Annotated in this window: 59 protein-coding genes; 37 read left to right on the top strand and 22 right to left on the bottom strand. The window is 60.6% G+C overall.

The features are described 5' to 3' along the window. Positions 1-132: 132 nt before the first annotated feature. Entirely contained in the window at positions 133-1,353 is a 1,221-nt protein-coding gene (locus tag BBF94_RS19530) for a CaiB/BaiF CoA transferase family protein (RefSeq protein WP_065260615.1), read from the bottom strand. A gap of 13 nt (positions 1,354-1,366) precedes the next feature. Then, positions 1,367-2,548, bottom strand: a complete 1,182-nt coding sequence (locus BBF94_RS19535) for an acyl-CoA dehydrogenase (protein ID WP_065260616.1) — start codon at positions 2,546-2,548, stop codon at positions 1,367-1,369. 158 nt (positions 2,549-2,706) lie between these two features. Between BBF94_RS19535 and BBF94_RS19540 the strand changes: the two genes are divergently transcribed. The 11 genes from BBF94_RS19540 to BBF94_RS19590 all read left to right on the top strand — a co-directional run bounded on the left by BBF94_RS19540 (position 2,707) and on the right by BBF94_RS19590 (position 12,836). Beyond that, positions 2,707-3,606, top strand: a complete 900-nt coding sequence (locus BBF94_RS19540) for a LysR family transcriptional regulator (RefSeq protein ID WP_065260617.1) — start codon at positions 2,707-2,709, stop codon at positions 3,604-3,606. 434 nt (positions 3,607-4,040) lie between these two features. Then, on the top strand, positions 4,041-5,162 hold the full coding sequence (locus BBF94_RS19545; protein ID WP_065260618.1) for a Re/Si-specific NAD(P)(+) transhydrogenase subunit alpha: 1,122 nt from the start codon (positions 4,041-4,043) through the stop codon (positions 5,160-5,162). Positions 5,163-5,177: 15 nt separating this feature from the next. Beyond that, a complete protein-coding gene (locus BBF94_RS19550) occupies positions 5,178-5,498 on the top strand; it encodes an NAD(P) transhydrogenase subunit alpha (protein ID WP_065260619.1) in 321 nt (106 codons plus the stop codon). Next, positions 5,498-6,946, top strand: coding sequence for an NAD(P)(+) transhydrogenase (Re/Si-specific) subunit beta (locus BBF94_RS19555; RefSeq protein ID WP_065260620.1), 1,449 nt, complete (start codon positions 5,498-5,500; stop codon positions 6,944-6,946). The genes BBF94_RS19550 and BBF94_RS19555 overlap by 1 nt, the downstream gene beginning before the upstream one ends. A gap of 216 nt (positions 6,947-7,162) precedes the next feature. Beyond that, positions 7,163-8,656 (top strand): acetyl-CoA hydrolase/transferase family protein, encoded by a 1,494-nt coding sequence (locus BBF94_RS19560; RefSeq protein ID WP_065260621.1) that lies wholly within the window; start codon positions 7,163-7,165, stop codon positions 8,654-8,656. A 321-nt stretch (positions 8,657-8,977) separates the two neighbouring features. Beyond that, on the top strand, positions 8,978-9,193 hold the full coding sequence (locus BBF94_RS19565; RefSeq protein WP_003220409.1) for a DUF1127 domain-containing protein: 216 nt from the start codon (positions 8,978-8,980) through the stop codon (positions 9,191-9,193). A 257-nt stretch (positions 9,194-9,450) separates the two neighbouring features. Continuing rightward, positions 9,451-9,660, top strand: coding sequence for a DUF1127 domain-containing protein (locus BBF94_RS27310; protein ID WP_082302444.1), 210 nt, complete (start codon positions 9,451-9,453; stop codon positions 9,658-9,660). Between the two features lie 135 nt (positions 9,661-9,795). After that, complete coding sequence (locus BBF94_RS19575; protein WP_065260623.1) at positions 9,796-10,113, top strand: DUF2388 domain-containing protein; 318 nt, start codon at positions 9,796-9,798, stop codon at positions 10,111-10,113. Between the two features lie 107 nt (positions 10,114-10,220). After that, positions 10,221-10,529 (top strand): DUF2388 domain-containing protein, encoded by a 309-nt coding sequence (locus BBF94_RS19580; protein WP_065260624.1) that lies wholly within the window; start codon positions 10,221-10,223, stop codon positions 10,527-10,529. A gap of 28 nt (positions 10,530-10,557) precedes the next feature. Then, positions 10,558-10,878: a DUF2388 domain-containing protein gene (locus BBF94_RS19585; protein WP_065260625.1), complete on the top strand. Its 321-nt coding sequence runs from the start codon at positions 10,558-10,560 to the stop codon at positions 10,876-10,878. Then, the gene (locus BBF94_RS19590; RefSeq protein WP_065260626.1) at positions 10,875-12,836 is read left to right on the top strand and encodes a DUF7844 domain-containing protein; all 1,962 of its coding nucleotides are present in this window, start codon (positions 10,875-10,877) and stop codon (positions 12,834-12,836) included. Before BBF94_RS19585 ends, BBF94_RS19590 begins: the two co-directional genes overlap by 4 nt. A 69-nt stretch (positions 12,837-12,905) precedes the next feature. Here BBF94_RS19590 and BBF94_RS19595 read toward each other — a convergent pair whose 3' ends face one another. From BBF94_RS19595 to trpB, 3 genes are all read right to left on the bottom strand, one after another. Beyond that, entirely contained in the window at positions 12,906-13,349 is a 444-nt protein-coding gene (locus tag BBF94_RS19595) for an anti-virulence regulator CigR family protein (protein ID WP_065260627.1), read from the bottom strand. A 119-nt stretch (positions 13,350-13,468) separates the two neighbouring features. Then, a complete protein-coding gene (gene trpA, locus BBF94_RS19600) occupies positions 13,469-14,281 on the bottom strand; it encodes a tryptophan synthase subunit alpha (protein ID WP_065260628.1) in 813 nt (270 codons plus the stop codon). Further along, positions 14,281-15,513, bottom strand: coding sequence for a tryptophan synthase subunit beta (gene trpB, locus BBF94_RS19605; protein ID WP_065260629.1), 1,233 nt, complete (start codon positions 15,511-15,513; stop codon positions 14,281-14,283). Before trpB ends, trpA begins: the two co-directional genes overlap by 1 nt. A gap of 112 nt (positions 15,514-15,625) precedes the next feature. Between trpB and BBF94_RS19610 the strand changes: the two genes are divergently transcribed. Further along, positions 15,626-16,543 carry a LysR family transcriptional regulator gene (locus BBF94_RS19610; protein WP_065260630.1) on the top strand — a complete coding sequence of 306 codons (918 nt, stop codon included), beginning with the start codon at positions 15,626-15,628 and terminating at the stop codon, positions 16,541-16,543. Here BBF94_RS19610 and BBF94_RS19615 read toward each other — a convergent pair. Continuing rightward, positions 16,516-16,842: a DUF883 family protein gene (locus BBF94_RS19615; RefSeq protein WP_007953918.1), complete on the bottom strand. Its 327-nt coding sequence runs from the start codon at positions 16,840-16,842 to the stop codon at positions 16,516-16,518. The two genes, BBF94_RS19610 and BBF94_RS19615, sit on opposite strands and share 28 nt — an antisense overlap. 156 nt (positions 16,843-16,998) lie before the next feature. Here BBF94_RS19615 and BBF94_RS19620 point away from each other — a divergent pair, with 156 nt between their 5' ends. Both BBF94_RS19620 and BBF94_RS19625 read left to right on the top strand, forming a co-directional pair. Continuing rightward, a complete protein-coding gene (locus tag BBF94_RS19620) occupies positions 16,999-17,214 on the top strand; it encodes a dodecin (RefSeq protein ID WP_065260631.1) in 216 nt (71 codons plus the stop codon). Between the two features lie 125 nt (positions 17,215-17,339). Then, positions 17,340-17,561: a DUF1161 domain-containing protein gene (locus BBF94_RS19625; protein WP_065260632.1), complete on the top strand. Its 222-nt coding sequence runs from the start codon at positions 17,340-17,342 to the stop codon at positions 17,559-17,561. Positions 17,562-17,634: 73 nt separating this feature from the next. Here the strand turns inward: BBF94_RS19625 and BBF94_RS19630 are convergent, their stop codons facing one another. Next, a complete protein-coding gene (locus BBF94_RS19630; protein WP_065260633.1) occupies positions 17,635-18,636 on the bottom strand; it encodes an LLM class flavin-dependent oxidoreductase in 1,002 nt (333 codons plus the stop codon). Positions 18,637-18,879: 243 nt separating this feature from the next. Here BBF94_RS19630 and BBF94_RS19635 point away from each other — a divergent pair, with 243 nt between their 5' ends. Both BBF94_RS19635 and BBF94_RS19640 read left to right on the top strand, forming a co-directional pair. Then, positions 18,880-19,311: an OsmC family protein gene (locus BBF94_RS19635; RefSeq protein WP_065260634.1), complete on the top strand. Its 432-nt coding sequence runs from the start codon at positions 18,880-18,882 to the stop codon at positions 19,309-19,311. A 102-nt stretch (positions 19,312-19,413) separates the two neighbouring features. After that, positions 19,414-19,653 (top strand): DUF1161 domain-containing protein, encoded by a 240-nt coding sequence (locus tag BBF94_RS19640; RefSeq protein ID WP_065260635.1) that lies wholly within the window; start codon positions 19,414-19,416, stop codon positions 19,651-19,653. A 6-nt stretch (positions 19,654-19,659) separates the two neighbouring features. Here the strand turns inward: BBF94_RS19640 and BBF94_RS19645 are convergent, their stop codons facing one another. Next, positions 19,660-20,079 (bottom strand): PA0061/PA0062 family lipoprotein, encoded by a 420-nt coding sequence (locus BBF94_RS19645; protein ID WP_065260636.1) that lies wholly within the window; start codon positions 20,077-20,079, stop codon positions 19,660-19,662. Between the two features lie 40 nt (positions 20,080-20,119). Beyond that, complete coding sequence (locus BBF94_RS19650) at positions 20,120-20,542, bottom strand: PA0061/PA0062 family lipoprotein (RefSeq protein ID WP_065260637.1); 423 nt, start codon at positions 20,540-20,542, stop codon at positions 20,120-20,122. A 59-nt stretch (positions 20,543-20,601) separates the two neighbouring features. Here BBF94_RS19650 and BBF94_RS19655 point away from each other — a divergent pair, with 59 nt between their 5' ends. Next, positions 20,602-21,687, top strand: a complete 1,086-nt coding sequence (locus tag BBF94_RS19655) for an aminopeptidase (RefSeq protein ID WP_065260638.1) — start codon at positions 20,602-20,604, stop codon at positions 21,685-21,687. 3 nt (positions 21,688-21,690) lie between these two features. Here BBF94_RS19655 and BBF94_RS19660 read toward each other — a convergent pair whose 3' ends face one another. Together BBF94_RS19660 and BBF94_RS19665 are read right to left on the bottom strand one after the other, a co-directional pair. After that, positions 21,691-22,341: an HAD family hydrolase gene (locus BBF94_RS19660; RefSeq protein WP_065260639.1), complete on the bottom strand. Its 651-nt coding sequence runs from the start codon at positions 22,339-22,341 to the stop codon at positions 21,691-21,693. Positions 22,342-22,369: 28 nt separating this feature from the next. Further along, complete coding sequence (locus tag BBF94_RS19665) at positions 22,370-22,915, bottom strand: gamma carbonic anhydrase family protein (RefSeq protein WP_065260640.1); 546 nt, start codon at positions 22,913-22,915, stop codon at positions 22,370-22,372. Positions 22,916-22,977: 62 nt separating this feature from the next. On the opposite strand from BBF94_RS19665, the gene prlC reads away from it, so the two are divergent. The 3 genes from prlC (at position 22,978) to BBF94_RS19680 (ending at position 27,505) form a co-directional block, all read left to right on the top strand. After that, positions 22,978-25,056: an oligopeptidase A gene (gene prlC, locus BBF94_RS19670; RefSeq protein ID WP_176704479.1), complete on the top strand. Its 2,079-nt coding sequence runs from the start codon at positions 22,978-22,980 to the stop codon at positions 25,054-25,056. After that, entirely contained in the window at positions 25,053-25,343 is a 291-nt protein-coding gene (locus BBF94_RS19675; RefSeq protein ID WP_065260641.1) for a YheV family putative zinc ribbon protein, read from the top strand. Before prlC ends, BBF94_RS19675 begins: the two co-directional genes overlap by 4 nt. Before the next feature lie 113 nt (positions 25,344-25,456). Next, positions 25,457-27,505 (top strand): M3 family metallopeptidase, encoded by a 2,049-nt coding sequence (locus tag BBF94_RS19680; protein ID WP_065260642.1) that lies wholly within the window; start codon positions 25,457-25,459, stop codon positions 27,503-27,505. Here BBF94_RS19680 and BBF94_RS19685 read toward each other — a convergent pair. Next, positions 27,492-28,136, bottom strand: coding sequence for a dual specificity protein phosphatase family protein (locus BBF94_RS19685; RefSeq protein WP_065260643.1), 645 nt, complete (start codon positions 28,134-28,136; stop codon positions 27,492-27,494). The two genes, BBF94_RS19680 and BBF94_RS19685, sit on opposite strands and share 14 nt — an antisense overlap. Before the next feature lie 285 nt (positions 28,137-28,421). Between BBF94_RS19685 and BBF94_RS19690 the strand changes: the two genes are divergently transcribed. The 3 genes from BBF94_RS19690 to BBF94_RS19700 are packed head-to-tail and all read left to right on the top strand — an operon-like array spanning position 28,422 to position 32,269. Beyond that, the gene (locus BBF94_RS19690) at positions 28,422-29,168 is read left to right on the top strand and encodes a gluconate 2-dehydrogenase subunit 3 family protein (RefSeq protein WP_065260644.1); all 747 of its coding nucleotides are present in this window, start codon (positions 28,422-28,424) and stop codon (positions 29,166-29,168) included. A gap of 2 nt (positions 29,169-29,170) precedes the next feature. Next, complete coding sequence (locus BBF94_RS19695) at positions 29,171-30,955, top strand: GMC family oxidoreductase (protein WP_065260645.1); 1,785 nt, start codon at positions 29,171-29,173, stop codon at positions 30,953-30,955. Positions 30,956-30,967: 12 nt separating this feature from the next. Next, positions 30,968-32,269 carry a c-type cytochrome gene (locus BBF94_RS19700; RefSeq protein WP_065260646.1) on the top strand — a complete coding sequence of 434 codons (1,302 nt, stop codon included), beginning with the start codon at positions 30,968-30,970 and terminating at the stop codon, positions 32,267-32,269. Positions 32,270-32,321: 52 nt separating this feature from the next. Here the strand turns inward: BBF94_RS19700 and BBF94_RS19705 are convergent, their stop codons facing one another. Continuing rightward, positions 32,322-32,624, bottom strand: coding sequence for a hypothetical protein (locus BBF94_RS19705; RefSeq protein ID WP_065260647.1), 303 nt, complete (start codon positions 32,622-32,624; stop codon positions 32,322-32,324). Positions 32,625-32,855: 231 nt separating this feature from the next. Between BBF94_RS19705 and BBF94_RS19710 the strand changes: the two genes are divergently transcribed. The 3 genes from BBF94_RS19710 (at position 32,856) to BBF94_RS19720 (ending at position 36,471) form a co-directional block, all read left to right on the top strand. After that, a complete protein-coding gene (locus BBF94_RS19710) occupies positions 32,856-33,914 on the top strand; it encodes a PA0069 family radical SAM protein (RefSeq protein ID WP_065260648.1) in 1,059 nt (352 codons plus the stop codon). Positions 33,915-34,129: 215 nt separating this feature from the next. Further along, positions 34,130-34,861: a carbonic anhydrase gene (locus BBF94_RS19715; RefSeq protein WP_065260649.1), complete on the top strand. Its 732-nt coding sequence runs from the start codon at positions 34,130-34,132 to the stop codon at positions 34,859-34,861. 83 nt (positions 34,862-34,944) lie between these two features. Continuing rightward, positions 34,945-36,471: a SulP family inorganic anion transporter gene (locus tag BBF94_RS19720; RefSeq protein ID WP_065260650.1), complete on the top strand. Its 1,527-nt coding sequence runs from the start codon at positions 34,945-34,947 to the stop codon at positions 36,469-36,471. Between the two features lie 51 nt (positions 36,472-36,522). Here the strand turns inward: BBF94_RS19720 and BBF94_RS19725 are convergent, their stop codons facing one another. Continuing rightward, positions 36,523-37,155: a hypothetical protein gene (locus BBF94_RS19725; RefSeq protein ID WP_065260651.1), complete on the bottom strand. Its 633-nt coding sequence runs from the start codon at positions 37,153-37,155 to the stop codon at positions 36,523-36,525. 370 nt (positions 37,156-37,525) lie between these two features. Between BBF94_RS19725 and coxB the strand changes: the two genes are divergently transcribed. The 4 genes from coxB to BBF94_RS19745 all read left to right on the top strand — a co-directional run bounded on the left by coxB (position 37,526) and on the right by BBF94_RS19745 (position 41,916). Next, positions 37,526-38,653 carry a cytochrome c oxidase subunit II gene (gene coxB, locus BBF94_RS19730; protein ID WP_065260652.1) on the top strand — a complete coding sequence of 376 codons (1,128 nt, stop codon included), beginning with the start codon at positions 37,526-37,528 and terminating at the stop codon, positions 38,651-38,653. A gap of 82 nt (positions 38,654-38,735) precedes the next feature. Then, positions 38,736-40,322, top strand: a complete 1,587-nt coding sequence (gene ctaD, locus BBF94_RS19735; RefSeq protein WP_065260653.1) for a cytochrome c oxidase subunit I — start codon at positions 38,736-38,738, stop codon at positions 40,320-40,322. A gap of 129 nt (positions 40,323-40,451) precedes the next feature. Next, positions 40,452-41,003 (top strand): cytochrome c oxidase assembly protein, encoded by a 552-nt coding sequence (locus tag BBF94_RS19740; protein WP_065260654.1) that lies wholly within the window; start codon positions 40,452-40,454, stop codon positions 41,001-41,003. Between the two features lie 25 nt (positions 41,004-41,028). After that, positions 41,029-41,916, top strand: coding sequence for a cytochrome c oxidase subunit 3 (locus BBF94_RS19745; RefSeq protein ID WP_065260655.1), 888 nt, complete (start codon positions 41,029-41,031; stop codon positions 41,914-41,916). A gap of 9 nt (positions 41,917-41,925) precedes the next feature. On the opposite strand, the gene BBF94_RS19750 is transcribed toward BBF94_RS19745, so the two are convergent. Beyond that, positions 41,926-42,129 carry a twin transmembrane helix small protein gene (locus BBF94_RS19750; RefSeq protein ID WP_065260656.1) on the bottom strand — a complete coding sequence of 68 codons (204 nt, stop codon included), beginning with the start codon at positions 42,127-42,129 and terminating at the stop codon, positions 41,926-41,928. Positions 42,130-42,200: 71 nt separating this feature from the next. Here BBF94_RS19750 and BBF94_RS19755 point away from each other — a divergent pair, with 71 nt between their 5' ends. The 5 genes from BBF94_RS19755 to BBF94_RS19775 are packed head-to-tail and all read left to right on the top strand — an operon-like array spanning position 42,201 to position 46,109. Then, entirely contained in the window at positions 42,201-42,941 is a 741-nt protein-coding gene (locus BBF94_RS19755) for an SURF1 family protein (RefSeq protein ID WP_065260657.1), read from the top strand. Continuing rightward, positions 42,907-43,500, top strand: coding sequence for a hypothetical protein (locus BBF94_RS19760; RefSeq protein ID WP_065260671.1), 594 nt, complete (start codon positions 42,907-42,909; stop codon positions 43,498-43,500). The genes BBF94_RS19755 and BBF94_RS19760 overlap by 35 nt, the downstream gene beginning before the upstream one ends. 10 nt (positions 43,501-43,510) lie before the next feature. Continuing rightward, complete coding sequence (locus BBF94_RS19765) at positions 43,511-44,590, top strand: COX15/CtaA family protein (RefSeq protein WP_065260658.1); 1,080 nt, start codon at positions 43,511-43,513, stop codon at positions 44,588-44,590. Then, positions 44,578-45,477 (top strand): heme o synthase, encoded by a 900-nt coding sequence (gene cyoE / locus BBF94_RS19770; protein WP_065260659.1) that lies wholly within the window; start codon positions 44,578-44,580, stop codon positions 45,475-45,477. The genes BBF94_RS19765 and cyoE overlap by 13 nt, the downstream gene beginning before the upstream one ends. Then, positions 45,474-46,109: an SCO family protein gene (locus BBF94_RS19775; protein ID WP_065260660.1), complete on the top strand. Its 636-nt coding sequence runs from the start codon at positions 45,474-45,476 to the stop codon at positions 46,107-46,109. Before cyoE ends, BBF94_RS19775 begins: the two co-directional genes overlap by 4 nt. Positions 46,110-46,389: 280 nt before the next feature. Here the strand turns inward: BBF94_RS19775 and BBF94_RS19780 are convergent, their stop codons facing one another. The 3 genes from BBF94_RS19780 to BBF94_RS19790 form a co-directional block, all read right to left on the bottom strand. Beyond that, a complete protein-coding gene (locus BBF94_RS19780) occupies positions 46,390-47,163 on the bottom strand; it encodes a MetQ/NlpA family ABC transporter substrate-binding protein (RefSeq protein ID WP_065260661.1) in 774 nt (257 codons plus the stop codon). A 76-nt stretch (positions 47,164-47,239) separates the two neighbouring features. Beyond that, positions 47,240-47,914 (bottom strand): methionine ABC transporter permease, encoded by a 675-nt coding sequence (locus BBF94_RS19785; RefSeq protein WP_065260662.1) that lies wholly within the window; start codon positions 47,912-47,914, stop codon positions 47,240-47,242. Further along, a complete protein-coding gene (locus tag BBF94_RS19790; RefSeq protein WP_065260663.1) occupies positions 47,914-48,921 on the bottom strand; it encodes a methionine ABC transporter ATP-binding protein in 1,008 nt (335 codons plus the stop codon). The genes BBF94_RS19785 and BBF94_RS19790 overlap by 1 nt, the downstream gene beginning before the upstream one ends. Positions 48,922-49,181: 260 nt before the next feature. Between BBF94_RS19790 and katE the strand changes: the two genes are divergently transcribed. Beyond that, positions 49,182-51,323, top strand: coding sequence for a catalase HPII (gene katE, locus BBF94_RS19795; protein WP_065260664.1), 2,142 nt, complete (start codon positions 49,182-49,184; stop codon positions 51,321-51,323). A 38-nt stretch (positions 51,324-51,361) separates the two neighbouring features. On the opposite strand, the gene BBF94_RS19800 is transcribed toward katE, so the two are convergent. From BBF94_RS19800 to zur, 4 genes are read right to left on the bottom strand one after another with little or no spacing between them, the layout of a single operon-like run. Further along, on the bottom strand, positions 51,362-52,075 hold the full coding sequence (locus tag BBF94_RS19800; protein WP_065260665.1) for a PA5502 family lipoprotein: 714 nt from the start codon (positions 52,073-52,075) through the stop codon (positions 51,362-51,364). 37 nt (positions 52,076-52,112) lie between these two features. Continuing rightward, positions 52,113-52,901 carry a zinc ABC transporter permease subunit ZnuB gene (gene znuB / locus BBF94_RS19805; RefSeq protein ID WP_065260666.1) on the bottom strand — a complete coding sequence of 263 codons (789 nt, stop codon included), beginning with the start codon at positions 52,899-52,901 and terminating at the stop codon, positions 52,113-52,115. Beyond that, positions 52,894-53,679 carry a zinc ABC transporter ATP-binding protein ZnuC gene (znuC, locus tag BBF94_RS19810; RefSeq protein ID WP_065260667.1) on the bottom strand — a complete coding sequence of 262 codons (786 nt, stop codon included), beginning with the start codon at positions 53,677-53,679 and terminating at the stop codon, positions 52,894-52,896. The genes znuB and znuC overlap by 8 nt, the downstream gene beginning before the upstream one ends. Next, positions 53,679-54,161, bottom strand: a complete 483-nt coding sequence (zur, locus tag BBF94_RS19815; RefSeq protein ID WP_065260668.1) for a zinc uptake transcriptional repressor Zur — start codon at positions 54,159-54,161, stop codon at positions 53,679-53,681. The genes znuC and zur overlap by 1 nt, the downstream gene beginning before the upstream one ends. A gap of 57 nt (positions 54,162-54,218) precedes the next feature. Here zur and BBF94_RS19820 point away from each other — a divergent pair, with 57 nt between their 5' ends. After that, positions 54,219-55,148 (top strand): zinc ABC transporter substrate-binding protein ZnuA, encoded by a 930-nt coding sequence (locus tag BBF94_RS19820; RefSeq protein WP_065260669.1) that lies wholly within the window; start codon positions 54,219-54,221, stop codon positions 55,146-55,148. The last annotated feature ends 108 nt before the right edge of the window (positions 55,149-55,256 follow it).

Below are 55,256 nucleotides of genomic sequence, written 5' to 3' on the forward strand. Positions count from 1 at the left end.
CAAGGAGTTTTCCGTTTCGACTGCGCCGGAAGTGGGGCGAATTATAGACATCTAAAATTCGCCGTCAACACTTAATTTCGCTTTTCTTTCAATAAGTTGCAGAATGCCCCCTCCTCTATATAGAAGAGGCCATCAAAGCACTCCACTCTCTTTCATCGCCGCCACCGCACCCGCCCCAAGACCCAGCACGCGCTGCAGAACCTCTAGTGTGTGCTCACCCAGCAAAGGAGGAGCGCGTCGGTATTCGACAGGTGTCTTGGACAACCGAATCGGGCTGGCCACCTGAGGCACTTTTCCCGCCAGCGCATGCGGGAGCTCAACCGCCAACCCGCGAGACTTCACTTGCGGATCCTCGAACACCTGTGACAAATCGTTGATCGGCCCACACGGCACACCCGCCTGCTCCAACTGAGCCACCCACTCGGCGGTGGTCTTGAAGACAGTCGCCTGACGTATCAGCGGAATAAGCACAGTCCGGTTCGCCACCCGCAGCTTATTAGTGGCAAAGCGCGGATCGTCCGCCCACTGCGGCTGCCCGGCCACCTCGGCAAACTTACGGAACTGCCCGTCATTGCCCACGGTAAGAATGAAATCGCCATCGGCCGTAGGAAAATCCTGATACGGCACAATGTTCGGATGCGCATTCCCCAACCGCCTTGGTGCATTGCCCGTCGTCAGATAGTTCATCGCCTGATTGGCCAAACATGCCACCTGCACATCCAGCAGCGCCATATCGATATGTTGCCCACCCCCATCATGATCACGGTGAGCCAGCGCCGCCAGGATCGCCACCGTCGAATACAGCCCCGTCAGGATATCCGTGAGTGCCACCCCCACTTTCACCGGTCCGGCACCTTCTTCACCCTCAGGCCGCCCAGTGAGACTCATCAGCCCACCCAGCCCCTGAATCATGAAGTCGTAACCCGCACGCTTCGCATACGGTCCCGTCTGCCCGAAACCGGTAATCGAGCAATAGATCAGATTCGGATTGATCGCCTTCAGCGACTCATAGTCCAGACCATAAGCCGCCAGCCCGCCGACCTTGAAGTTTTCGATCAGGATGTCCGACCTGGCTGCCAGCTCCCGCACAAGCTTCTGCCCCTCGGGACGGGTAAAGTCGATCGTCACCGACTGCTTGTTGCGGTTGGCCGACAGGTAATAAGCCGCTTCGCTGGTGTTTTCACCATGAGCATCTTTCAGAAAGGGCGGCCCCCAGGCGCGAGTGTCATCACCATTGCCCGGGCGCTCGACCTTGATCACTTCCGCCCCAAGGTCGGCAAGAATCTGCCCGGCCCAAGGGCCGGCCAGCACACGCGACAAATCCAGTACCCGCAGATGCGACAGCGCGCCCATGGTCGCTCTCCTGTTAATAGAACGCCTGCAGACCGGTCTGCGCACGACCGAGGATCAGTGCGTGAACGTCATGAGTCCCCTCATAGGTGTTCACCACTTCCAGATTGACCAGATGACGAGCCACCCCGAACTCGTCGGAGATCCCGTTACCGCCCAGCATGTCACGCGCCATACGGGCAATCTCGAGAGACTTGCCGCAAGAGTTGCGCTTCATGATCGAAGTGATTTCAACTGCCGCGGTGCCTTCATCCTTCATGCGCCCAAGACGCAGGCAGCCTTGCAGCGCCAGAGTGATTTCGGTCTGCATGTCGGCCAGCTTCTTCTGGATCAGTTGAGTAGCCGCCAGCGGGCGACCGAACTGTTGACGATCCAGGGTGTACTGGCGTGCGGTGTGCCAGCAGAACTCGGCTGCACCCAGCGCCCCCCAGGAGATGCCATACCGAGCAGAGTTGAGACAGGTGAACGGACCTTTCAGACCACGCACGTCCGGGAAGATGTTTTCTTCCGGTACGAACACGTTGTCCATGACGATTTCGCCGGTGATCGATGCCCGCAGGCCGACCTTGCCGTGAATCGCCGGAGCGCTCAGGCCTTTCCAGCCTTTCTCCAATACAAAGCCACGAATATCGCCGGCGTCGTCCTTGGCCCAGACCACGAACACATCGGCGATCGGGCTGTTGGTGATCCACATCTTGGCGCCGGTCAGGCTGTAGCCGCCTTCGACCTTGCGTGCACGAGTAATCATCGCGCCCGGGTCGGAACCGTGATTCGGCTCGGTCAGACCGAAGCAGCCGATCCACTCGCCGGAAGCCAGTTTCGGCAGATACTTCTGCTTCTGTGCTTCTGTACCGAATTCGTTGATCGGCACCATCACCAGCGAAGACTGCACACTCATCATCGAGCGGTAGCCAGAGTCGACGCGCTCGACCTCACGGGCAATCAGCCCATAGCTGACGTAATTGAGTCCGCTGCCACCGTACTGCTCGGGAATGGTCGCACCCAACAGACCGACCTCACCCATTTCACGGAAGATCGCCGGATCGGTCTTCTCATGGCGGAAGGCTTCGAGAACGCGTGGTGCGAGGTTGTGCTGGGCGAATTGCTCGGCGGTATCGCGGATCATGCGTTCTTCTTCAGTCAGCTGTTGATCCAGCAGCAATGGATCGATCCAGTTGAAGCTAGCTTTACCGCCCATGAGTGAGTCCTCGCAAATCGGATGAATTAACGTGGGATCGATCCTAGGCCCGCTTCGCCATCCCGACAAACGAAGATTTTGCATCCTGTTGTGCTACTTTCTCACTCCGAAACGTCGCCAGGTGCCTTCCATGCGGCGTATTAGTGAGGTTGACGTACATGCGCCGCAAGATACCGAGCACCACCGCCCTGATCAGTTTCGAAGCCGCCGCCCGCCACGAGAGCTTTACCCGGGCGGCTGAAGAGCTTTCTCTCACCCAGGGCGCCATTTGCCGACAGATCGCCAGCCTCGAAGACTTCCTCGGTGTCGAACTGTTCCGACGCTCCCGACGCGGGGTGAAGCTAACGGAAGCGGGCCTTTCCTACAGTCGACGAGTCGCTACCCAACTCGATGCGGTAGAACGCGACACCCTGTCAGTGATGGGACAACAAGGCACCAATGTCATCGAACTCGCCGTGGTGCCGACCTTCGGCACGCAATGGCTGCTGCCGAGACTGAAGGACTTTCAGCTCAAGCATCCGGAAGTGACGGTCAATTTGACCAACCGCACCCGTCCGTTCCTGTTTGCCGATACCGACTTCGACGCCGCCATTTATTTCGGCGATGCGGATTGGTCGGGCACCGAATCCCACAGACTGATGGGTGAAAACCCGATGCCGGTATGCAGCCCCGCCCTGCTCGGCAACCGGAAGCTTCTGAGACCCGAAGAAGTCGCCAATCTCCCCCTCCTCCAGCAGACCACTCGGCCCTATGCCTGGCGGCAATGGTTCAACTCACAACACCTGAACATCCCCCGCGACATGACAGGTCCGCGCTACGAGCTATTCTCCATGCTGGCCCAGGCGGCCATGCACGATATGGGCATCGCGCTGATCCCACCGTTCCTCATTCAGCGCGAACTGACCGAGAAACGTCTGGTGATTGCCAACCCCAACGCGCTCTCCAGCATCAAGGCGTATTACCTGATGATTCCGGAGCGCAAAGTCGAATCGGCGTCTCTCAAGGCGTTTCGCGACTGGCTGGTGAATCAGGCACACAGCTACAACCCAGAAGACTAAAGGGCTCCAGTAATTACTAACCCCGTAGTCAGAAAAATCAAAGCCCTACAGATATAACTATTTGTCGCAAATCGACAGACTGTATACGAAGGTCGTACAGACGTCCCAAAAGCGCCTGATGACGTGGCTTTGCGCCCTCATTCACGACTCATTGCAGCCTATTCACGTCACCGATGAGAAAATTCTTCAAATTCATCCAGACTCCTTGAAAGGCACGGCCTGCAAGGGATTCAAGTGGCCATCTGCGACATTCGGTCACGGGATGACTTGTAGTTAATTTTCCGTCACCCGTCATAATCCCTTGAAGGGCATAAACTTCGCCTGCAAAATGCCGCGCCCCGCCCTGATTCGGCGGGATCGTGCTGATCGGCCGCCCCAATCGCACCATCCGTAGTGCATGGGTTTACTCAATAAGATCACGCAGGAGATTTGACGTGCACATTGGTGTTCCTCTCGAAACCCAGACCGGTGAAACACGGGTTGCTGCAACGCCGGAAACCATCAAAAAGCTGATCAGCCAAGGTCACAAGGTCACTGTGCAAAGCGGCGCCGGCGTTAAAGCCAGCGTTGTCGACAGTGCCTATGAGGCGGCGGGCGCAACCATTGGCAGCGCCAATGACGCGTTTGGCGCCGAGCTGATTCTCAAAGTGGTCGCACCAAGCGATGCCGAGCTGACGCTGATCAAGCGCGGCACAGTGCTGGTCGGCATGCTCAACCCGTTCAACAACGACACCATCACGAAGATGGCCGAGTGCGGCATCACCGCGTTCGCCCTGGAAGCGGCTCCGCGCACCTCGCGGGCTCAGAGCCTCGATGTGTTGTCCTCCCAGGCGAACATTGCCGGCTATAAGGCCGTGCTGCTGGCCGCCCATTACTATCCGCGTTTCATGCCGATGCTGATGACCGCTGCGGGCACCGTAAAAGCGGCGCGCGTGCTGATTCTGGGGGCGGGCGTGGCCGGGTTGCAGGCGATTGCCACAGCGAAACGTCTGGGCGCCGTCATCGAAGCGTCCGACGTCCGTCCGGCCGTGAAGGAACAGATTGAATCCCTCGGCGCCAAATTCGTCGATGTGCCTTACGAAACCGATGAAGAACGCGAATGCGCGGTCGGTGTCGGCGGTTACGCACGCCCGATGCCGGCGAGCTGGATGCAGCGTCAAGCCCAGGCCGTGCACGAGCGCGCCAAGCAGGCCGATATCGTCATCACCACCGCACTGATCCCGGGCCGCAAGGCACCCGTGCTGTTGAGCGCGGACACCGTGGCGCAGATGAAACCCGGCTCGGTGGTCATCGACCTCGCCGCAGCTCAGGGTGGCAACTGCCCGCTGACCGTGGCCGATCAGGTCGTGGTCGAGAATGGCGTGACCATCGTCGGCCCGACCAATCTGGCCGGTGAGGTCGCTGCAGATGCCTCGGCTCTGTACGCACGCAACCTGCTGGACTTCCTGAAGCTGGTGTTCACCAAAGAAGGCCAGTTCGAAGTGAACCTCGAAGACGACATCGTCGCCGCGTGCCTGATGTGCCGCGACGGCCAGGTCATCCGCAAAAACGCCTAAGCAGGGATTCAGACGATGGAAGAGCTTATCTCCCCCGGTATCTACAACCTGATCATTTTCGTGCTGGCGATTTATGTCGGCTACCACGTGGTCTGGAACGTTACGCCTGCGCTGCACACGCCGCTGATGGCGGTCACCAACGCGATTTCCGCGATCGTGATCGTCGGCGCCATGCTCGCCGCCGCACTGACTGTCACCCCGCTGGGCAAGATCATGGGCACCCTCGCCGTGGCACTGGCCGCGGTCAATGTGTTCGGTGGCTTCCTGGTCACCCGCCGCATGCTTGAGATGTTCAAAAAGAAAGCCCCGAAAGCAAAAGAAGAGGCGCCCAAGTAATGAGCATGAACCTCGTCACGACGCTCTACCTGATCGCGTCGATCTGTTTCATCCAGGCCCTCAAAGGCCTGTCGCACCCGACTACGTCACGCCGCGGCAACCTTTTCGGCATGGTCGGCATGACGTTGGCGATCCTGACCACCATCGGCCTCATCTATAAGCTCGGCGCGCTCTCTTTAGAACAAGGCGGGGCCACCGCCGGTATTGGCTATGTGATCGTAGGCCTGCTGATCGGTGGCACCGCCGGTTCGATCATGGCCAAGCGCGTTGAAATGACCAAGATGCCGGAACTGGTCGCGTTCATGCACAGCATGATCGGTCTGGCAGCGGTGTTCATCGCCATCGCGGCGGTGGTCGAGCCGCAGTCGCTGGGCATCGTCAAGCAACTGGGCGACTCTATCCCGGCGGGCAATCGTCTGGAGCTGTTCCTCGGCGCAGCCATCGGCGCCATCACGTTCTCCGGCTCGGTGATCGCCTTCGGCAAGCTGTCGGGCAAGTACAAGTTCCGCCTGTTTCAGGGTGCACCGGTACAGTTCAGCGGTCAGCACAAGCTGAACGCGGTATTGGGCCTGGCAACACTGATCCTCGGCGTTACCTTCATGCTGACCGGCAACCTCGCCGCGTTCGCACTGATGCTGGCTCTGGCGTTCGTCATGGGCGTGCTGATCATCATCCCGATCGGTGGCGCCGACATGCCGGTGGTGGTATCGATGCTCAACAGCTATTCCGGCTGGGCAGCGGCGGGTATCGGCTTTTCGCTGAACAACTCGATGCTGATCATCGCCGGTTCGCTGGTGGGTTCGAGCGGTGCGATCCTCTCGTACATCATGTGCAAGGCGATGAACCGTTCCTTCTTTAATGTATTGCTCGGCGGCTTCGGCAATACAGCAGACGCCGGTCCTGCCGGCGAGAAGGAAGCCCGTCCGGTGAAATCCGGTTCGGCTGACGACGCGACGTTCCTGCTGACCAATGCCGACACCGTAATCATCGTGCCAGGTTACGGCCTGGCAGTGGCCCGTGCACAGCATGCCCTGAAAGAGCTCACCGAGAAGCTGACCCACCACGGCGTGACCGTGAAATACGCGATCCACCCGGTGGCCGGTCGGATGCCTGGCCACATGAACGTATTGCTGGCCGAAGCCGAAGTGCCGTACGACCAGGTGTTCGAGATGGAAGACATCAACTCCGAGTTCGGTCAGGCCGACGTGGTGCTCGTGCTCGGTGCCAACGACGTGGTCAACCCGGCCGCCAAGAACGATCCGAAATCGCCGATTGCCGGCATGCCGATTCTCGAGGCGTTCAAGGCCAAGACCATCATCGTCAACAAGCGCTCGATGGCCAGCGGCTATGCCGGTCTGGACAACGAACTGTTCTATCTGGACAAGACCATGATGGTGTTCGGTGACGCGAAGAAAGTCATCGAAGACATGGTCAAAGCGGTCGAGTAAACCGCTGATTGTTGTACCCGGACGCCCCGACCTGTCGGGGCGTTTTTGTTTGCAAAAACCGTCGGACAATTTGCCGCGTTGTTGCAGATCCGGTAACGGTGTTTTACTTGAAACCCGCCAAATAGACGCCTCGTTTGCGACCTTGGTAGCGGGACAGGTGTCCGCGAAATTCACTAGACTGCGCATCCTGCTACTCGCTGCCCGAGAAAATAATCCATGTACCGTGACCGTATTCGCCTGCCTTCGTTGTTGGATAAAGTGATGAGCGCCGCCGACGCCGCTGCGCTGATTGAGGACGGCATGACCGTCGGCATGAGCGGCTTCACCCGCGCCGGCGAAGCCAAAGCCGTACCCCATGCACTGGCCGAGCGCGCCAAGGTCACGCCGCTGAAAATCAGCCTGATGACCGGTGCCAGCTTGGGCAATGACCTCGACAAGCAACTGACCGAGGCCGGCGTCCTGTCCCGGCGCATGCCGTTCCAGGTCGACAGCACCCTGCGCAAGGCGATCAACGCCGGCGAAGTGATGTTCATCGACCAGCACCTGTCGGAAACCGTCGAACAACTGCGCAACCAGCAACTGAAGCTGCCGGACATCGCGGTGATCGAAGCCGTGGCCATCACCGAACAGGGTCACATTGTGCCGACCACTTCGGTGGGCAACTCGGCGAGCTTCGCGATTTTCGCCAAACACGTGATCGTCGAGATCAACCTGGCGCACAACGCCAACCTCGAAGGTCTGCATGACATCTATATTCCGACCTATCGTCCGACCCGCACGCCCATCCCACTGGTAAAAGTCGACGACCGTATCGGTAGCACCGCGATTCCGATCCCGCCGGAGAAGATCGTCGCCATCGTTATCACCCAGCAGTCGGATTCGCCGTCTACCGTCTCGTCGCCGGACGTCGACACCAAAGCCATCGCCGATCACCTGATCACCTTCCTCAAGCAGGAAGTCGATGCCGGACGCATGACCAACAGGCTCGGCCCGCTGCAGGCCGGGATCGGCAACATTGCCAACGCGGTGATGTGCGGGCTGATCGATTCGCCATTCGAAGACCTGACCATGTACTCCGAAGTGCTGCAGGATTCGACCTTCGATCTGATCGATGCGGGCAAGCTGAGCTTCGCCTCGGGCAGTTCGATAACCCTCTCGGAGCGGCGCAACAGCGACGTGTTCGGCAATCTGGAGAAGTACAAGGACAAACTGGTGCTGCGCCCGCAGGAGATCTCGAACCACCCGGAAGTGGTTCGTCGCCTGGGCATCATCGGCATCAACACGGCACTTGAGTTCGATATCTACGGTAACGTCAACTCCACCCACGTCTGCGGTACGCGGATGATGAACGGCATTGGCGGTTCGGGTGACTTCGCGCGTAACGCACACCTGGCGGTGTTCGTGACCAAATCGATCGCCAAGGGCGGCGCGATTTCCAGCGTGGTGCCAATGGTCAGCCACGTCGACCACACCGAGCATGACGTCGACATCCTGGTGACCGAGGTGGGTCTGGCCGACCTGCGTGGCCTGGCGCCACGGGAGCGCGCCCGGGTCATCATCGACAACTGTGTGCACCCGGATTACCGTCAGGCGCTGAACGAATATTTCGAAAAAGCCTGCGCCATCGGCGGTCACACTCCGCACATCCTGCGTGATGCCCTGAGCTGGCATATCAATCTGGAAGAAACCGGGCAGATGCTGACGGCGTAATCCGCACCGATTCTCCGCTGGCGCAAACACAGTTTCGTCAGCGGGATTTTGAAAACACCCCGCACCGTCAAAAACTGTACTGCTGTACTGGTCTTTTCTTACGGATTCTGCCTACCAAATCCTACGAACCGGGTAAAAATGCACCAAATAAGCGCAGACAGGTACAGTTTGCGCGATTTTGACCCGTACACCCCCTATAAACAGTTAACTGGTCACGCACAATACGAGTGAACTGTATCTAGAGAGTCTGGCCAAACGAGAGGATCATGGGCACCAGTTAAACCACTACCTGATCCCGCCACAAGCGGAAGGATGTCAACCATGGAACGTACACTCAGTTCCGAACTGTTCTTCGAAGACAAAGCTGCAAAAACCCAGGCTTCCCTGCCTCTGCGCGTTATCGCCAACCTGATGCTGTGGCAGCGCCGCATCTCCAGCCGCCATCAACTGGCTCGTCTGGATTCGCGTCTGCTGGCTGACGCCGGTATCAGCGAAGCACAACGTTACGAAGAGCTCAGCAAGCCGTTCTGGCGCTAAGTAGCGTCGCTGGCTCTGGTCGCGAGACCCACCGCCAGCAACCCGAATTGAACACGCCAAGACCCGTCGCGGGAAACCGCGACGGGTCTTGTCGTTTTGGGCTCGGGAAACATGCGATACAGGTGCCTGTACCGCAGACAGGTACAGTTTTACTTAAGAACAAACTGAACCAGTACAATTCTGCCAGGGTGTATCTGCCTTCCTCACGGCATCCGGCTCAACATGACCTTCCGCCGCCATTGGAGAAGGAAGACGTCATGAATCACTTACAGAATGTTTCAGCAATCACGGTGAAACGCTCTGCTCGTTTCAGTCGTCTTCGGCGGCTGGTCAGAGGTTTCTGCCAAGGTCTTGAACGCGTCAGAACACGGCGCCAGCTGGCCCAACTCGATGCGCGGGATCTCGCCGATCTCGGCCTCAGCCACGCGGATCGACTGAACGAACTGGAGAAACCCTTCTGGCGCTAGCAATCTGCCCACTGTGCGAAGCTCGTGCACAGGCCTAATATCCCGGACAGAACGTGGCGAATGCCGTGCGACTGGCGTCTGACTACCCAGACACCAAGCCACCTCTCAATACGAAATTTCCAGAGGAGTTACACCATGTCCCGTCTTCGCCTGCTCAGTGCTGCAGCCCTGCTGGCCGTGGCAGCCAATGCCAGTGCCTCCAGCTTCATCGTCACCACAGACGCCGTTGTGGGTGCGCTGAAGTCCTCTTCGGACGCCACTTCCGACGTCAGCTCTTCGCTGCGTGACAACAAGGTCGTGATCGCTGCCCGTGACGACGCTGCCAGCTTCGTTGCCAGCGAAGGCCGGATCCGTGGCGTGAAACTGGAAAGTGCCCTGGACCTCATCCGCCATCAGGCACCTCAACTGAACGCGACCGACGCACAACTGGCGCAAGCCATCCTGGCGATCTGATCGGATATGGCGGGACGGGACACGTCAGTCGTGTCCCGATGTTTCGCCGCTGGCTCTGGTCCGGGCATTACGCTAGCCTTGGGACTCACTTACAGCACCCGAGACTCATGCGTTTTCTTTCAAATCTGCTTATCCCTTCTGTCCTGTTTGCTGCCTGCTGGGCGACGTCGGTCGATGCCTTTGACATCTCGACGCAAAACACCGTTGTCAGCGGTTACGCCACCAGCATGGTGTCTTCCGCGCCTTTCGACCGTAAACTAATGCTTGCCGCCCACGACGATGCCGCGGCATTCGTTGCCAGTGACGGCCAGTTACGAGGCGCTCAGCTGGAATCCGCACTGCATTATCTGCGCAAATCCCGGCCAAAACTTCATGTAAGCGACCTTGAACTGGCACAGGCAATTCTCGTCCAATAGTCATTCTTGTCCCACCCGGAGTCGTTCCATGCGTAGCCCGCTGATTGCTGCCGCCCTTGGCCTGCTGTTGTTGGCCGATATGGCCCAGGCGCACACCCTGGTAGCCACCAGTAACATCATCGTTCGCGCCTCCCAGCGCACCATCGATTTCACGTCCGACACCACCACGTCGATCCGCGATTCGAAAATCATCCGCGAAGCCCACGACGACGCCGCCAGTTTCGTCGCCAGCAACGGTGATATCCGTGGCGCGCACCTGGAAGCCGCCCTCAACACCTTGCGCACCCGCGTGCCGGAAGCACGCGATGCCAGCGACCAGGTACTCGCCGAAGCCATCCTCGCATTGTGAAATCTCTCAACGCCTGGCTGCTGGCCGGGGCGCTGTTGCTGATCGGCAACAACGCCCACGCCAGCCTGCAACTGCGGCTCAAGACCGACGGTCTGAGCCCCGCCCAACAACAGGCCAGCCAGGCGCTGCTCGATGAAGCGATGCAGAAACTGCCGCCCAGCTTCATCGAACGCCTGGATCGGCGCATCGATGTCGGCTGGACCGACGACATGCCCGCCAACGCCTACGGGCAGGCGACACTCGTCTCCGAGCTGGATCTGAACCGCAAACTGCTCGCCAGCCTCACCGACGGCAGCGCGGCCCGACAAAAGACCAATCGCCCCCACGGCACCGTGCGTCAGGAATTGCTGGCTACAGTGCTGCACGAAATCACCCACATCTATGATCGCGCACGCCTGTGGCCAGCCGCCGAGCGCACGCTGATCCAGCGCTGCACCCGCCGCAACAACAGCGCCGGACTGGTGGGCCTGCCGGATGAATGCCGGGGTCAGAACGATCGGCGCTTCACGCTCAGCGATGATCCGCGCCTGCTTGACCTTGCCGGCTGGCAGCAATACGTCGGTCGCCGGGGCGAACGCGAGCAGCACAACCGGCAGATCGCCCGCAGTCCGGACCTGTACGAGATCTCCAGTCCGAAGGAATTCGTCGCGGTCAACATGGAGTATTTCCTCCTCGACCCGAGTTACGCCTGTCGACGCCCGGCACTGTACCGCTATTACAAGGAACACTTCGGCTGGGCGCCGTCGGAAAAGGATACCTGCGCCAAATCCTTCGCGTTCCTCAATGCCGGCAACGACTTTGCCAAACAGCCGCTGGGCCAGGTCGATCCGGAGCGGGTCTACGCCATCGACTACCTGCTGGCCGAAGCGAATCAGAACTGGGTCAGTCGCTGGGGTCACAGCATGTTGCGTCTGGTGATCTGCGCACCGGGCCGGCCCCGTGGGCCGGACTGCCGGCTGGATCTGGACCAGCATCTGGTGCTGTCCTACCGCGCATTCGTCGGAGACGTGCAACTGTCGAGCTGGGACGGACTGGTCGGCAAGTACCCGTCGCGTCTGTTCGTTCTGCCATTGGCACAGGTGATCGACGAATACACCAAGACCGAATTGCGCAGCCTCGCCTCGGTGCCGCTGAACCTGTCGCGCAGCGAGATCGAAGACGTGGTCGAGCACGCCGCCGAAATGCACTGGAGCTACGACGGCAACTACTTCTTCCTGTCCAACAACTGCGCGGTGGAAAGCCTGAAGTTGCTGCGCAGCGGCAGCAATAACTCGCAGCTTGTCGGTCTCGACAGCATCATGCCCAATGGCCTGCTTGAGGTGCTCAAAGGTCGGGGGCTGGCCGATACCAGCGTGCTGGACGACCCCAAAGAGGCTTTGCGCCTGGGTTATCGTTTCGACTCGTTCCGTGACCGCTATCAGGCGATGTTCGAAGTGCTGAAGAAACAATTGCCGATCAAGCAGACCAGCGTCGAGGAATGGCTGTCGCTGTCGGCCGAAGAACGACGGCCCTGGTTCGAACGTGCCGATTTGCGCACCAGCGCTGCACTGCTGCTGTTGGAGCAGGCAAGTTTCCGGCGCCAGTTGCTGCTGGCCCAGGATGAGGTCAAGCAACGCTACCTTGGTGCCCGGGAGCTGGAAAACGGCGGCATGGATAAAGCCAACGCGACGTTGCAGCAGATCCTCGCCAACAGCGGCTTCCTCAGTCGCCCGGCGGAACTGCTCGACTCTCGTGGTTATGGCCTGCCGCAACCGAGCGAATTCGGACGACTGGAAGCCGAAAGCAGCCAGCGCCAGAAACAGCTGCTGGCACTGAGCGGTGATCTGGACAAGGAAGTGCGTGCGCTGCTGGAACCGAAGCGAGCGGCAGAGATTGCCGCCAACGAGGCCAACGTGAAGCAGATCGGCGAACATTTGCGCAAACTGCACAAAGCTTCGGGTGGCCTGGAACTGCCCTGAATACAACGGCCCTGAAAAACAAAAGACCGCAGCCTGTGCAAGGCTGCGGTCTTTTTTATTGCCTGTAAATCAGTACAAAACGCCATCCAGAATTTCGTAGACGATCCCGGTACCGACCGCGATCAACACGATATCGCCGCCGGCCCGACGCCACTCATAGCCCGGATACACCGGCAAACGCCCCAGTGCCCGGGGATCCAGCCGCTCGCCGTAATAACCGTGGGGCAACGGCCGGCCGCGTTCAAGATGGATACCCGGAGGCGGCGGTGCACCGCGAACGAAATAGCCGTGGTTATCACGGATCACCTGGCGCACCGGCCCGAAGTCACGCGGTGGCGGGCCGCCACGGTGGCTGCTTTGCCAATCATGGTGATCGCCACCGCGATCGTCGTAGTGGCCCTGCTGCGGGCCGCCGTGGTCGTGATCGTCGCGTGGGTCGGCGCTGGCCAGCAGCGGCGTGGCGCTGATCATCAGCACGCCCAGACTGGCAATCAGACGTTTCGGCATTTTCATGGGTTTTCCTCACTGCACTGACAGCAAAAAGGGATTCAGAACGGGTTCTGAATCCCTCGGTCTTGCTCATTTAGTCTGTGCCGCGAGGCGCTAATTCCTCTGTATCAGGAACTTTACCTTCAGCTGACGCGGGCCTTACGCACGCCTTCGGACAGCGCCGAGCACAGGCTCAGTACCCCGTCGATGGCCTGAGCCGGAGTGCTTGCGCTGGCAATGTGATCGATCAGCGCCGAACCCACCACCACGCCATCGGCCAGACGCGCAATGGACGCGGCCTGCTCCGGCGTACGGATACCGAAACCGATGCTGATCGGCAGATCGGTATGACGGCGCAGGCGCGCCACCGCTTCCTCGACGTGTTCCAGAGTCGCCGCACCGGCACCGGTCACCCCGGCAACCGACACGTAGTAAACGAAACCGGAGCTGCCGTTCAGTACTTTCGGCAGACGTGCGTCATCGGTGGTCGGTGTGGTCAGGCGGATGAAGTCGATGCCGGCAGCCTGGGCCGGGTCGCACAGCTCCGGGTTGTGCTCCGGTGGCATGTCGACCACGATCAGACCATCGACACCAGCCTCCTTGGCTTCGGCGATGAAGCGCTCGACGCCGAACTTGTGGATCGGGTTGAAGTAACCCATCAGCACCAGCGGCGTATCGCTGTCGTCCTTGCGGAACTCGCGAACCATTTGTAGGGTTTTGATCAGGTTCTGCTTTGCGCCCAAGGCACGGATGTTCGCCAGTTGAATCGCCGGACCGTCGGCCATCGGGTCGGTGAATGGCATGCCCAGTTCGATCACATCGGCACCGGCTTTCGGCAGGCCCTTGAGAATTGCCAGAGAGGTGTCGTAGTCCGGATCGCCTGCGGTGACAAAGGTCACGAGTGCGGCGCGGTTCTGTTCCTTGAGTTCAGCAAAGCGGGTTTGCAGGCGGCTCATCAGTGTTTCTCCTGCTTGGAAGTTTCCATGTGGTGCATGACGGTCTGCATGTCTTTGTCACCGCGACCGGACAGATTGACCACCATCAGGTGATCCTTCGGCAGCTTCGGTGCGCGTTTGAATACTTCGGCCAGGGCGTGGGCGCTTTCCAGAGCCGGGATGATGCCTTCGAGGCGGCAGCACTGGTGGAATGCAGCCAGCGCTTCGTCATCGGTTACCGAGGTGTACTGGACCCGGCCGATGTCATGCAACCAGGCGTGTTCAGGGCCGATACCCGGATAGTCGAGGCCGGCGGAAATCGAATGGGCGTCGATGATCTGGCCATCCTCATCCTGCAGCAGGAAGGTACGGTTGCCGTGCAACACACCCGGTACGCCGCCGTTGAGGCTGGCCGCATGCTTGCCCGTTTCGATGCCGTAACCGGCGGCTTCGACGCCGATGATTTCCACGCTCTTGTCATCGAGGAACGGGTGGAACAGGCCCATGGCATTGGAACCGCCGCCGATGCATGCCACCAGGCTGTCCGGCAGGCGACCTTCCTGGGCTTGCAACTGCTCGCGGGTTTCCTTGCCGATCACGGCCTGGAAGTCGCGAACCATCGCCGGGTAAGGGTGCGGGCCAGCCACGGTGCCGATCAGGTAGAAGGTGCTGTCGACGTTGGTCACCCAGTCACGCAGCGCTTCGTTCATCGCGTCTTTCAAAGTGCCGGTGCCGGCGACCACCGGGATCACTTCGGCGCCCAGCAGCTTCATGCGAAAAACGTTGGCCTGCTGGCGCTCGATATCGGTGGTGCCCATGTAGATCACGCATTGCAGACCGAAGCGAGCAGCCACGGTGGCGGTGGCCACGCCGTGCATGCCGGCGCCGGTCTCGGCGATGATGCGTTTCTTGCCCATGCGCCGCGCCAGCAGGATCTGGCCGATGCAGTTGTTGATCTTGTGCGCGCCGGTGTGATTCAGCTCTTCGCGCTTGAGGTAAATCTTCGCGCCGCCACAGAACTCGGTGAGGCGTTCGGCGAAATACAGCGGGCTCGGACGTCCGACGTAATCGCGCTGGAAGTAGGCCAGTTCCTCCTTGAACGCCGGATCTTCCTTGGCCGCTTCGTATTCGCGGGCCAGATCGAGGATCAACGGCATCAGGGTTTCGGCGACATAACGGCCGCCGAACGAGCCGAACAAGCCGTTGGCGTCAGGGCCGTTACGCAGATCGGAGGTGTTCGAAGTCTGGGTCATGGTTCGCTCCAGCGGATTTCACGAGAAGACAATGGCGTTCACTCTACCCCTGACCTTTAAGGCTGAAAACCGATAAGATCGCCACAACCTGTCAGAAAAACTCACAGATACCATGAGCCATGACCTTCCCCCGCTGAACGCCTTGCGTGCGTTCGAAGCCACCGCCCGGCTGAACAGCGTCAGCCAGGCTGCCGAGCAGCTGCACGTCACTCACGGCGCAGTCAGCCGCCAGCTCAAGGTGCTTGAAGAGCATCTGGGCGTCAGCCTGTTCGTCAAGGATGGTCGCGGCTTGAAACTCACAGATGCCGGCATCCGTCTGCGCGACGCCAGCGGCGAGGCGTTCGATCGCTTGCGCAGCGCGTGCGCCGAGCTCACCCAAAGCACCGCCGACGCGCCGTTCGTGCTCGGTTGCTCCGGCAGCCTGCTGGCGCGCTGGTTCATCCCCAGATTGGGCAGGCTGAATGCCGATCTGCCGGACTTGCGCCTGCACCTGTCAGCCGGTGAAGGCGACCTCGACCCGCGTCGCCCGGGACTGGACGCCTTGCTGTTGTTCGCCGAGCCGCCATGGCCAGCCGACATGCAAGTGTACGAGCTGACCAGCGAACGGATCGGCCCGGTCATGAGCCCGCTGTTCAGTGGCTACCCGAACCTGCAATCGGCGCCGCCCGTCGCTCTGCTCGGCGAACCATTGCTGCATACCACCTCTCGCCCGCAAGCCTGGCCGAGCTGGGCACGGCAGAGCGGCCTCGACGCCAAGGCGTTGAAGCTGGGACAAGGTTTCGAGCATTTGTATTACTTGCTGGAAGCGGCCGTGGCCGGTCTGGGTGTGGCGATTGCGCCAGAACCGTTGGTGGCCGAAGACTTGAAGGCCGGACGCCTGGTCGCGCCATGGGGCTTTTGCGAAACCCCGGCGCAACTGGCGTTGTGGCTACCCAAGCGCGCCGCCGACGGGCGCGCCCGGCAATTGGCGCAGTGGCTCAGGAACGAGTTGCGCCAGGCGGATCATTCGCCGCGCTTGAACAGCAAGTAGGCGGCCAGCAGACCCAGCGCACCGACCGCGACACCGGCGGTCGTCCACGGATGCTCCTGCGCGTAATCACGGGTGGCGATTCCGGTCTCGCGGGTTTTGACTTTGACTTCTTCGTAAGCATCGCTGAGCAGGCTGCGCGAATGTTTCAGCGCACTTTCGGCGTTGCCCTTGAGCGCCTTGAGGGTCTTGCGCGACTCGTCCGAAGCGTCGTCTTTGAGGCTTTCCAACGATTTGAGCAGACTCTCGATCTCCGCTTCCATGCTTTGCAACGAGGCTTTGCGTAACGAGGTGTTGGCCATGGTGGCTCTCCTGCATTGGTGATGAGTGGCGTGTGTTGTTTGGGACTTCACGGGTTCTGGAAAGTGCAGAAAATCTGAACTCCGGTTTCTCCCGGCGACCGAAATCAACAGCGCAAATCGCTGCTAGGCTCAAATCCACACGTCAAGGAGATCGCCATGAGTGACCATCACACCTACAAGAAAATCGAGCTGGTCGGTTCGTCCACCAGCAGCATCGAAGACGCCATCAACAATGCACTGGCCGAGGCCAGCAAGAGCATCAAGCATCTGGAATGGTTTGAAGTGGTCGATACGCGTGGCCACATCAAGGACGGCAAGGCTGCCCATTTTCAAGTGACCCTGAAAGTCGGGTTCCGGATTGCCAGCAGCTGAGTTTGGACTACGCTTCTGAACTTGCGCGCTGGCCGAATGCCATAGGAATGGCAAAGCGCTACAGGGTGAGCGCATCGAGTGAACTCGGTGCCCGCCTCTTTTAATCCGACCAGGGAGTGCGACCGATGAAGAAGTTCATGTTGGCAGTAGGTTTGTTGAGCCTTGCCGGTGGTGCGTTTGCTGCCGGCAAGCCTTGTGAAGAGCTGAAAGCCGAGATTGCGGCGAAACTGGATGCCAAGGGCGTTTCCGGTTATTCGCTGGAGATTGTCGATAAAGGGGCACACGACGGGAAAGTCGTAGGCACTTGCGAAGGCAAGACCAAGGAAATCGTCTACAAGCGCGGTTGATCGCCTGTAATGCAAAAGCCGACGCAATGCGTCGGCTTTTTTGTACCCGGATACTTTGCACAACTATCAGGCCTCAGCCCTTCATCACCTGCGCCAGCAATTCGTAGGAATGCAGGCGATCGGCGTGTTCGTACAGATCGCAGGTGAAGATCAGCTCATCAGCCTGGGTCTGTTCGATCAGCACTTCCAGCTTCGCACGGATTTTCTGCGGACTGCCGACCATCGCCAGGCCCAGGAAATCGCCTACGGCTTCACGCTCATGAGGCAGCCACAGGCCATCCATGGTTTTCACCGGAGGACGCTGCACCAGACTTTGTCCGCGCATCAGCGCGAGAATACGCTGGTACACCGAGGTCGCCAGGTAGTCGGCCTGTTCGTCGGTGTCGGCCGCGACCAGCGGCACGCCGAGCATCACGTACGGTTTATCGAGTACTGCGGACGGCTTGAAGTGATTGCGATAGACGCGAATCGCCTCATGCATGAAGCGCGGTGCGAAATGCGAGGCGAAGGCATAAGGCAAACCGCGTTCGCCAGCCAGTTGCGCACTGAACAGGCTGGAGCCGAGCAGCCAGATCGGTACGTTGGTGCCGGTGCCCGGCATCGCGATCACCCGCTGATCCGGTGTACGCGGGCCTAGGAAGCGCACCAGTTCGGCAACATCTTCCGGAAAGTCGTCAGCGCTGCCGGAGCGCTCACGACGCAAGGCCCGGGCGGTCATCTGGTCAGAGCCGGGCGCGCGTCCCAGACCGAGGTCGATGCGCCCCGGATAGAGGCTTTCGAGGGTGCCGAACTGCTCGGCGATCACCAGTGGCGCGTGATTGGGCAGCATCACGCCGCCGGAGCCGACACGGATGGTCGAGGTGCCCCCGGCCAGATAGCCCAGCAGCACCGACGTGGCGGAGCTGGCAATACCATCCATGTTGTGGTGCTCGGCAACCCAGAACCGGGTGTAGCCGAATTTCTCGACATGCTGCGCCAGATCCAGCGAGTTGCGCAGCGACTGGGCCGGGCTGCCGTTCTCGCGCACCGGCACCAGGTCGAGGGTGGAAAACTTTACGTCGGACAGTTGCTTCATGAACCTGCATCTCCGATTGAGGGCGCCGGTGTGTTCCTGACGAACGCAAACCTGCCCAATTCATAAGCGTGTTCTGTGCAATAAGGGCATATACCCGAGTTTCAATAGCCTATCCGAAATTTCCTACTGAAAAAGTCAACGACTCAGCCGGGCTGAACTTTGTCCTGGCGTCTATCCTCAGAAGCCTTGCAAGTAAAAACCCTGACGGCGCGGCCTTTCGCGCCCGATCCTGAGGAGGCACACATGGCTATCGTGAAGAAAGCATCCGCACACTGGGAAGGTGACCTGAAAACCGGCATCGGCTCGATCTCCACCGAAACCGGCGTCCTGCGTGAAGCGCCATACGGCTTCAAGGCCCGCTTCGAGGGCGGCAAGGGCACCAACCCGGAAGAACTGATCGGCGCCGCCCATGCCGGCTGTTTCTCCATGGCGTTCTCGATGATCCTCGGCGATGCCGGGCTGAAGGCCGAAAGTATCGACACCCAGGCTGAGGTCACCTTGGATCAGGTTGACGGCGGTTTCGCGATCACCGCAGTGAAGCTGATTCTCAAGGCGAAGATTCCGGGCGCCACCCAGGCGCAGTTCGAAGAGCTGAGCAACAAGGCCAAGGAAGGTTGCCCGGTGTCGAAGGTCTTGAATGCGAAGATCAGCCTGGATGCGTCACTGGTAAGCTGATCGACTTGAGCAGCATCAGAACCCGCCAGGCAAAAATGTGGTCGAATAAATGACAGCAGCTTTCGCGCATCGTCGTGCGCACTGCTCCCGGGAGCTTCAACCATGAAACGTTTTGCTTTGGCGGTTTTCTGTAGCGTGCTGGCAACCTCGGCCTTCGCTGCGCCCAAGGATTGCGAAGAACTCAAACAGGAGATCGAAATCAAGATTCAGGCGAATGCCGTGCCTTCCTACACGCTGGAGATAGTCTCCAAAGAGGAGGCTGAAAAGCACGACGTCGCCATGATCGTCGGCACTTGCGAGAACGGCACCAAGGCCATCATCTACCAGAAGAATGACAGCTGATTCAGGCTAGATGGCGCAAAAGGTGTCGCGATCCTCGGCGACGATTTCCCGCTTGGCGTTATACAGCCGGGCACTGGGAGTAAACATCAGGGAACGACCCTCCAGCACGTAACGCTGCCCCGCTTCGAAATGGTCGAAGCGGATGGTCAGGTAGCACAGGCGCTCCACAGGATCGTTCAACATGCCAGCGCCTCCACCGGGCGCCTCGAAATCGAAACGCACCAGCAACTCATGGCTGCCGGGCGTCACCTGAAAGAAACGTCCGTCATTCAGGCGCTGATTGTCGAGACGATCGGCCATCAGCAGTTTTCCGCCTGGGGTCGGCGTCGAGAAGTCGACCCAGGCCATGCTGGGGTCGACCGGAGGCATCGGTGTCTGACAACCGGCAAGCACACCGGCAATCAGCAACAGCATCGTCTTGCGCATGATGAATGTCCGTGGATTCGGACATTCAGCATAACGCCGATCAGGTGCGCTGGCAGCCTGCCGGTTTACCTTGGCCAACTACATTTCGCTGCTGGTCGTAGAGCCTGGCCCACGGCCGGAACCCGACATTGCCGGCCTGGAGCTGGTAGCGCTGGCCGGCGTTGAAGTCCGTAAATTTCAGGCTCAACTGGCAATCGCGCCACAGCGGTTCAGCATCGGGGCCGATGTTGGTTGCTTCCACCGGAAACTGGTAGCGCACCTTCAGTTCGTGACTGCCGGGCTGTACCTCGAAATAACGTCTGTCGACGGCGGCCTTCCTGTCGACTTCCAGCGCTTGCAATGCCGTGTCCTGTTGCCGCGAATCCAGATCGATCCAGGCTTGCGTGGGGTCAGGCGAAGGCATTCCGAATCCGGCACAACCGGCCAGCGTCAGCAGGCCTCCCGTCAGTATCAAGATGCGCATGGCGAAGCTCCAATGGGCGGGATAGTCTTGCGATCAGACTTTCCAGGGATGTTCTTATTGTGTTCAGGCCGTTTCCAAGCCTTGGGTTACTTGATCGCGTTTTGCGGGTTTTGTTTCCGGGTGTGCTGTTTTTGTTGCTCAACGGTTGCTCCAGCATCAGTTATTACAGCCAGCTGGCCAACGGTCAGCTGCAATTGCTTCGGGCACGGGAGCCGGTAGCCAAGGTGATTGCCGACCCGAGCCGGGACGCAACGTTGCGCGCACACCTGGTTCAGGCACAAAAGGCCCGGGACTTCGCCAGCCAGCATCTGCATCTGCCGGATAACCAGAGCTATCGCCTGTACGCCGACATTCACCGACCGTACGTGGTGTGGAACGTGTTCGCCACGCCGGAGTTTTCCCTGAGCCCGCAGAACCACTGTTTCCCGATTGCCGGGTGCGTGGCCTATCGCGGTTACTACAGCCAGAGTGCGGCACGGGGCGAAGCCGCGATTCAGCGCCTGCAAGGCATGGATGTGTCGATCGGCGGTGTCGAGGCCTATTCGACCCTGGGCTGGTTCAACGACCCGATCCTCAACTCGATGATGGGCTGGGGCGATGAACGCCTGGCGACGCTGATCTTCCATGAACTGGGTCATCAGCGCTTCTACGTGAAGGACGACACCGGGTTCAACGAGTCCTACGCCACCTTTGTCGAGCAGGAAGGCACCCGGCAATGGCGGGCGTTTCGTGGCCTGCCGCCCGAAAATGACGCTCAACTCAAACGCCGCGATCAGTTCATTCAGCTGATCCTCGATACCCGGGCCCGGCTGGAAAAGCTGTACACGCAACAGATGCCCGTCGAACAGATGCGCGAACGCAAGGCCGCCGAGTTCGAACGGTTTCGCCGGGACTATCGGGAGATGCGCGATCACCAGTGGGCCGGGGACAAACGTTATGACGCCTGGGTCAATGCACCGCTGAACAATGCGCGACTGTTGCCGTTCGGGCTTTATGACCAGTGGGTGCCGGCGTTTGCTGCCCTGTTCAGGCAAGTCGGTGGGGATTGGCAGAAGTTTTATGCACAGGTGGAAAAACTGGGCGGCTTGCCGGCTGACAAGCGAAAGGCAGCGCTGCGTGAGCTGACCACCCTTCGCTCCGATTGACGCTCAGCGCTGCAGAAATGCCTGATGCAGCTCGGCCAGAGTCTCAAAGTGATAGGCCGGCGCCTCGGCGCTCAGCTCTTCATGGCTGCCGAAGCCGTACCCCACCGCCGCAGCATCCAGCCCGTTGCTGCGAGCACCGATCAGGTCGTGCTTTCGGTCACCGATCATCAGCGTGGTGGCCGGATCCAGCCCCTCCTCGGCCATCAGGTGTGCAATCAGCTCGACCTTGTTGGTGCGGGTGCCGTCCAGTTCACTGCCGTAGATCACTTTGAAGTGTTTGGCGAAATCGAAGTGCCGGGCGATTTCCCGGGCAAACACCCACGGCTTCGAAGTCGCGATATACAACTGCCGGCCCTGGCCATTCAGGGCTTCCAGCAACGGCATGACGCCTTCGAACACGCGATTTTCGTACAACCCCGTGACCTTGAAGCGCTCGCGATAGAAATTCACCGCCTCCCAGGCCCTGGCTTCATCGAAACCATAAAACTGCATGAACGCCTGCAACAGCGGCGGGCCAATGAAATGTTCCAGTCTGGTGAGATCAGGCTCATCGATGCCGAGTTTGCTCAAGGCGAACTGGATGGAGCGGGTAATGCCCTCACGCGGGTCGGTGAGGGTGCCATCGAGGTCGAACAATAGGGTCTGGTGATGCATGAAAAATCCCGGGCAATGGAGAGGAAAATCAGAGCTGGTCGTAGCCTTCGGCCAGATGCAGATCCTTGAGCTTCACGTAATTCGCCGCGCTGTAGGTGAAAAAGGCGTTTTCCTTGTCGGTCAGCGGACGGACCTGTTTCACCGGGCTGCCCACATACAGGAAACCGCTTTCCAGGCGCTTGCCCGGTGGTACCAGGCTGCCGGCGCCGATGATCACATCGTCCTCGACCACCGCACCGTCCATGACAATGCTGCCCATCCCGATCAGTACGCGGCTGCCGACGCTGCAGCCATGCAGCATGACCTTGTGGGCGATGGTCACGTCATCGCCGATCAAAAGGGGAAAGCCGTCCGGGTTGAACGGGCCGGCATGGGTGATGTGCAACACACAGCCATCCTGCACGCTGGTGCGCGCGCCGATACGGATGCGGTGCATGTCGCCGCGGATCACGGTCAGCGGCCATACGGAGCTGTCTTCGCCGATTTCGACGTCGCCGATCACCACCGCGGAGCCGTCGACAAAAGCGCCTTTGCTCAAACGTGGGGTGTGATACTGGTACTTGCGAAGGGACACGATTGGTTCTCTCTCTGTCGCCGATAGCTGCGGTGGGTGTCGATTGTAATTAAGATGGGCGCATGTTTCTTCCAGCCAAGGTGCCAACCGTGAGCGTGAACAACCCTCTTCTGCAGTCCTACGACCTGCCGCCGTTCTCCGCGATCCGTGCCGAACATGTGCAGCCGGCCATCGAAACCATTCTGGCCGACAACCGCGCCGCCATTGCCGAGATCCTCAAGACCCAGGGCCGGAACCCGACCTGGGCCGGGCTGGTGCTGGCGATGGACGAACTCAATGATCGCCTGGGCGCTGCCTGGAGCCCGGTCAGCCACCTCAATGCGGTGTGCAACAGCGCCGAACTGCGTGAAGCCTACGAGTCCTGCCTGCCGGCGCTGAGCGCCTATTCCACCGAGATGGGCCAGAACCGCGAACTGTTCCAGGCCTATGAAGCCCTGGCCAACAGCCCGGAAGCCGCCGGGTTCGACGTGGCGCAGAAAACCATTCTGCAACATGCCCTGCGTGACTTCCGCCTGTCGGGTATCGACCTGCCGGAAGCCGAGCAGAAGCGCTATGCAGAAGTACAGAGCAAGCTGTCCGAACTTGGCAGCCGCTTCTCCAACCAGTTGCTCGACGCCACTCAAGCCTGGACCAAGCACCTGACCGACGAAGCCGCCCTCGCCGGCCTGACCGATTCGGCCAAGGCGCAAATGGCTGCCGCCGCACAGGCCAAGGGCCTCGATGGCTGGCTGATCACCCTGGAATTCCCGAGCTACTACGCGGTGATGACCTATGCCCAGGATCGTGCGCTGCGTGAGGAAGTCTACGCCGCCTACTGCACCCGCGCGTCGGATCAAGGACCGAATGCCGGCCAGTTCGATAACGGCCCGGTCATGAGTGAAATCCTCGACCTGCGCCAGGAACTGGCCAGGCTGCTGGGGTTTTCGAGTTTTGCCGAGCTGAGCCTGGCGACCAAAATGGCCGAATCCAGCGATCAGGTACTGAGTTTCCTGCGCGACCTGGCCAAACGCAGCAAACCGTTCGCCGCCCAGGATCTGCAACAGCTGAAGGCTTACGCCGCCGAACAGGGCTGTGCCGATCTGCAAAGCTGGGACAGCGGTTTCTACGGTGAAAAGCTCCGTGAACAACGCTACAGCGTCGCCCAGGAAACCCTGCGCGCCTACTTCCCGATCGACAAGGTACTGGGCGGCCTGTTCGCGATCGTCCAGCGCCTGTACGGCATCGAAATCGCCGAACTGAAAGGCTTCGATACCTGGCATCCGGACGTGCGCCTGTTCGAGATAAAGGAAAACGGCCAGCACGTCGGCCGCTTCTTCTTCGACCTCTACGCCCGCGCCAACAAGCGCGGCGGTGCCTGGATGGACGGCGCCCGCGATCGTCGCCGCACGATCGACGGCGTACTGCAAAGCCCGGTGGCCAACCTGGTGTGCAACTTCACTCCGGCCGACAGCGGCAAGCCTGCGCTGCTGACCCATGATGAAGTGACCACCCTGTTCCACGAATTCGGCCATGGCCTGCACCACCTGCTGACCCGCGTCGAGCATGCCGGCGTGTCCGGCATCAATGGCGTGGCGTGGGATGCGGTCGAGCTGCCGAGCCAGTTCATGGAAAACTGGTGCTGGGAGCCGGAAGGCCTGGCGCTGATTTCCGGGCATTACGAAACCGGAGAACCGCTGCCGCAGGACTTGCTGGAGAAAATGCTCGCGGCGAAAAACTTCCAGTCCGGCCTGATGATGGTGCGCCAGCTGGAGTTCTCGCTGTTCGACTTCGAACTGCACGCCACCCACGGTGACGGCCGCAGCGTTGCGCAGGTACTGGAAAGCGTACGGAACGAAGTCTCGGTGATGCGTCCGCCGGCCTACAACCGATTCCCCAACAGTTTCGCGCATATCTTCGCCGGCGGTTACGCGGCGGGCTACTACAGCTACAAGTGGGCAGAAGTGCTGTCGGCGGATGCCTTCTCCAGGTTCGAAGAAGACGGCGTGCTCAATGCCGACACCGGCCGCGCCTTCCGTGAAGCGATCCTGGCCCGCGGCGGCTCTCAGGAGCCGATGGTGCTGTTCGTCGACTTCCGTGGCCGTGAACCTTCGATTGACGCACTCTTGCGCCACAGCGGCCTGAGTGAGGACGCGGCAGCATGAGTGAGGCACCTGTGAAGACCAAAAAACGCTTTATCGCCGGGGCGGTCTGCCCGGCGTGCAGCGAGCCGGACAAGCTGATGATGTGGAGCGAAGACGACGTCCCGCACCGCGAATGCGTGGCGTGCGGCTACAGCGATACGCTCAATGCCCAAGGGCTGTCGGTTCCGAAGGAACTGGGTACGCGAGTCAACACCAGCGCACTCAAGCCTGCACCGGACAAGACGGTTCAGGCAGTGCAGTTTTTCCCGAACCCGAAGCTGAAGAAAAAGCCCGACGAGCCGCACTGATCCCGATGCCACCTTCCACCGGATCCCGGTGGAAGGTGGTATTGGCTTATCACCTGTCCCCTGCACTTGCTTCATAGGCTGGCCGTTTCCGCCATGCCTCGAAGGAAGTTGCCGTGCCCGACATCAATCCCCTCCTGCAACACTGGATCCTGCCGCCCTGGCCGGCGATTCGCGCCGAGCATTTGCTGCCGGCGATCAACAGCATCATCGACGACCACCGACGAATAATTGCACAAGTGCTCGCCACTCAGCTTGAGCACCCCGGTTGGGACGACCTGGTACTGACCATCGACGAAGCGGATGCCCGCATCAGTGAATTCCGGTCGATTCTCGAAACGCTGTCCACGGTCAAATCCGACGACGCCGACTGGCTCGCGGAAAGCGCCAAGGCTCAAATTGCACTCAATCAATATCGCTCCGAGAAAGCCCGCAATCGTCCGTTGTACGAGGCTTACCTGCGTTTGGCACAAAGCTCGGTCGCAGCCTGCTTCGATGAGTCACGCAAGATTGTGCTGGCGCGCAAACTGCGGAAATTCAGGCAGTCGGGCATAGCGCTTCCTACTGCGCAACAGCAGGAACTGACCCGTTTGAACTTGGAGATCGGCGGCCTCGAATCCGCGTTTTTGACCCACCTGGAACGCTGGAGCGTGACCTGGAGCAAACGGGTCGACGATATCGCACTGCTCGCGGGCCTTTCCCCGGCGATGAAGGAGCGCCTCGCACTCAATGCTCGCCAGGCCGGCCATGACGGCTGGCTGATTCGCCTGGATCAGAACACCTGCCAGCACATTCTCAAATACGCCGAAAACCGTGCCTTGCGAGAAGAATGCTGTGTGACCTATCTGACCCGCGCATCCGATCAGGGACCGCTGGCAGGTCGTTTCGATAACGGTCCGGTGCTGACGAAGCTGCTGGCCTTGCGCCAACAGAAAGCCCGCTTGCTTGGCCACGAAAACGCCGCACAACTGAGCCTGACCAATAGCATGGCTGGAACGACAGCCTGGGTCAGGGATTTTCTCCAGTGTCAGGTTGCGCAATTGGCGCCTGTCCTTGAACAGGACGCTCTGCAATTGGCGGCCTTCGCGCGGCAACTCGGTATCGACCAGGTTCAGCCATGGGATGGAGACTTTCTCGCCGAACAATGGCGCCAACGGCAGTTTCCCGGAGCACTGGAAAACCTGCGTGATTACTTCCCGCTCGATGGCACCCTGCGCCGGCTCTACGTGTTCTGCGAACGCATGTTCGGAATCCGTATCGTCGAGCAGCCCGGTGGAAGGCACTGGCATGAAGACGTACGGCTACTGGAAGTCAGCGAACATGAGCAGGTCGTCGGCTACCTCTACATCGATCCCTTTCATCGCGACAACGCCGTGGACTTTGCCGGCACAACGACACTGCGCAATCGCCGGATCAATGCCGAAGGCCGGCCGGCGCTGCCCATTGCCGTCCTCCAGAGTAATTTCACGGCGGCCACCGACAGCCAGCCCTGTCGGCTCGACCTCAGCGACTTGCGCGTTCTTTTTCACGAGTTCGGCCACTGCCTTCAGCAGTTGCTGACGCGCTCACCCCATCACACCCTTTCCGGCATCCTGCAATTGGGACATGAGGCAGCGGAGTTCTCCGGGCAACTGTTCGAACAGTGGTGCCAGTCGCGGGAGTTCGTGCTGTGGCTCGGTGCACATTTCCAGACCGGCGAGCGCCTCAGTGCCGCACGGGTCGACGCGGCACTCTCGGCCAGCGAGGCCCACTCCAGCCGGCAACAGGCCTTGGTACTGATGGGTGCGATCATCGACTTCGAGCTTCACGCCACCCATGGCGATGGGCGTACTGTCGAAGATGTTTGCGCCGATGTGCAGCGCAAAATGGGTGCCCGGCTACTCCCCGACAATCATCGGTTCGCCCAGAGTTTCGATTACATGGTGACCCAATACGACGCTTCGGTTTACGCCTACGTCTGGTCGCAAGAGCTGGCTCGGGAAGCGTTCAAACGCTTCAGCCACGACTGGGTATTCAATGCGCAGACCGGCCGGGCGTTCCGGGAGACGTTCTTTTCGCCGGGAGCCGGTCGGCCGTTGCTGGAAGCAGTGGAGAGGTTCATTGGCCAACCGGTCAGAGAAGATCTGCGTAGCGACCGGTCGGCCGGGCGAATTACTTCAGGTTGACCGTCTGGAACCAGCTCTTCATCGAGCAGGTAGCGAACGCACTGGTGCTGCAATCGCCATTGGCCAGCGCGGTGCGTAACTTGTCGACATCGGCCTGCATCACGTAGCGAACACCGTCCTTGAAGTGGCCACTTTCGCCGAAGCCGCCCTGCGTCATTTCGTTCAGCGCGTCTTCCTTGCTCCAGCCCTGCACGACGATGCGGTACATCGCCGCCATCAGGCCGGTGCGGTCGGAGCCGTGCTTGCAATGCATCAGCACCGGACCGTTGGCCTCGGCGGTCTGGATCGCACGCAGGGTCTTGAGCACGTCACTGTCATCAACGTGATTGGTGCGATAGGGCAGTTGTACCTGGTTGATACCCGGGGCTTTCAGCCAGCTCGAGTCCGCCTCGGGCAGGAAGTTGATGACCGTGGCCACTTTCAGGTTTTGCAGCAGCGGCACCGCACCGGCATCAGGCAGCGCACTGCGATAGAGCGTGGGCGACATCTGGAAGAAGTTGTATTTCACCTCGACCGGTTGCGCCCATTCCGCAGGACGGGAAGCTGGCGCATCAGCGGCATGGGCCGGGATCGAGCCGAACAGGGCAAACAGCGAGAAACAGATCGCAGAGGAAAAACGCTTCAAGGACATGCTGTGCGGTGACCGTGTGGGATTTGTCAGTGAGGGCGGCAGCTTGAAGGTTGTCCAGTCAAATCCCTGTGAGGCGATTGTCAAAGAAACGTGAAGCCGGGGCATGTTTCGTCGCCATTTCGGGCTTTTTTCGGCTGAAGCGATTCATCCGGTTGGTTAGCCTGCTACCATTTGTCACATCATGTTGCAGATGTCCCCCTTTTCCCGGCCACGTCGCAACCGACCGTTTCAAAGCCGTTCACAGAAACGGCTGATAACCATCAATGCCTGATGAGGTGCCCCCCAATGTCTGATCAAGATCAAGACAACCCACGGCGTGAGTTCTTGCGCAAATCCCTGACCCTGATCCCGGTGGTCACCCTCGCCGGCACCGGCCTGGGCAGCAGCGTGCTGCAAGCGGCTCCCGAAAGCTCGCCCGCCCCGGCCCCCGCCAAATCGGTTGCCGCAGATACAAGCGCCTACCAACCGAGCTACTTCACTGCAGAAGAATGGGCTTTCATCAATGCCGCCGTCGCGCAGTTGATCCCCAACGACGCCCAGGGCCCCGGTGCTCTCGAGGCCGGCGTGCCGGAATACATTGATCGACAAATGAACACTCCGTACGCCGCCGGTGCGCTGTGGTACATGCAAGGCCCGTTCAACGCCGACGCCGCAGCCGAGATGGGCTGGCAGAGCAAACTGGTGCCAAAAGAGATCTATCGCCTGGGCATCGCCGCCACGGATCAGTGGGCAAAATCCCTCAACGGTAAAACATTTGCCGAGCAAGACAGCGCTACCCGAGACGATCTGCTCAAGCAGCTCGAAGCCGGAAAACCGCAATTCGACGCTGTTCCGGCGAAGATTTTCTTCAATCTTTTGCTGCAAAACACCAAGGAAGGGTTCTTCTGCGACCCGATCCACGGTGGCAATAAAGGCATGGTCGGCTGGACCATGATCGGCTTCCCCGGCGCCCGCGCCGATTTCATGGATTGGGTGGAACGCAACGAGCAATACCCCTTCCCGGCAGTTTCGATTCGCGGCGAGAGGGCGTGAGCATGGCAACGGTAATGAAAAAGGTCGACGCGGTGATCGTCGGTTTCGGCTGGACAGGCGCGATCATGGCCAAGGAGCTGACCGAAGCCGGGCTCAACGTACTGGCGCTGGAGCGCGGGCCGATGCAGGACACCTACCCTGACGGCAACTATCCCCAGGTGATTGATGAACTCACCTACAGCGTGCGGAAAAAGCTCTTTCAGGACATCTCCAAAGAGACCGTTACCATCCGTCACAGCGTCAACGACATCGCCCTGCCGAACCGCCAGTTGGGCGCATTCCTGCCGGGCAATGGCGTGGGCGGCGCCGGCCTGCATTGGTCGGGTGTGCATTTTCGCGTCGACCCGATCGAGCTGCGCATGCGCAGCCACTACGAAGAACGCTACGGCAAAAGCTTTATTCCCAAGGACATGACCATCCAGGACTTCGGCGTCAGCTATGAAGAGCTGGAGCCGTTCTTCGATTTCGCCGAAAAAGTTTTCGGCACCTCGGGCCAGGCCTGGACCGTCAAGGGCCAACTGGTCGGCCAGGGCAAGGGCGGCAACCCGTACGCGCCGGATCGTTCGAACCCGTTTCCGCTGGAAGCGCAGAAGAACACGGTTTCCGCACAGCTGTTCGGCAAAGCGGCTGCCGAAGTCGGTTACAAACCCTACAACCTGCCTTCCGCGAACACTTCGGGGCCATACACCAACCCCTACGGCGCGCAAATGGGCCCGTGCAACTTTTGCGGTTTCTGCAGTGGTTACGTTTGTTACATGTATTCCAAGGCCTCGCCGAACGTGAACATTCTGCCGGCGCTCAAACCGCTGCCGAATTTCGAACTGCGGCCCAACGCCCACGTCCTGCGGGTCAACCTCGACAGCACAAAAAGCAAGGCCACCGGCGTCACCTACATCGACGGCCAGGGTCGGGAGATCGAGCAACCGGCGGATCTGGTGATCCTCGGTGCATTCCAGTTGCACAACGTGCGGCTGATGCTGCTCTCCGGCATCGGCAAACCGTACGATCCGGTCAGCGGCGAGGGTGTGGTCGGGCGCAACTTCGCCTACCAGAACATGGCCACGATCAAGGCGTTCTTTGACAAGGACACGCACACCAACAACTTCATCGGCGCCGGCGGCAACGGCGTGGCGGTGGACGACTTCAACGCCGACAACTTCGATCACGGGCCTCACGGTTTCGTCGGCGGCTCGCCGATGTGGGTCAACCAGGCCGGCAGCCGGCCGATCGCCGGCACCTCCAACCCGCCGGGCACCCCGGCCTGGGGCAGTGCATGGAAACGCGCAACCGCTGATTACTACACCCACCAAGTGTCGATGGATGCCCACGGCGCGCATCAGTCCTACCGGGGCAACTACCTCGATCTGGACCCGGTCTACCGCGATGCCTACGGCCTGCCGCTGCTGCGGATGACGTTCGACTGGCAGGAAAACGACATCAGGATGAACCGTTTCATGGTCGAAAAAATGGGCAAGATTGCCGAAGCCATGGGTCCGAAAGCCATTGCGGTGATCGGCAAGAAAGTCGGCGACCACTTCAACACCGCGTCCTACCAGACCACCCACCTCAACGGTGGCGCGATCATGGGCACCGATCCGAAGACCAGCGCGCTGAACCGCTATTTGCAGAGCTGGGACGTGCACAACGTGTTCGTTCCGGGCGCGTCGGCATTCCCGCAGGGCCTGGGTTACAACCCGACCGGGCTGGTTGCCGCGCTGACCTACTGGTCGGCGAAAGCGATCCGCGAGCAGTACCTGAAAAACCCCGGCCCGCTGGTTCAGGCTTAAGGAGCGATGACCATGAAGACCCTCGTTATCGCATCCCTGGCGCTGCTTGGCAGCGTCGCCGCTCACAGTGCCGAAGTCGATCAATCGTTGATCAAAAAAGGCGAATACCTCGCCCGTGCCGGCGACTGTGTGGCCTGCCATACGGCCAAGGACGGCAAACCCTTCGCCGGCGGCCTGCCGATGGAAACTCCGATCGGCACGATCTATTCGACCAACATCACCCCCGACCACACCGGGCTGGGCGGTTACAGCTTCGAGGAGTTCGATCAGGCCGTGCGTCATGGCGTCGCCAAAAATGGTAGTACCCTGTACCCGGCGATGCCGTACCCGTCCTACGCCCGTGTCAGCCAGGATGACATGCAAGCGCTGTACGCCTATTTCATGCACGGCGTTGAGCCGGTGGCGCAGGAGAACAAGGCCAGCGACATCCCGTGGCCGCTGAGCATGCGCTGGCCGCTGACGGGCTGGCGCTGGCTGTTCGCGCCGAAAGTCGAGGATTACAAACCCACGTCGGAAGACGCCGTCCTCAACCGTGGGGCATATCTGGTGGAAGGCCTCGGACATTGCGGTGCCTGCCATACACCACGGGCTCTGACCATGCAGGAAAAATCCCTGAGTGCAGCCGAAGGCAGCAGTTTTCTATCAGGCAGTGCACCGCTGGAAGGCTGGATCGCCAAGAGTTTGCGTGGCGACCACAAGGACGGTCTCGGCAGCTGGAGCGAAGAGCAACTGGTGCAGTTCCTCAAGACCGGTCGCAGCGACCGCAGCGCGGTGTTCGGCGGCATGAGCGACGTGGTCACCCACAGCATGCAGTACATGACCGACGCCGATCTGACGGCGATTGCCCGTTACCTGAAATCGCTGCCGGCCAACGACCCTGCCGACCAGCCGCATCAATACGATGAAAAAGCCGCCAGGGCCTTGTGGAACGGTGATGACAGCCAGCGCGGTGCCTCGGTATACATCGACAACTGTGCCGCGTGCCACCGCACCGACGGCTACGGTTATACCCGGGTGTTCCCGGCGCTGACGGGCAATCCGGTGCTGCAATCGGACGACCCGACTTCGCTGATCCATATCGTGCTCAAGGGCGGAACATTGCCTGCGACACACACGGCACCGTCCACCTTCACCATGCCGGGTTTCGCCTGGCGTCTGTCGGATCAGGAAGTGGCGGATGTGGTGAGTTTCATTCGTGGAAGTTGGGGCAACAAGGCATCTTCTGTCACCGCGAAAGATGTGGCCAGGTTACGTACGGACGATATGACTACAACCTCTGCCGGCGATCTTGGACAAGTAACGAACCACAACTAAGCGCAATAACCCCTGCATAAAAATCATGCAGGGGTTATATGTTCAATCACTATTACGGGTTGGTAATACTGGCATAGGCTTTGGCCAGGGCAGCCAGTTTGGCCCGATCCTGCTCACCGACTTCACCGTCACGATCCACATCGTGCTCCAGGCGGCCAATACTGAAGGTATGCCCGCCATCCGTGGAGGTCGCGGTGACGAAAATGGAGTCCACCAGTCTTTCCATCGGCTCGTCCGCCTCGGCGTCCCAGCCCTGTTCCTTGCGCGCAAGTTGCATGGAAACCAGTGTATTCGGCTCCGATGGACCGGGTTGCAGCAATTGCAGAAAAATACCGCGCGAATTAAAAAACGACATCATCAAATCCTTTTGCATTTCATTTAAACAAGTGTGGTAAGGCGGAGTCGATACTATGAACTCGAACAATAAACCACCAGCCAACTTGTGTTTCTTTGATTTTCATCTGCATGAACTTTTTATTTAACTATGCGCCCAACTAACCCTGCCTGTTACTGAATGGCCGAACGGTAGTGGATCATCCTGCCCGCAGCGGATACTGTATGCATATACAGATACAGGAAATCCGTGATGACCAGCCCCCTGCCCCCGCGCGGTCGCGGTACCGCCACCAACCCGCACAACCGTTTTGCACCCAGTCGTTCAGTGGCCGAGGACGACGGCTGGTATCAGGAAGTGCCCGACACCCAGGGCACCGAGGTGCGGATCGAGACAGCGAAGACCGTCATCACCCGCAACACTTCGCCGGACCTGCCCTTCGACCGCTCGATCAATCCCTATCGCGGCTGCGAGCATGGCTGCATCTATTGCTACGCACGACCGAGCCACGCCTATTGGGACCTGTCGCCCGGACTGGATTTCGAAACGAAGCTGATTGCCAAGACCAACGCCGCCCAGGTGCTGGAAGAACAGCTGGGGAAAAAAGGCTATCAATGTGCGCCGATCAATCTGGGCTCCAATACCGACCCGTACCAGCCGATCGAACGCGAACACAAAATCACTCGTCAGATCCTCGAAGTGCTGCTGCGCTACCGGCACCCGGTGACCATCGTCACCAAGGGCTCGCTGATCCTGCGCGACCTCGACCTGCTGACCGAGCTGGCGCAACAGCGGCTGGTGGCGGTGATGATCAGCCTCACGACGCTGGACGATGAGCTCAAACGCATCCTGGAACCCCGTGCCGCGGCGCCCAAGGCGCGATTACGGGCCATCCGGGTGATGCGCGAAGCAGGGATTCCGGTGGGTGTGCTGTGCTCACCGATGATTCCGATGATCAACGACAGCGAAATCGAAAGCCTGCTCACAGAAGCCCACGCCGCCGGGGCCCAAAGCGCTGCATACATGATGCTGCGCCTGCCGCTGGAAGTGGCGCCGCTGTTCGAGGAATGGCTCGAGGCGCACTACCCGCAGCGTGCCGCCCATGTGTTGAGCCTGATCCGCCAGAGCCGTGGCGGCGAACTGTACGACAGCCGTTTTGGCGCCCGCATGCGCGGTGAAGGGCCGTTCGCCGACCTGCTCGCCCAGCGATTCGCCAAAACCCTCAAGCGCCTGGGGCTCAATCGCCGCGAAGGTTTCAATCTCGACTGCACGGCCTTTTGTCCGCCAGGTCGTCAAATGACGCTGATCTAGGGGCAATCAACCTCTGGTCGAGTGACACGGTCACGTTTTTTGTGACCTGGAACACACGTTCTAGAGCGTCCGATTCAGTTTGAGTTAAGTTTCGGCGGTTACCTTGCTCATCGAGTGACTGACGGGTCAGGACGGCCCGGATTTTTTGAACAGCCACTGGCTTCATACCGGAATACACGGGAATGACTCCCAGAATCCGCCAAAGAGGATGAATCATGAGTGACAAGGATAAACAGCCGTTGGCTGCGTCGGCGCCAGCCGTCCCCGGGGCGGCATCCGCCGATGCAGCACTGCGACATATCGTCGACGGCTTTTTGCATTTTCATCATGAGGTCTTTCCGCAGCAGGAAGAACTCTTCAAGAAACTCGCCACGGCCCAGTCGCCACGGGCGATGTTCATCACCTGCGCCGACTCGCGCATCGTTCCCGAACTGATCACCCAGAGTTCCCCCGGCGATCTGTTCGTGACCCGCAATGTCGGTAACGTCGTTCCACCTTACGGCCAGATGAACGGCGGCGTTTCCACCGCCATCGAGTACGCGGTACTGGCGCTTGGCGTGCAGCACATCATCATCTGCGGCCACTCCGACTGCGGCGCCATGCGCGCGGTACTCAACCCGGGCAGTCTGGAAAAGATGCCGACGGTCAAAGCCTGGCTGCGTCACGCCGAAGTCGCGAAAACCATGGTGCACGACAACTGCCACTGCACCGACGAAAAAGAGAGCATGCCGATCCTCACCGAGGAGAACGTCATCGCCCAATTGCAGCACTTGCGTACCCATCCTTCGGTAGCCTCGCGCATGGCGAACGGTCATCTGTTCATCCATGGCTGGGTCTACAACATCGAAACCAGCGAAATCAAAGCTTACGACGCGGATCAGGGATGCTTCCGACCGCTCGACGGCAGCCATCCGATTCCGGTGGCGACGCCCAAAGCGCGCTTCTGAATCCTCCTAAATATCCGTGTGGCCGGCCGCTGTTTCGGCGGCCAGGCCTGGCCACGCCTGAAAAAAGCTTCGGGAGAATCATCATGCGTGCGGCTCAATTGAAAGCGGTGTTGCCACGGGAGCTGCTGGCTTCGGTGGTGGTGTTTCTGGTTGCCCTGCCATTGTGCATGGGCATTGCGATTGCTTCAGGGGTACCGCCGGCCAAAGGGTTGATCACCGGGATCATCGGCGGGCTGGTGGTGGGCTGGCTGGCGGGGTCGCCGTTGCAGGTCAGCGGGCCGGCGGCGGGACTGGCGGTGCTGGTGTTCGAACTGGTGCGCCAGCACGGGATCGAGATGCTCGGCCCGATTTTGCTGCTGGCGGGCTTTCTGCAACTGGTGGCCGGACGCCTGAAGCTCGGCTGCTGGTTCCGGGTTACGGCACCAGCGGTGGTGTACGGCATGCTTGCCGGGATTGGCGTGCTGATCGTGCTTTCACAGGTGCATGTGATGCTCGATGCAGCGCCGAAACCCTCCGGGCTCGACAACCTCACAGCGTTTCCCGGGGCGGTGGCGCAGGCCTTGCCGTCCTTTGGCTGGCAGGCCGGGTTGCTGGGGCTGTCGACCATCGCCGTGATGTGGCTTTGGGAGAAATTACGGCCACAGTCACTGCGCTTCATTCCGGGCGCGTTGCTCGGTGTCGGCTTGGCGACTGGTGCCAGTCTGCTGCTGGCGTTGCAGGTCAAACGGGTCGAAGTACCGGCGAACCTTGCCGAAGCCATCGACTGGCTGACACCGACGGACTTGCTGAACCTGGCCGATCCGTCTGTGCTGATCGCCGCGTTTGCCGTGGCCTTCATCGCCAGCGCCGAAACCCTGCTGTCCGCCGCTGCGGTAGATCGCATGCACAGCGGCCCGCGTTCGGACTTCGACCGCGAACTGTCGGCGCAAGGGGTCGGCAACATGCTCTGCGGGCTGGTCGGCGCCCTGCCGATGACCGGGGTGATCGTGCGCAGTTCGGCCAACGTCCAGGCCGGTGCGACCACGCGCTATTCGACGATTTTCCATGGCCTGTGGCTGCTGGCCTTCGTGCTGTTGCTGTCGAGTCTGCTGCAAAGCATTCCGGTGGCGAGTCTGGCCGGGGTGCTGGTCTACACCGGTTTCAAACTGGTAGACCTGAAAGCCTTTCGCGGCCTGGGACGTTATGGCCGGATGCCGATGTTCACCTACGCCGCAACGGCGCTGGCGATCATTTTCACCGACCTGTTGACCGGCGTGCTGATCGGTTTCGGCCTGACTCTGGTGAAACTGGCGTTCAAGGCTTCGCGGCTGAAGATCAACCTGATCGATCTGCCGCAGGAGGGGGAAATGGAGTTGCGGCTGGTGGGTGCGGCGACATTCCTCAAGGTGCCGGCGCTGACTCAGGTGCTGGGCAGTATTGCGCCGGGCACGACGGTGCATGTGCCGCTCAATAATCTGAGCTACATCGACCATTCCTGTCTGGAACTGCTGGAAGAATGGGGTCGGGCCAATGCGGCCAAAGGGTCGAAGCTGTTGATCGAGTCGCGGGGATTGAAGCGCAGGCTCGAGGGACGGGTTCGCACCACCACCGGCATCGGTGCGGCAGGCTGAAAACACCTGGGGGAACAGAGCAATCTGTTCCCCCAATCGTTTGCGCAGAGATCAAGCCGCAGGCTGATCCAGCTCCAGGCCCACGCCCAGGCGGCGGCTCATGCACGGCCAGCGTTTCCATGCCGCACCGGTGTCCGGGCTGCTGAGTTTTTCGCGGTAGGCTTCCACCGACTCCAGTGCAAAGCTGTCGTCGTCGAGCATGCTGTCCACCGCGTGGTGCACCACTTCATCGAGTTGATTGGCAAATTCCTCACCGAGCAACTGGTGAGCAATCAGATTGGCGACCGTCATGTCCAGGGGAATCAGTGGCTGGCCGAAATGCTTGATGTACAGGTCGTTGACCTCTTCGACAAAGCGGTGGGCCAGATAGGCCTCGTCCAGCAGACTGTCCAGACCGACCGGCGGCTGGAGAAAGTACTGCTCGGCGATTTTCAGCACCGGTTTGATCTGTGACTCGATTCCCGCTTCCCTGGCGACTTCATTGGCTGCATCCAGCAGGTCTGGCACTTCATCGATGTAGGCGGCGACAAAACGCGTCAACACGCCGTTGGCGTCGGTTTCCGGCAACTGGATGGCCGGGTGCAGGTGTTGCAGTTGGTTTTCCAGCTGACGGGTCAGCTTTCCGGTTTCGATCTCGTGTTGTCGGGCTATGTGGATCTGCTCGCGCAATGCGGCGGTGTTCATGAAAACTCCAGGAAACAAGGCAATGAAATAGGGAAGACATAACTTAGCTGGCTTACGAAAAATGCTAAGACGCATTTGTCATAATTATTTCATCCTTGATACACCTGCGTTATATCGGTTTGCCACCACTCGTCTGCATCCTTCTCCATTCGTGCCGTGGAACGCAAGTGCCAGCCGTTTCATCCGATTTACGCCCGCACATTGCATTTTTCAGCCGCTGTCTATACTCGCCATTGAATGGAGTTAGCTGATGACGCCCGACTGCACCCGCAGCAAGGCCCGGCAATTCAAGTTCGTAGTCTGATGCAGCCGCTCCCTTGCCGCAGGCGTTACGCCTCCGGGATAACAAGAACGATAAGGGGAACCCGCAATGATGCGACATCCACACGTCTGGATGGGCCTCCTGTTGTGGTCGATTTTCAGCCAGGCCAACGCGGCCTGGACTGTGAATATGGCGCCTGGAGCGACTGAAATCAGTCACGCAGTATTCGACCTGCACATGACCATTTTCTGGATCTGTGTGGTGATCGGGATCATCGTCTTCGGCGCCATGTTCTGGTCGATGATGGTGCACCGCCGTTCTACCGGACAGGTCGCCGCAAAATTCCACGAAAGCACCACCGTCGAGATCCTCTGGACCGTCGTCCCGCTGCTGATCCTGATCGCGATGGCCGTTCCGGCGACTGCCACGCTGATTCGCATGTACGACACCAGCGAGCCGGATATCGATATCCAGATCACTGGTTACCAGTGGAAGTGGCACTACAAATACCTGGGCCAGGACGTCGAGTTCTTCAGCAACCTCGCCACGCCTGCCGAACAGATTCACAACAAGGAAGCCAAGGGCGAGCATTACCTGCTCGAGGTCGACAAGCCACTGGTGCTGCCGATCGGCGCCAAGGTGCGCTTTCTCGTCACCTCCGCCGACGTGATCCACTCCTGGTGGGTGCCGGCCTTCGCGGTCAAGCGCGATGCAATCCCCGGGTTCGTCAACGAAGCGTGGACCCGCATCGACAAGCCCGGCATCTACCGTGGCCAGTGCGCCGAGCTGTGCGGCAAGGATCACGGTTTCATGCCGATCGTGGTCGACGTCAAGGAGAAGGCCGACTACGAGAAATGGCTGGCCGACCGCAAGGCCGAAGCGGCGCAGCTCAAGGAGCTGACCAGCAAGGAGTGGACCCTCGACGAGCTCAAGGAGCGCGGCGACAAGATCTACCACACCACCTGTGTGGCCTGTCACCAGGCCGAAGGTCAGGGCCTGCCGCCGATGTTCCCGGCGCTCAAGGGCTCGCCGATTGCCACCGGGCCGAAAGCCGATCACCTGCACCGCGTGTACTTCGGCAAACCGGGCACCGCCATGGCGGCCTTCGGCAAGCAACTTTCGGAAGTCGATATCGCAGCGGTCGTGACCTACGAACGTAACGCCTGGGGCAACAACAAGGGCGACATGGTCACGCCAAAAGAAGTGCTGGAGTTGAAACAGGCGGAAAGCAAATGAGCCGGTCTATTGCGTACTGCGTGAACCGGCCGGGGCAAGGCGCCCCGGCCTGCCAAGTCCACTCACTTGAAGGAGACCGGCCATGAGCGCTGTCATCGATGACCACGGTCACGCCGACCACGCCCACGGCCCCGCCAAAGGCCTGATGCGCTGGGTGCTGACCACCAACCACAAGGACATCGGCACGCTGTACCTGTGGTTTGCGTTCTGCATGTTCCTGCTCGGCGGCTCGTTCGCCATGGTGATCCGCGCCGAGCTGTTCCAGCCCGGTCTGCAGATCGTGGAGCCTGCGTTCTTCAATCAGATGACCACCATGCACGGGCTGGTGATGGTCTTCGGTGCCGTGATGCCGGCGTTCGTCGGCCTCGCCAACTGGATGATCCCGCTGATGATCGGCGCGCCGGACATGGCCCTGCCACGGATGAACAACTTCAGTTTCTGGCTGCTGCCGGCGGCATTCCTGCTGCTGGTCTCGACCCTGTTCACCCCCGGTGGCGGGCCGAACTTCGGCTGGACGTTCTACGCACCGCTGTCCACCACCTATGCGCCGGAAAGCGTGACCTACTTCATCTTCGCCATCCACTTGATGGGGATCAGTTCGATCATGGGCGCGATCAACGTGATTGCCACCATCCTCAACCTGCGCGCCCCCGGCATGACGTTGATGAAAATGCCACTGTTCGTCTGGACCTGGCTGATCACCGCGTTCCTGCTCATCGCGGTGATGCCGGTGCTGGCCGGTTGCGTGACGATGATGCTGATGGACATCCACTTCGGCACCAGTTTCTTCAGTGCCGCCGGTGGCGGTGATCCGGTGCTGTTCCAGCACGTATTCTGGTTCTTCGGCCACCCCGAGGTGTACATCATGATCCTGCCGGCCTTCGGTGCCGTCAGCCAGATCATCCCGACCTTCTCGCGCAAGCCGCTGTTCGGCTACACCTCGATGGTCTACGCCACGGCGAGCATTGCGTTCCTGTCGTTCATCGTCTGGGCGCACCACATGTTCGTGGTGGGCATTCCGCTGGTGGGCGAGTTGTTCTTCATGTACGCGACGATGCTCATCGCGGTGCCGACCGGGGTGAAGGTGTTCAACTGGGCCAGCACCATGTGGCAAGGCTCGTTGACCTTCGAGACACCGATGCTGTTTGCCGTGGCGTTCGTGATCCTGTTCTCCATCGGCGGCTTCTCCGGGTTGATGCTGGCCATCGCCCCGGCGGACTTCCAGTACCAGGACACCTACTTCGTGGTTGCGCACTTCCACTACGTGCTGGTGCCGGGAGCGATTTTCGGGATCTTCGCCTCGGCCTACTACTGGCTGCCGAAATGGACCGGCCACATGTACGACGAAACCCTGGGCAAGCTGCACTTCTGGCTGTCCTTCGTCGGCATGAACCTGACGTTCTTCCCGATGCACTTCGTGGGACTGGCGGGGATGCCCCGGCGGATTCCGGACTACAACCTGCAGTTCGCCGACTTCAACATGGTCTCGTCGATCGGCGCGTTCATGTTCGGCGCCACGCAGATCTTCTTCCTGTTCATCGTGATCAAGACCATCCGTGGCGGCGCGCCGGCACCGGCCAAACCCTGGGATGGCGCCGAAGGGCTGGAGTGGAGCGTGCCGTCGCCGGCGCCGTATCACACCTTCACTACGCCGCCGGAAGTGAAATGAACACTTTCTGCCTTGTGGAAACTCCTGTGGGAGCGGGCTTGCCCGCGATGGCGGCCCGCCTGAAACACCGCGTCGGCTGCATCGCTGGCAAGCCAGCTCCCACAGGATTCTCGGCCGAGGGCAAAGATCATGGCTGACTCGATTTCACTGAAGAAACTGGTGACCCGACTGCTCGGCGTGGTGGTGGCGATGTTCGTCTTCGGTTTTGCTCTGGTGCCGCTCTATGACGTGATGTGCAAGGCCTTCGGCATCAATGGCAAGACTGCCGGGCAGTACGAAGGCGAGCAGGTCGTGGATCAGTCGCGGCAGGTGCGGGTGCAGTTCCTGTCGACCAACAATATCGACATGCCGTGGGAGTTTTATCCCAAGCATGACGAACTCACAGCCAATCCCGGGGCGGTGAACGAGATGATCTTCGTCGCCCGCAACCCCACCGACAGACCGATGAGCGCCCAGGCCGTGCCGAGCATCGCTCCGAGTGAAGCGGCGGCGTATTTCCACAAGACCGAATGCTTTTGTTTTACCCAGCAGGTGCTGCAGCCCGGTCAGCAGATCGAGATGCCGGTGCGTTTCATCGTTGACCGCGACATGCCCAAGGACGTGAAGCACCTGACGCTGTCCTACACGCTGTTCGATATCACCGCCCGACATCCTCCGGTGGCTGCAAACACTGGCGGTTAAGCGTGCCCGATAAGGAGAACAATAAATGGCAACTCACGAGCACTATTACGTCCCGGCCCAGAGCAAGTGGCCGATCATCGCCACCTTCGGCATGGTCATCACTGTCTACGGCCTGGCCACCTGGTTCAACGATCTGAAAGCGGCGCGCCCGGAATCCCACGGGCCGTACATCTTTTTCGTCGGCGGACTGTTGCTGGCGTACATGCTGTTCGGCTGGTTCGGCGCGGTGATCAAGGAAAGCCGCGCCGGGTTGTACAGCCCGCAGCTGGATCGCTCGTTCCGCTGGGGCATGAGCTGGTTCATCTTCTCCGAGGTGATGTTCTTCATCGCCTTCTTCGGCGCGCTGTTCTACGTGCGGCACGTCTCCGGCCCGGCACTGGGTGGCGAAGGCACAAAAGGCATTGCGCACATGCTCTGGCCGAACTTCCAGTTCACCTGGCCGCTGCTGCACACGCCGGATCCGAAACTGTTCCCGCCGCCCAAGGAGGTCATCAGCCCCTGGGGCCTGCCGCTGGTCAACACCATCCTGCTGGTGAGCTCCAGCGTGACCATCACCATCGCCCATCATGCCCTGAAGAAAGGCCATCGCGGCGCGCTGAAGCTATGGCTGGCGATTACCGTACTGCTGGGCTGTGGCTTCCTCGCCCTGCAGGCCGAGGAGTACATGCACGCCTATCACGAACTGGGTCTGACCCTCGGATCGGGGATCTACGGCGCGACGTTCTTCATGCTCACCGGATTCCACGGCGCCCACGTGACCATCGGCACGATCATCCTGTTCGTGATGCTGATGCGGATCATGAAGGGCCACTTCGACAACGAGCACCAGTTCGGCTTCGAAGCCGCGAGCTGGTACTGGCACTTCGTCGATGTGGTGTGGATCGGCTTGTTCATCTTCGTTTACGTGCTCTGAAGGATAGAGCTACCAAGGCGCGTGCGACACCAGTTGGCCGCTGTAGAAACCCCAGGCAATCAAGCCGACGGTGCAGGCGGCCAATGCCACCCGAACACTCAAGGCGATGACCAGGCGATTCGAGCTGCTGTCGTCCTTGACCAGGAAAAACAGGCCGCTGAACAGGCTGATCACCGTGGCAATCAGCATCAGGACGATCGCTGCTTTGAGCATGGGAAGACTCCGGGGGTACAGGCGATGCAATCAAGTATAGCGGTCGCATTCACTGCTTTTCTGGCGCAGCCATGAAGCGCTTCCGGCCGGGCCTTGTGCCGACGCTGGTGGTTGCCTTGCTGCTGCCGCTGCTGATTTCACTGGGCTTCTGGCAGCTGGGCCGGGGTGCGGGAAAAACCGCCCTGCTCGCCAGTTATGCCGAGCGTCGGGCCGCCGAACCGATGGCCAGCACCGAGTTGCTGCACAGCACCGATCCTGCCTTTCGCCGGGTGCATCTGCATGGCCGGTTCGATGCGGCGCACAGCCTGCTGCTGGATAACCGGCAGCGTGACGGCAAGGTCGGTGTCGAATTGCTGCAACCGTTTCAGGATCAGCGCACCGGCCTTTGGCTGCTGGTCAATCGCGGCTGGCTGCCATGGCCGGACCGCCGCGTAACCCCGCAATTCAACACGCCGGCCGATGCCGTGAATGTCGATGCCTGGGTGTACGTCGCCCCCGGCTCGACCTTCCAGCTGCATGCCGACCCGGTCAGCAGCACCTGGCCGCAGACCATCACCGCCGTCGATCCCGCGAAGTTGTGGAAAAGCCTCGAGCGCGACGGCTTCGCCTATGAGTTACGCGCCGAACCCGGCCCTGCCAGCTATCAGGCCGACTGGCCGGTGGTCGCCATGGGCCCGGAAAAACATCTCGGCTACGCCGTGCAGTGGTTCGCCATGGCCACCGCCCTGTTCGGTCTCTACCTCTACCTCGGATTGCACAACGCGAAGGAGAAACACCATGGGAGCGGCCATGAATCCACCCAGCATGTCTGAAGTTAAAGCTCCGGCCGGTCGCCGCCGCGGGCGCATTCAACTGCTGCTGATCCTGCTCGGCGTGATCGGCCCGATGATCCTTGCCACCGGCATGTACAAGTTGCAGTTCTGGGTTCCGGAAGGTCGCAGCTACCACGGCGAGCTGATCGGCAACGGCCAGAGCCGCGCCGATCTCGGCGTGACGGCTGACGAAGCGCGCTGGCAGATGTTGGTGACGGCGCCGAAAGACTGCGCGGTGGACTGCCAGCAACTGGTGTATCTGGCGCGGCAGATCCAGATCGGTCTCGGTCGCGATGCCGGACGCGCCAGCCACGCACTTGCCACCGCGCAACCGCTGAGCGCCGACTACCAGGCCAAACTCACTCGTGAATATCCGCAACTGCAGCGTTATCCGCTGGACGCCGCCGCGTTCAGCAAGGCGACCGGCGACAAGACCACGCCGCAGCTGTGGATCATCGATCCCCACGGCAATCTCGTGCTGCGTTACGACCCGAGTGTGAAAGGCAAGGATCTGCTCAACGACCTGCGTCACCTGCTGAAACTGTCGAACATCGGATAAGGGCATCGTCATGGCCAAACCTGGATTTCGCCTCGCGCTGTTTGCCACCCTGCTGGCACTGATCGTGGTGCTGCTCGGCGCCTACACCCGCCTGACTCACGCCGGCCTCGGCTGCCCGGACTGGCCCGGCTGTTACGGCTTCATCAGCGTGCCGAAAAGCGAAGCCCAGCTGGCCCATGCCGAACTGCATTACCCCGACTCACCCGTGGAGGCGCACAAAGGCTGGAACGAGATGATCCACCGCTATTTCGCCGGCACCCTCGGCCTGCTGATTTCGCTTCTGGCCGGGCGCGCGTGGGTCAACCGGCGGCATCCCGGGCAACCGCTGAAACTGCCGCTGTTCCTGCTGGCGGTGGTGTTCGCCCAGGCCGCGTTCGGCATGTGGACGGTAACGCTCAAGCTCTGGCCACAAGTGGTGACCGGGCATTTACTGGGCGGCTTCGCGACCTTGAGTCTGTTGTTTCTGCTGACCTTGAGGCTGTCCGGCGTGCTGCCGGCACTGACCGTGCCCAAGCGTCTGCAATATTGGGCCACCGCCGGATTGCTGCTGGTGATCGGCCAGATCGCCCTCGGCGGCTGGGTCAGTTCCAACTATGCCGCGGTGGCCTGCATCGATTTCCCGACCTGCCATGGCCAATGGCTGCCGCCGGCGGATTTCGCCAACGGCTTTCATCTGACGCAACACATCGGCCCCAATTACCTCGGCGGACAGCTCGACAGCGACGCCCGCACGGCGATTCACCTGACCCACCGCATCGGCGCCTTGCTGGTGACGATGGTCCTGCTCGGGCTCGCGTGGCAATTGAAAGTGGTGGGCATGACGCGACTGGCCGGGCTGGTGCTGGTCGCCCTCGCGGCACAGATCACCCTCGGTATCAGCAACGTGCTGTTCCATTTGCCGCTGCCGGTGGCCGTGGCGCACAACGCCGGCGGCGCGGCGCTGCTGCTGACCATGGTGCTGGTCAATTATCACGCGCGGACCAGTCTGGTCCGGGTCAAGCAGCCGATGCTCGCGCGTTGGCGTCTGAGTCCGCGTAAACAGTCGGCAGCGCCCATCACCATAAAAGGAGAGACGCCATGGCGATTCTGATCGGCGAACGTCCCGGACAGGCGATCTGGCGTGATTACCTGGAGCTGACAAAACCGAAAGTCGTGGTGCTGATGCTCATCACCTCGCTGGTCGGCATGTTCCTCGCCACCCGCGCCGGCGTGCCGTGGACGGTGCTGGTGTTCGGCAACCTGGGCATCGCGCTGTGTGCCGGGGCGGCGGCGGCGGTCAATCATGTGGTGGACCGGCGCATCGATGCGGTCATGGCACGCACCCACAAACGGCCACTGGCCGAAGGCCGGGTTGCGCCTATCGCGGCACTGACCTTTGCGCTGGTGCTGGCACTGCTCGGCCAGGCCTTGCTGCTGACCTTCACCAACCCGCTGACCGCGTGGCTGACCCTGGCCTCGCTGCTCGGCTACGCGGTGATCTACACCGGTTTCCTCAAACGCGCGACGCCGCAGAACATCGTCATCGGCGGCCTCGCCGGCGCCGCCCCGCCATTGCTCGGCTGGACCGCCGCCACCGGCCATATCGGCGCCGAACCGCTGCTGCTGGTACTCATCATCTTCGCCTGGACCCCGCCGCACTTCTGGGCGCTGGCGATCCATCGCAAAGAGGAATACGCCAAGGCCGACATCCCGATGCTGCCGGTCACCCACGGCGAGCACTACACCAAGGTTCACATTCTGCTGTACACCTTCGCTCTGCTGGCGGTCAGCCTCTTGCCGTACGTGATCCACATGAGCGGCGCGCTGTACCTGATCTGCGCCCTCGGGCTGGGCGCAAGGTTTCTGCAATGGGCCGTGGTGCTGTACCGTGGCACTCGGCCGCACGCGGCGATCAACACCTTCAAGTACTCTATCTGGTACCTGTTTCTGCTGTTCATCGCCCTGCTCGTAGACCACTACTTACTGTTGAACCTATGACTCGAACCCAGAAAACCGTCTTCATCCTCGTGGCCGTGATCGCGCTGATCCTCGGCCTGACCGTCAACAAAGTGCTGAGCGGCAAGGGCCAGGGCGACCCGACGGCACTGATCGACGCCGGCATCATCCTGCTGCCGCAAAGCCGCAACCTGCCGGACGTGACGATGACCGATCAGGACGGCCGGCCGGTCACGGTCAACGAGCTGAAGGGCAAATGGAGTCTGCTGTTCTTCGGCTACACCTTCTGCCCGGACATCTGCCCGACCACCCTCGCCCAACTGCGCCAGATCAAGAGCGAACTGCCGAAGGACGCTGTGGATAAATTGCAGATCGTGCTGGTCAGCGTCGACCCGAACCGCGACAACCCTGCGCAGTTGAAGCAGTACCTGGGCTACTTCGACAAGCAGTTCATCGGCCTGACGCCGAAGTCGATCGAGGAACTGCAGAAGGTGGCGAACGCGGTGAGCATTCCGTTCATTCCGGCGGATACCAGCAAGCCGAACTACACGGTGGATCACAGCGGTAATCTGGCGGTGATCGGGCCGGACGGGACGCAGCGCGGGTTCATTCGGGCGCCGTTGAACAACGCCAAACTGGTGGCGCAGTTGCCGGTGATGCTTAGCCGCAAGTAAGAAGATCAAAAGCGCCCTCACCCTAACCCTCTCCCGGAGGGAGAGGGGACTGACCGAGGGATATTAAAGAATTACGCCGACGTGAAATTGCTGCTTGGAATCCATAATCGACTCAATCTTTCAGGTCGATGTAAGGCTCAAGACACCTCGGTCGGCTCCCTCTCCTGGGGGAGAGGGCTGGGGTGAGGGGTGGGTTCGACGCAGCCCTCAAGCCGAACAATTCACAGCTACAAAAAAGGGGCGCATTCAATGCGCCCCTTTTTCATTACAACAACCGCAATCAGAACGCCGGCAACACCGCACCTTTGTACTTCTCGGTAATGAATTTCTTCACTTCCGGGCTGTGCAGGGCTTCAGCCAGTTTCTTCATGGCGTCGCTGTCCTTGTTGTCCGCACGGGACACCAGGATGTTCACGTAAGGCGAGTCGTTGCCCTCGATGACCAGCGCATCCTTGGACGGATCGAGCTTGGCTTCCAGCGCGTAGTTGGTGTTGATCAGCGCCAGATCGACCTGAGTCAGCACACGCGGGATGGTCGCGGCTTCCAGTTCGCGGATCTTCAGGTCTTTAGGATTTTCGGCGATGTCCTTGACGGTCGACAGGATGTTTTTCGAATCCTTCAGCTTGATCACGCCCGCCTTGTCCAGCAGCAACAGCGCACGGCCGCCGTTGGTGGCGTCGTTCGGGATAACCACATTGGCGCCGCCTGGCAGGTCTTCGATTTTCTTGATCTTGCTCGAGTAGGCGCCCAGCGGCTCCAGGTGTACGCCGGTCACGGCCACCAGGCTGGTGCCCTTGGCCTTGTTGAATTCATCGAGGTACGGCTGATGCTGGAAGAAGTTGGCGTCCAGACGCTTTTCGGCGACCTGCACGTTCGGCTGAATGTAGTCGGTGAAAACCTTGACCTTCAGATCCACGCCCTCTTTCGCCAGGGCTGGCTTGACGAACTCGAGGATTTCCGCGTGCGGCACCGGGGTGGCGGCAACGGTCAGGGTTTCGTCGGCATGGGCCGAGAACGCTGCAACCGCAGCCAGAGCAACGATCAGTTTTTTCATTCAGCTAACTCCTTTTGAGGTGCCCGTGTGGCACCTGCCAGCGAATGGCCGGCTCATTTTTGAATACCAAACCGGGTTATTTGCGCGAAAAATGCACGACCAGCCGGTCGCCCACCATCTGCAGCACTTGCACCAGAATCAGCAGCAGCACCACGGTGACGATCATCACGTCGGTCTGGAAACGCTGATAGCCGAAACGGATCGCCAGGTCACCCAGACCACCGGCACCCACCACACCCGCCATAGCGGTGTAGGAAACCAGTGTAATCGCCGTCACCGTAATCGCTGCGAAGATGCCCGGACGGGCCTCCGGCAACAAGGCGTTCATGATGATCTGGCGGGTAGTCGCACCCATCGACTGGGTCGCTTCGATGATGCCGCGATCGACTTCACGCAGAGCGGTTTCCACCAGACGCGCGAAGAACGGTGTCGCACCTACCACCAGCGGCGGAATCGCGCCGGCCACACCCAGCGAGGTGCCGGTGATCAGCACGGTGAACGGGATCATCACGATCAACAGAATGATGAACGGCAGCGAACGCAGGATGTTCACCACCAGCGACAGCAAGGCGTATACACCTTTGGCTTCGAGCAATTGTCGCGGGCTGCAGAGGAACAGCAGCACACCCAGCGGCAGGCCGAGCAGAACGGTGAACAGCAGCGAACCGCCGAGCATCATCATGGTGTCGCCGGTGGCCAGCCAGATCTCGTACCAGTCGATATTGGTGAAGAAACTCATCAGGTCTGCCATTAGCGCAACACCTCCATGTGAACGTCAGCGGCGGTGAAGCGGGCAAAAGCCGCTTCCATGTCGCCACCGGTGACGGCGAGGGTCAATTGCCCGTAAGGAATGTCTTTGATGCGGTCGATACGACCGGCCAGGATGCTGTAGTCCACACCGGTTTCCCGGGCGACGGTACCGAGCAACGGTGCGTAGGTCGCATCGCCCTGGAAGGTCAGACGCACGATGCGACCCGGCACGTGAGCGAAGTCATCGCGCTGCTCGCTTTCGTCGATCTGCTCGTCTTCTTGCACGAAACGCTTGGTGGTCGGGTGCTTCGGATGCAGGAACACTTCAGCCACCGAGCCCTGTTCGACGATCACGCCGGCATCCATCACTGCCACTTGATCGCAGACACGGCGGATCACATCCATCTCGTGGGTGATCAGCACGATGGTCAGTTTCAGCTCACGGTTGATCTCGGCCAGCAGTTGCAGCACCGAGGCGGTGGTCTGCGGGTCGAGGGCGCTGGTAGCTTCGTCGCACAGCAGGATTTTCGGCTTGGTCGCCAGGGCGCGGGCGATGCCCACACGCTGCTTCTGGCCGCCGGACAACTGTGCCGGGTACTTCTTCGCATGATCGGACAGGCCGACCCGCGCCAGCAATTCGGCCACACGCCGGTCGATCTCGGCGCGGGACAGTTCACCGGCCAGGGTCAGCGGCAGCGCGACGTTGTCGGCCACGGTCTTGGAGGCCAGCAGGTTGAAGTGCTGGAAGATCATTCCGACCTGCTGACGGAAACGGCGCAGGCCATTGGCGTCCAGCGCGGTGACTTCTTCGCCGTCGACGATGATCTTGCCGCCACTGGAATCCTCCAGGCGATTGATCAGACGCAGCAGGGTACTTTTTCCCGCGCCGGAATGGCCAATCAGGCCGAACACCTGACCGTTCTCGATGGAGAGGCTGGTCGGATGCAGCGCGGTGATGTCCTTACCGCCGACGCGGTAAGTCTTATGGACGTTTTGAAACTCGATCACGTAGCGAACCTTGTGGGGCGCGTTGGAAAAGGATCAGCGGTTAGCCGGGCGCGCATTTTAGCCTGTCCGTATAGAGGTTCTTAGCATTTATTTCGCAAATAACCTTCGATTTGGCAATAACAGGATCAAAGGTCATAAAAAAGGAACGCCCGAAACCCTCATCAGTCACTAGTTAAGCGACTTGAAACCCTGGGTGCCGTGCCCGGGAACCACTCGAGCGGCCCGGCGCAATGCCCCGGGCATACAGGAGTTCACGACTGATGAGTACGAAAAAACCTGCCACCGACAAGAGCCAACTGGCCGGCACCGACACCCCGGATCGCGCCAACACCAACGCCAAACTCGACAGCCTGGAAAAATTTCGCTCCGATGCCACCGGCCAGGCGCTGCGCACCAATCAGGGCGTGAAGATCGCGGACAACCAGAACACGCTCAAGGCCGGGCCGCGTGGGCCGTCACTGCTGGAAGACTTCATCATGCGTGAGAAGATCACGCACTTCGACCACGAGCGGATCCCGGAGCGCATCGTCCACGCCCGCGGTACCGGCGCCCATGGTTTCTTTCAAAGCTACGAGAACCATTCGGCGCTGACCAAGGCCGGGTTCCTGCGGGATCCGGGGAAGAAAACACCGGTTTTCGTACGTTTTTCCACGGTGCAGGGGCCACGGGGCTCCGGCGATACCGTGCGTGACGTGCGCGGTTTTGCCGTGAAGTTCTTCACCGACGAAGGCAACTTCGATCTGGTGGGCAACAACATGCCGGTGTTTTTCATCCAGGACGCAATCAAGTTTCCCGACTTTGTCCACGCCGTAAAACCCGAACCGCACAACGAAATACCGACCGGCGGCTCGGCCCACGACACCTTCTGGGACTTCGTGTCGCTGGTACCGGAATCGGCGCACATGGTCATCTGGGCCATGTCCGACCGGGCCATCCCGAAAAGCCTGCGCAGCATGCAGGGCTTCGGCGTGCACACCTTCCGGCTGATCAATGCCGAGGGTAAATCACGCTTCGTGAAGTTCCACTGGCGCCCCACCGCCGGGACCTGTTCGCTGGTGTGGGACGAAGCGCAGAAACTGGCCGGTAAAGATACCGACTACCACCGACGCGATCTCTGGGAGGCCATCGAGACCGGGGACTACCCGGAATGGGAACTCGGCGTACAGGTCATCGAGGAGGAAAACGAGCACGACTTCGATTTCGACATTCTCGACCCGACCAAACTGATTCCCGAAGAAATCGTCCCGATCACGCCGCTGGGCAAAATGACCCTCAACCGCAACCCGGACAATTTCTTTGCCGAAACCGAGCAGGTCGCATTCTGCCCCGGCCATATCGTACCGGGCATCGACTTCTCCAATGACCCGCTGCTGCAAGGTCGGCTGTTTTCCTACACGGACACGCAGATCAGCCGACTCGGCGGGCCGAATTTTCATGAGCTGCCGATCAATCGCCCGGTCGTGCCGTTCCCCAATGGTCAGCGCGATGCCCAGCACCGCACGGTGATCGACAAGGGCCGCGCGTCCTACGAACCGAACTCGATCGATGGCGGCTGGCCGAAAGAAACCCCGCCGGCTGCGCAGGACGGCGGTTTCGAGAGCTACGCAGAGCGCATCGACGCCAACAAGATCCGTCAGCGCAGCGAATCGTTCAGCGACCACTTTTCCCAGGCACGACTGTTCTTCAAGAGCATGAGCAAGCACGAGCAGGAGCACATCATTTCGGCGTACAGCTTCGAGCTGGGCAAGGTTGAACGGGAGCACATCCGGGCCCGGGAAGTGAACGAGATTCTGACCAACATCGATCTGGAGCTGGCGCGTCGGGTGGCGACGAACCTCGGTTTGCCAGCCCCCACCCAAGGCACGGTCGAGGTGCGCAAGACCTCACTGGATCACTCGCCGGCGCTGAGTCAGGCCAATCTGTTGCCCGAGAACATCAAGACCCGAAAAGTCGCCATTCTGGCGGCCAACGGCGTCGATGGCGCGGCGATTGAGGCAATGAAGAAGGCTTTGGCCGCAGAGGGCGCGCACGCCAAGTTGCTCGGCCCGACCTCGGCGCCGGTGAAGACGGCGGATGGCAAAAGCCTGGCGGTGGATGCGTCGATGGAAGGTATGCCTTCGGTGGTGTTCGACGCGGCATTCGTGCCGGGCGGCGCGGCGTCGGTCAAGGCGTTGAGCGGAGACGGCGTGGCGTTGCATTACCTGCTGGAGGCGTACAAGCACCTGAAGGCGATTGCCCTGCATGGCGAGGCGAAACAATTGCTGGATGTGTTGAAGCTGGAGGCGGATGCCGGGTTGATAGAAGGTGCGGATGTGAAAGCGTTGACCAAACCGTTCTTTGCGGCGATCGGGCAGCATCGGGTTTGGGATCGGGAGGCGAAGGCCAAGGCAATTCCGGCCTGAAAAAAACCGCAGCCTGCGAAAAGCAGGCTGCGGTCAATTCAAGGTTTGCGCGGGCTCAGAACCATCTGTGCCGGGACCGTGCGCAAAATCTGCTTCTCGATCTGCAGATCGAAATCCGGATCCAGCTTCTTCACCCGCTTGGTGATCAGTGTCGCCAGCCATGGATAATCGTTGGTGCGCGGCGCCTGAATGCTCACCGCACAATCGTAATTCACGACATCGGCGGCAATCGCGTCGAGTTGACGGCGAAGTTTGCGGCTGTCGGTGATATTCAACGCGACCGTGGTGCTTTCGGCGGTCGGATCGATCACCTTCGCTTTCGGTTTGGCCTCGGCGGCCTGAAGGGCCGCTTCGGCTTTCTCCAGCTCAGCCTTGCGGGCTTCGGTGATCGCACCGTTGACGCCGCCAGTCAGCGCCGGGGCCTTGGGCATCAGCGCGCGGGCACGGGCCAAAGCGGTTGCGGCAGCATTCACATCACCCTTCTGCAGGACGATCTGGCTGCGACGCAAATAGGCTTCGGCCAACTGGCGCTGGTACTGCTCAAGGGATGGATCGTTGGGCGTTTCGGCCTGCAACGCTGCCAACTGGTCCTCGGCGGTGGCCAGTTCGCTGCTGGCCAGGTTTTGCTCCAGCTGTGCAATGGCCGTGGCCCGTGCATCGGGGACTTCGGCCACCGGCGGCGAGCTTTGGCAGGCGCCCAGCAGCACTGAAAATGCGACAAGGAGCAGATAACGGGAGGCGAACGGCTTCATTCCTGCGACTCTCTATTTGCGCAAAAAACGAGCAAGTCTACACCCCTCGACGGGGCAGAACAAAACTCAGCAGAAACAGTGCGGCCGCCGTCACAACGATTGACGGGCCGGCCGGGGTGTCCTTGAACCAGGACAGCGCCAGCCCGCCACACACGGCGAGCATGCCCAGCAGACTCGCGCCCAGCGCCATCTGCTCCGGCGAACGGGCGTGACGTTGTGCCGCAGCTGCCGGGATGATCAACAGCGACGTAATCAGCAATACACCGACGATTTTCATCGCCACGGCGATCACCACCGCGATCAGCAGCATCAGCGCCATACGCAGACCGGCCACCGGCAGGCCTTCGACCCTTGCCAGCTCTTCGTGCACGGTGATGGCCAGCAGCGGTCGCCACAGCGTCACCAGCAGCACAAGCACCGCCGCACTGCCACCAAGGATCCAGGCAAGGTCAGTCGGGCTGATCGCCAGCAGGTCGCCGAACAGATAGGCCATCAGGTCGATCCGCACTTCATGCATGAAGCTTAGTACCACCAGGCCGAGCGAGAGCGTGCTCGGTGCAAGAATGCCCAACAACGTGTCGGATGCCAGCGGCTGGCGTTGTTGCAGCGTCACCAGCAGCACCGCCAGCAGCAGGCAGCCCACGGTGACCGCGACGGTCGGGCTGACATCCAGCAAAAACCCCAGCGCCACGCCCAGCAACGCGGCGTGAGACAGGGTGTCGCCGAAATAGGCCATACGCCGCCAGACCACGAACGAGCCCAGCGGCCCCGCAACCACCGCCAGCGCCAGACCTGCAAGCAGGGCGTAAAACAGAAAATCAGCCATGCTTGCAGCTATCTCCGTGAACGTGAGGTTGGCCTTTCACAGGCCCTTTGACCACGGAACCGTGCAGGTCGTGGGCATGGTCGTGATGGTGGTGATAGACCGCCAGGCTTGGCGCGTGATTGCCGAACAGCTCGACGAAGGCCGGGTCGCCGCTGACCTGCTCGGGATGCCCGGAGCAGCAGACGTGACGGTTGAGGCACACGACCTGGTCGGTGGTGCTCATCACCAGATGCAGATCGTGGGAGACCATCAACACGCCGCAACCATGGCGATCGCGCAGGCGAGTGATCAGGCTGTACAGCTCGGCCTGACCGGCCACGTCGACACCTTGCACAGGCTCGTCGAGCACCAGCAGTTCCGGTTCGCGCAGCAGTGCCCGGGCCAGCAGCACGCGCTGCATTTCACCGCCGGACACGCTCTGCACCGGGCTGTCGATGACGTGCTCGGCGCCCACTTCCTTCAGCGCCGCCAGTGCTCGCGGACGATCGACGCCCGGTACCAGCCGCAGAAAGCGCAGGACTGACAGCGGCAGGGTCGGATCCACGTGAAGTTTTTGCGGCATGTAGCCGACGCGCAGTTTCGGCTTGCGCCAGACGCTGCCGCTGTCGGGCTTCAGCAGCCCGAGCACGGCACGTACCAGCGTGGTCTTGCCGGCACCGTTGGGGCCGATCAGGGTGACGATCTGCCCCGGCTCGACGCTCAGGTGAATGTTGTCCAGCACGTTCTGTCCGGCAAACCGGACAGCCACCTGCTCCAGACGGATCAACGCATCGCTCATCAAGCCCCCCGGCAGCCAGAGCAGAGACCCACCACTTCGACGGTCTGGGCTTCGACGATGAAGCCGACGTCGCTGGCGCTGTGGACGATGGCGTCACTGATGGTTTTTTGCTCAAGTTCGATGGCCGCGTGGCATTCGCGGCAAATCAGGAACTGGCCCTGGTGCGAATGCTTTGGATGAACGCATCCAACGAAGGCGTTCAGCGAAGCGATGCGGTGCACAAGGCCGTTTTCCAGCAGAAAATCCAGCGCACGGTACACGGTCGGCGGCGCGGCGCGCCGGCCGTCCTGCTCGCTGAGCACAGCAAGGATGTCGTAAGCACCCAGCGGTTTGTGGCTCTGCCACACCAGCTCCAGCACCCGCCGACGCAATGCAGTCAGGCGCAGGCCTTTCTGTGCACACAAGGCATCGGCCTCGGACAGGGCGCTGTGGACGCAATGGGAATGGTCGTGGGGACGGCTGGCAATCGGTGTAATAGGCATGAGCGGCGACGAGCTTGGCTGGAGACGTTATTATGTTACCCGTTCTCGCCTCCTTGAGTGGTCATCGTGTCCCGACTTTTTTCTGTTTTTGTGGCTTTTGTCGCCAGTTTTCTGCTGATCGGTCCGGCTCAGGCCGACGTCAGAGTCCTCACCAGCATCAAGCCGCTGCAATTGATTGCCGCAGCGGTGCAGGACGGTGTGGCAATTCCGGAAGTGCTGCTGCCGCCGGGAGCCTCGCCGCATAACTATGCGTTGCGCCCGTCCGACGTGCGCAAAGTGCAATCGGTGGATCTGCTGTACTGGATCGGCCCGGACATGGAAGGTTTCCTGCCCCGCGTGCTGAACGGTCGAACGCTGCCGAGCGTCGCCGTGCAGGATCTGCCGGGCATGAAGCTGCGCCGCTTCGCCGAAGACAGCCACTCCCACGCCGAAGACGCCGACGAGCATGATCACGACCACCGTCCCGGTACGCTCGATGCGCATTTGTGGCTATCGCCGGTGAACGCGCGAGTGATTGCCGACAAAATGGCCGCCGACCTGAGCGCCGCCGACCCGGCCAATGCCGAGCGCTATCAGAGCAACGCCAAGGCGTTTGACGCGCGTCTCGATGCACTGGATCAGCGATTGAAGAAACGTCTGGCGAGCGTTGAAGGAAAACCTTACTTCGTCTTCCACGAAGCCTTCGACTACTTCGAAGATGCCTACGGCCTGAAACACACCGGTGTGTTTAGCGTGGCGGCGGAAGTGCAGCCGGGCGCCCAGCATGTGGCAGCGATGCGTGCGCGCTTGCAGGAGGTCGGCAAGACCTGCGTGTTCAGTGAACCGCCGCTGCGTCCGCGTCTGGCCGAGACCCTGGTGGCGGGCCTGCCGGTGAAGCTGGCGGAACTGGATGCGTTGGGCGGATACACGCCAGCGACGGCTCAGGGTTATGAGCAAGTGCTGGAGAAGCTGGGGAATGATCTGGCGGGCTGCCTGGAGTCGCTGTAAACCCGGGCATCAGTATTGCCCCGTTCGCGAGCAGGCTCGCTCCCACATCAGATTTGTGATCGACACAAAACCAATGTGGGAGCGAGCCTGCTCGCGAAGCTTTTAAAG

The organism is Pseudomonas bananamidigenes (genome assembly GCF_001679645.1).
GTDB classification, from domain to species: Bacteria; Pseudomonadota; Gammaproteobacteria; order Pseudomonadales; family Pseudomonadaceae; genus Aquipseudomonas; species Aquipseudomonas bananamidigenes.

Bases quoted from the DNA above. Each gene is read 5' to 3' on its own strand.
- BBF94_RS27310 (WP_082302444.1), top strand. From the start codon at position 9,451: ATGAATCACTTACAGAATGTTTCAGCAATCACGGTGAAACGCTCTGCT.
- trpB (WP_065260629.1), bottom strand. From the start codon at position 15,513: ATGACCCAGACTTCGAACACCTCCGATCTGCGTAACGGCCCTGACGCC.
- BBF94_RS19650 (WP_065260637.1), bottom strand. From the start codon at position 20,542: ATGCGCATCTTGATACTGACGGGAGGCCTGCTGACGCTGGCCGGTTGT.
- katE (WP_065260664.1), top strand. From the start codon at position 49,182: ATGAGTACGAAAAAACCTGCCACCGACAAGAGCCAACTGGCCGGCACC.
- BBF94_RS19740 (WP_065260654.1), top strand. From the start codon at position 40,452: ATGGCTGACTCGATTTCACTGAAGAAACTGGTGACCCGACTGCTCGGC.
- BBF94_RS19690 (WP_065260644.1), top strand. From the start codon at position 28,422: ATGTCTGATCAAGATCAAGACAACCCACGGCGTGAGTTCTTGCGCAAA.
- BBF94_RS19685 (WP_065260643.1), bottom strand. From the start codon at position 28,136: ATGTCCTTGAAGCGTTTTTCCTCTGCGATCTGTTTCTCGCTGTTTGCC.
- BBF94_RS19710 (WP_065260648.1), top strand. From the start codon at position 32,856: ATGACCAGCCCCCTGCCCCCGCGCGGTCGCGGTACCGCCACCAACCCG.
- BBF94_RS19555 (WP_065260620.1), top strand. From the start codon at position 5,498: ATGAGCATGAACCTCGTCACGACGCTCTACCTGATCGCGTCGATCTGT.
- BBF94_RS19675 (WP_065260641.1), top strand. From the start codon at position 25,053: ATGAGTGAGGCACCTGTGAAGACCAAAAAACGCTTTATCGCCGGGGCG.
- BBF94_RS19540 (WP_065260617.1), top strand. From the start codon at position 2,707: ATGCGCCGCAAGATACCGAGCACCACCGCCCTGATCAGTTTCGAAGCC.
- BBF94_RS19695 (WP_065260645.1), top strand. From the start codon at position 29,171: ATGGCAACGGTAATGAAAAAGGTCGACGCGGTGATCGTCGGTTTCGGC.
- prlC (WP_176704479.1), top strand. From the start codon at position 22,978: ATGTTTCTTCCAGCCAAGGTGCCAACCGTGAGCGTGAACAACCCTCTT.
- BBF94_RS19705 (WP_065260647.1), bottom strand. From the start codon at position 32,624: ATGTCGTTTTTTAATTCGCGCGGTATTTTTCTGCAATTGCTGCAACCC.
- BBF94_RS19550 (WP_065260619.1), top strand. From the start codon at position 5,178: ATGGAAGAGCTTATCTCCCCCGGTATCTACAACCTGATCATTTTCGTG.
- BBF94_RS19785 (WP_065260662.1), bottom strand. From the start codon at position 47,914: ATGGCAGACCTGATGAGTTTCTTCACCAATATCGACTGGTACGAGATC.
- BBF94_RS19775 (WP_065260660.1), top strand. From the start codon at position 45,474: ATGACTCGAACCCAGAAAACCGTCTTCATCCTCGTGGCCGTGATCGCG.
- BBF94_RS19725 (WP_065260651.1), bottom strand. From the start codon at position 37,155: ATGAACACCGCCGCATTGCGCGAGCAGATCCACATAGCCCGACAACAC.
- BBF94_RS19745 (WP_065260655.1), top strand. From the start codon at position 41,029: ATGGCAACTCACGAGCACTATTACGTCCCGGCCCAGAGCAAGTGGCCG.
- BBF94_RS19625 (WP_065260632.1), top strand. From the start codon at position 17,340: ATGAAGAAGTTCATGTTGGCAGTAGGTTTGTTGAGCCTTGCCGGTGGT.
- BBF94_RS19755 (WP_065260657.1), top strand. From the start codon at position 42,201: ATGAAGCGCTTCCGGCCGGGCCTTGTGCCGACGCTGGTGGTTGCCTTG.
- BBF94_RS19800 (WP_065260665.1), bottom strand. From the start codon at position 52,075: ATGAAGCCGTTCGCCTCCCGTTATCTGCTCCTTGTCGCATTTTCAGTG.
- BBF94_RS19610 (WP_065260630.1), top strand. From the start codon at position 15,626: ATGAGCCATGACCTTCCCCCGCTGAACGCCTTGCGTGCGTTCGAAGCC.
- BBF94_RS19565 (WP_003220409.1), top strand. From the start codon at position 8,978: ATGGAACGTACACTCAGTTCCGAACTGTTCTTCGAAGACAAAGCTGCA.
- BBF94_RS19700 (WP_065260646.1), top strand. From the start codon at position 30,968: ATGAAGACCCTCGTTATCGCATCCCTGGCGCTGCTTGGCAGCGTCGCC.
- znuC (WP_065260667.1), bottom strand. From the start codon at position 53,679: ATGAGCGATGCGTTGATCCGTCTGGAGCAGGTGGCTGTCCGGTTTGCC.
- ctaD (WP_065260653.1), top strand. From the start codon at position 38,736: ATGAGCGCTGTCATCGATGACCACGGTCACGCCGACCACGCCCACGGC.
- BBF94_RS19585 (WP_065260625.1), top strand. From the start codon at position 10,558: ATGCGTAGCCCGCTGATTGCTGCCGCCCTTGGCCTGCTGTTGTTGGCC.
- trpA (WP_065260628.1), bottom strand. From the start codon at position 14,281: ATGAGCCGCCTGCAAACCCGCTTTGCTGAACTCAAGGAACAGAACCGC.
- BBF94_RS19630 (WP_065260633.1), bottom strand. From the start codon at position 18,636: ATGAAGCAACTGTCCGACGTAAAGTTTTCCACCCTCGACCTGGTGCCG.
- BBF94_RS19620 (WP_065260631.1), top strand. From the start codon at position 16,999: ATGAGTGACCATCACACCTACAAGAAAATCGAGCTGGTCGGTTCGTCC.
- BBF94_RS19575 (WP_065260623.1), top strand. From the start codon at position 9,796: ATGTCCCGTCTTCGCCTGCTCAGTGCTGCAGCCCTGCTGGCCGTGGCA.
- coxB (WP_065260652.1), top strand. From the start codon at position 37,526: ATGATGCGACATCCACACGTCTGGATGGGCCTCCTGTTGTGGTCGATT.
- zur (WP_065260668.1), bottom strand. From the start codon at position 54,161: ATGCCTATTACACCGATTGCCAGCCGTCCCCACGACCATTCCCATTGC.
- BBF94_RS19760 (WP_065260671.1), top strand. From the start codon at position 42,907: ATGGGAGCGGCCATGAATCCACCCAGCATGTCTGAAGTTAAAGCTCCG.
- BBF94_RS19560 (WP_065260621.1), top strand. From the start codon at position 7,163: ATGTACCGTGACCGTATTCGCCTGCCTTCGTTGTTGGATAAAGTGATG.
- BBF94_RS19645 (WP_065260636.1), bottom strand. From the start codon at position 20,079: ATGCGCAAGACGATGCTGTTGCTGATTGCCGGTGTGCTTGCCGGTTGT.
- BBF94_RS19595 (WP_065260627.1), bottom strand. From the start codon at position 13,349: ATGAAAATGCCGAAACGTCTGATTGCCAGTCTGGGCGTGCTGATGATC.
- BBF94_RS19535 (WP_065260616.1), bottom strand. From the start codon at position 2,548: ATGGGCGGTAAAGCTAGCTTCAACTGGATCGATCCATTGCTGCTGGAT.
- BBF94_RS19635 (WP_065260634.1), top strand. From the start codon at position 18,880: ATGGCTATCGTGAAGAAAGCATCCGCACACTGGGAAGGTGACCTGAAA.
- cyoE (WP_065260659.1), top strand. From the start codon at position 44,578: ATGGCGATTCTGATCGGCGAACGTCCCGGACAGGCGATCTGGCGTGAT.
- znuB (WP_065260666.1), bottom strand. From the start codon at position 52,901: ATGGCTGATTTTCTGTTTTACGCCCTGCTTGCAGGTCTGGCGCTGGCG.
- BBF94_RS19660 (WP_065260639.1), bottom strand. From the start codon at position 22,341: ATGCATCACCAGACCCTATTGTTCGACCTCGATGGCACCCTCACCGAC.
- BBF94_RS19640 (WP_065260635.1), top strand. From the start codon at position 19,414: ATGAAACGTTTTGCTTTGGCGGTTTTCTGTAGCGTGCTGGCAACCTCG.
- BBF94_RS19715 (WP_065260649.1), top strand. From the start codon at position 34,130: ATGAGTGACAAGGATAAACAGCCGTTGGCTGCGTCGGCGCCAGCCGTC.
- BBF94_RS19750 (WP_065260656.1), bottom strand. From the start codon at position 42,129: ATGCTCAAAGCAGCGATCGTCCTGATGCTGATTGCCACGGTGATCAGC.
- BBF94_RS19765 (WP_065260658.1), top strand. From the start codon at position 43,511: ATGGCCAAACCTGGATTTCGCCTCGCGCTGTTTGCCACCCTGCTGGCA.
- BBF94_RS19580 (WP_065260624.1), top strand. From the start codon at position 10,221: ATGCGTTTTCTTTCAAATCTGCTTATCCCTTCTGTCCTGTTTGCTGCC.
- BBF94_RS19530 (WP_065260615.1), bottom strand. From the start codon at position 1,353: ATGGGCGCGCTGTCGCATCTGCGGGTACTGGATTTGTCGCGTGTGCTG.
- BBF94_RS19780 (WP_065260661.1), bottom strand. From the start codon at position 47,163: ATGAAAAAACTGATCGTTGCTCTGGCTGCGGTTGCAGCGTTCTCGGCC.
- BBF94_RS19615 (WP_007953918.1), bottom strand. From the start codon at position 16,842: ATGGCCAACACCTCGTTACGCAAAGCCTCGTTGCAAAGCATGGAAGCG.
- BBF94_RS19720 (WP_065260650.1), top strand. From the start codon at position 34,945: ATGCGTGCGGCTCAATTGAAAGCGGTGTTGCCACGGGAGCTGCTGGCT.